The sequence below is a fragment of the Pseudomonas entomophila genome (assembly GCF_023277925.1).
Taxonomy (GTDB): domain Bacteria; phylum Pseudomonadota; class Gammaproteobacteria; order Pseudomonadales; family Pseudomonadaceae; genus Aquipseudomonas; species Aquipseudomonas entomophila_D.
On record NZ_CP063832.1, the window covers coordinates 5,640,888 to 5,696,227 of the forward strand.

Genomic DNA, 55,340 nt, shown 5'->3' on the forward strand with positions numbered 1-55,340 from the left:
TCAGGCCTTTCGGTGGAATCGGCTGCTGGAACCACTTGTCGTAGCTCTTGTTGACTTCACCCGACTTGAAGTAGGCAACAATGGCCTCGTCGACCGCTTTCTTGAAGGCTGGGTCGTCCTTGCGCACCATGCAACCGTAGATTTCGTACGATTGTGGCGTGCCGGTGATGACCCAGTCGGCTGGCTTCTTGGCCTTGGCCATTTCACCGGCCAGCAGGGCGTCGTCCATCATGAAGGCCACGGCGCGGCCGCTTTCGAGCATGTTGAAGGCTTCGCCGTGGTCTTTGGCCGAGATCACGTTCATCTTCATCTGCTTGTCGGCGTTCATCGCCTTGAGGATGCGCTCGGAGGTGGTGCCTGCGGTGGTCACCACGTTCTTGCCGGCCAGGTCGGCGAAGTCTTTATAGGAAGGTTGACCATCCTTGACTTTGGTCAGCAAGCGGGTGCCGACTTCGAAGATACCTACCGAGAAACCGACTTGCTGCTGGCGCTCGACGTTGTTGGTGGTGGAGCCGCACTCGAGGTCGACGGTGCCGTTCTGCACCAGCGGGATGCGGGTCTGCGAGGTAACCAGGTTGTACTTGACCTTGATGTCGGTGCCCAGTTGCTTCTTCAGGGCTTCGACCACAGCGAGCTGGATGTCGTGGGAGTAGCCCACGGGTTCCGGCTTGCCGGCGAGGTAGGAGAACGGAATGGAGGAGTCGCGATGACCCAGGGTGATGGTGCCCGAGTCCTTGATCTTCTTGAGAGTACCGGTCAGTTCTTCAGCCATGACTGGCGACGCGATGACCGCGGCCGCGATGGCGGCGCCCAGCAATTGACGAACGATGCGCATCAAATTTACCTCGACGTGTTTGTTTTTTTTATGGAGCCGTTGGCGGACTCTTTCGTTCAACGAATACAGCAAGAAGCGGTGTGCATTCGGCTACAGAGTGTAGAGCATGAGTCGTGCCAAGCCCCAGGGCATTATCTTAACGCTGCGTAATTGTTGAGAATTACGGTTCAGTGAAGGTTTTTTGATGTCAGTTGATGTCCGTCAAACCGAACGAATGGTTTCGCTGTGTTCGGAAAACCGAATATCTATTGCGAGGGCGCGCACCTAGAGATGAGCCTGGCGAGGGAATGCATCGTCTGATCGCCGCGCGCGGGTGAAGTATCAGTCGGAATGAATCAGCGTTAATGATCGAGGAGTGGCCCTGAGAAGGCCGTGTCGCTTGCCGAGCCGTCGAACCGTGGCCGTTGCGAAGCAGAGGGGGGAAGGGCAAGCAGGAGGTCAAACCATGGCCGGCGCGATGGCGCAGGAGGCGTATGCATTCAGCCTCCCGCGCCGTGTATCGACAGCAGGTCAGGCAGCCTGGACAGCGGCCCGGTTCAACCGAGCCTGCTGTAGGTAATCCTTGAGGACCGTCTGCTCGGCGGCGGAGGTGAACAAACCGAGCTTTGTGCGGCGCCAGAGGATGTCGTCGGCATCGACTGCCCATTCCTGGGCGAGCAGGTAGTCTACTTCGCGTCCGAACAGGCCACCGCCGATGGACTGGCCCAGGTCTTCCGGACCTGTCACGCCTTCGAGCAGGCGCCACACACGGCTGCCGTAGGTTACCGCCCAGCGCTTGGCGATATCCACCGGCAACCAGGTATGGCGGGCCAACATGGCGTCGATCAGGGCCTGCGCGGTCGTCATGCTTTCACCGCCTGGCAGTGGCGCGCTGGCGGTCCAGCTACCGCGCATCTGGGGGAAGAACGGCTGCAGTTCGGCCATGGCCGACTCGGCCAGCTTGCGGTAGGTGGTCAGCTTGCCGCCAAACACCGACAGCAGAGGAGCCTCGCCCTGCGCGGCGGACAGCGCCAAGGTGTAGTCGCGGGTGACCGCCGAGGGGTTGTCCGACTCGTCGTTGCACAGCGGACGTACGCCGGAGTAAGTATGCAGGATGTCGGTGCGGCTGAGCTGGTGGTTGAAGTGCTCGTTGACCACCTTGAGCAGGTAGTCGGTTTCCTGGTCGGTGATCGCCACCTTGGCCGGGTCGCCGCTGTATTCGCGGTCGGTGGTGCCGATCAGGGTAAAACGGTCCAGGTACGGGATGCAGAACACGATGCGTTGGTCTTCGTTCTGCAGGATATAGGCATGCTCGCCCTCGTAAAGACGCGGGACGATCAGGTGGCTGCCCTGGATCAGGCGGATACCGTAGGGTGCCTCGAGCTTGAGGTCGTCCTTTATGAAGCTGGCGACCCAGGGGCCGGCTGCGTTGACCAGGGCGCGGGCCTGGATGGTCTGCCGGCTGCCGTCGGCGTGCTGCAGCTCAACCTGCCACAGGCCATCGATGCGTTCGACGCGCAGGCAGCGGGTGCGGGTGTGGATGTGCGCGCCTTTTTCGCGGGCGGCCATGGCGTTGAGCACGACCAGGCGGGCATCATCCACGGCGCAGTCGGCGTATTCGAAACCACGGGTGATGGCTGGCTTGAGCGGGTAGCCCGGGCCGAAGCGCAGGCCGCGCGAGGCACCCAGGCGCTTGCGCTTGCCCAGGTGGTCGTAGAGGAACAGGCCGGCGCGGATCATCCAGGCCGGGCGCAGGTGCGGGCGATGGGGCAGGACGAAACGCATCGGTTTGACGATGTGTGGCGCCTTGGCCAGCAGTACTTCACGCTCGGCCAGGGCCTCGCGAACCAGACGAAACTCGTAGTGTTCCAGGTAGCGCAAGCCACCGTGGATAAGTTTGCTGCTGGCCGATGAGGTGTGTTGCGCCAGGTCGTCCTTTTCACAAAGGAACACCTTCAGGCCGCGCCCGGCGGCGTCCGCGGCGATGCCCACGCCATTGATGCCGCCGCCGATCACGGCGAGGTCATAGCAGTCGGCGGGGGATGGCTGGGACGAAACGGGCTGGGACACGGCAAGGCCTCCTTAGGCTGTTCACAGCGAAAGTGAACATTGATGTTCGTTTTCGAAAATATTAGCGCAATGGAAAGACCGCCGCCACTCAGTCTTCATAGAAAAAACTGATTGAATGACAGGAAAATGAACATTTGTGAACATCGATCTGTAGGAGCCAGCTTTGCGGGTGAACAATCGGAGGGTTCGTCACCAAGGCTGGCGCCTACACGGGAGGGGCTCAGACCACTTCGAGGCGGATCTTGTACTGGTTGAGCAATTGGGTGAGGGCGGGGGACGGGGCCTGGTCGGTCACCAGGCAGTCGATCAGGCTGATCGACCCCAGTCGCACCATGGCATTACGGCCGAACTTGCTGGAGTCTGCGGCGAGGAGCACCTGCCGGGCATTGGCGATGATCGCCTGGGATACCCGCACTTCCTGATAGTCGAAGTCCAGCAGGCTGCCATCTTCATCGATGCCGCTGATGCCCACCACCGCGAAATCGACCTTGAACTGGTTGATGAAGTCGACGCTGGCCTGGCCAACCACGCCACCGTCCCGGCGCACGGTGCCCCCAGCCACCAGCACCTCGAAATCATCCTTGGCGGCCAGGATCGCGGCCACGTGCAGGTTGTTGGTGATGATCTTCAAGTGATTATGGTTGAGCAGGGCTCGGGCAATGGATTCGGTGGTGGTGCCGATGTTGATGAACAGTGAGGCATGATCGGGTATCTGCCGGGCCACGGCTTCGGCGATGCGTTGCTTTTCGTCACGCATCTGATCGGCACGCATGGCGTAGGCGGTGTTTTCGATACTCGAGTCGTAGGCCGCGCCACCGTGATAACGGCGTAGCAGATTGGCCTCGGCGAGCTGGTTGATATCGCGGCGGATAGTCTGAGGGGTGACGACGAACAGCTGCGCCATTTCCTCGATGCTGACATAGCCACGTTCACGGACCAACTCGAGGATTTGTTGTTGGCGAGGGGGCAGATTCATGGGCGGTCCTTTGGGGCAGCCGGACAAATTCTGCAATGATGCCGTAGGACGGGGTGTACGACCAGTCTGGATACACCGCCATTTCTGTAGGAACCAACCTTGCTGGCGAACGCTTTCAACTGTTCGCCAGCAAGCTTGAAATCAGGCGTCGTGATCTTCCCAGTCGCGGGTGCGATCCACAGCCTTGCGCCAGCCCTTGTACAGCTTCTCTTTCTCGGCTTCAGCCAATTGCGGGCTGAACTCGCGCTCGATGATCGCCTTGTCACGCAACTCGTCGAGGCCGCTCCAGAAGCCGCACGCCAGGCCCGCCAGGTAGGCGGCGCCCAGCGCGGTGGTTTCACGCATCTTCGGCCGCTCGACACACGTGCCGAGAATGTCTGCCTGGAACTGCATGAGGAAGTTGTTGGCCACCGCGCCGCCGTCCACACGCAGCTCGGACAGGCGTTCGCCGCAATCCTGCTGCATGGCGTCCAGCACGTCGCGGGTCTGGTAGGCGATCGATTCCAGGGCAGCGCGGATGATGTGGTCCACCTTGACACCGCGGGTCAGCCCGAACAGGGCGCCACGGGCATAGGGGTCCCAGTAGGGGGCGCCCAGGCCGGTGAAGGCAGGCACGAGGTACACGCCGTTGCTGTCCTTGACCTTGCTGGCGAAGTATTCGGTGTCGTGTGCGTCGTTGACGATCTTCAGTTCGTCGCGCAGCCACTGCACGGTGGAGCCACCATTGAACACCGCACCTTCCAGCGCATAGACCACTTCGCCGCGCGGTCCGCAGGCGATAGTGGTGAGCAGGCCATGGGACGACTTGACTGCCTTGTCGCCGGTGTTCATCAGCAGGAAGCAGCCGGTGCCATAGGTGTTCTTGGCCTGGCCGGGTTCCACGCACATCTGGCCGAACAGCGCCGACTGCTGGTCGCCGGCGATACCGGCGATGTCGATACCGCTCTTGGTCTTGCCATAGACCTCGGACGAAGGGCGCACTTCAGGCAGCATCTGCCGCGGAATACCAAGGATGTCGAGCAGCTTCTCGTCCCACTGCAGCGTGTGGATGTTGAACATCAGGGTGCGCGAGGCGTTGGTGTAGTCGGTGACGTGCACCTTGCCGCCGGAGAATTTCCAGATCAGCCAGGTATCGACGGTGCCGAACAGCAGTTCGCCGCGCTCGGCACGTTCACGGGCACCCTCGACGTTGTCCAGGATCCACTTGAGCTTGGTGCCGGAAAAGTAAGGGTCGGTGACCAGGCCGGTGGCCTCGCGGATGTACTGCTCGTGGCCGTCGCGTTTGAGCTGGGCGCAGATTTCGGTGCTGCGGCGGCACTGCCAGACGATGGCGTTGTAGACCGGGCGACCGGTTTCCTTGTCCCAGACGACGGTGGTTTCACGCTGGTTGGTGATACCGATGGCGGCGACCTGGGCGTGGCTGATGCCGGCCTGGGCCAGGGCCTCGACCATGGTGGCGGACTGGGTGGCGAAGATTTCCATCGGGTCATGCTCGACCCAGCCGGCCTGCGGGTAGTGCTGGGCGAACTCGCGTTGCGAGGTGCCGACCACATTGGCATCGCGATCGAAGATGATGGCGCGCGAACTGGTGGTGCCCTGGTCCAGGGCGATGATGTAGTTCTTGTCCAGGTTGTCAGTCATGTCGATGGCCTTGCACGAAATGGGAGTAGGTCAGGGCGTGGCGGGCGCGGGTCAATCGACCCAGGCGCCCAACGCTGGCATCAGGAAGCCTGGGTGTCACCCTGAGGATTATCGTCTGTCTGCAGGTTCGCGGCTTGCGTCGTCGGCAGGTTGCGGGCAATCAGGCCACGGTAGAGGGCCGCGCCCAGGCTGGCGCCGAGAATCGGTGCGAACACCGGAACCAGGAAATACGGGATGTCGCGCCCACCCGTGAAGGCAATTTCGCCCCAGCCGGCCAGGAATGTCATCAGCTTGGGCCCGAAATCACGCGCCGGGTTCATCGCGAAGCCGGTCAACGGGCCCATGGCGCTGCCGATCACCGCGATCAGCAAGCCGATCAGCAGTGGCGCGGTGGCGCCGCGAGGCAGGCCGTTGTTGTCGTCGGTCAGGGCCATGATCACGGCCATCAGGATGGCGGTGATGATCACCTCGACCAGGAACGCCTGGCCGGTAGATAGCAACGGATGCGGGTAGGTGGAGAACACCGAGGCCAGCTCGAGGCTAGCCTGGCTGCCGCGCAGCATGTTGTGGGCCTGTTCGAAATCGAAGAACAGGTTGCTGTACAGGGTATAGACCAGGGCGGCGCCGCAGAACGCGCCACACACCTGGGCCAGGATGAAGAACGGCAGCTTGCGTTTGTCGAAGCCGGCGAACAGGGCCAGGGCGATGCTCACCGCTGGGTTCAGGTGCGCGCCGGAAACGCCGGCGGTCAGGTAGATCGCCATGCTCACGCCGACCCCCCAGATGATGCTGATCTCCCAGAGGCCGAAGCTAGCGCCGGCGACCTTGAGGGCAGCGACACAACCTGTGCCGAAGAAGATGAGCAGGGCGGTGCCGAGGAATTCGGCGAGGCACTGGCCGGAAAGCGTGGGTTGTCGTAGAGCAGTCGTCATTTATGACCTCGGTTTTTTGTTGTTGTGAGGCGCTGGGCGCTCGACAGCAAAAAGCCCGGAGTCTATCCCCATGGACGCCGGGCAGGTACGGGAAGTGCACCTTATAGGTGCACCATTTATTCACAAACGAAAAAATATAGACAAGAAACGCTGATGTCAAAGGTCGAAAATGAACGTTCGACCACAATCTGACTGCCGCGCCGCACAGCGAACATTCGGCCACTGCTCAAGCCTGGGGCTTATGCTGGTTAGTCGGGTGGATTTGCCCTAGAGTAGCCGGCGACCCGTGACCGCCTGGAGCCATTGATGACCCCTGCCCTGGACCTGCTGAAGAAGGCGCGCGCCGAGCACCGTGTGCACAGTTACGAACATGATCCGAAAACCGCTTCCTACGGCCTGGAGGCCGCGGAAAAGCTGGGGCTCGATCCACTTCGGGTGTTCAAGACCCTATTGGCCAGCAGCGAGAAAGGGGAGTTGCTGGTGGCAGTGGTGCCAGTGGTCGGCACGCTGGACCTCAAGGCCCTGGCCCATGCCGCCGGGGTGAAGAAATGCGAAATGGCCGACCCGCAGGCTGCCCAGCGTGCGACTGGCTACCTGGTGGGTGGCATCAGCCCATTGGGGCAGAAGAAGCGCTTGCGCACGTTCATTGACCAGTCGGCGCAACACCATGAAACCATTCATGTGAGCGCTGGGCGTCGGGGGCTGGAAGTGGAGCTGGCCGGGTCGGTGCTTGCCGCCCATACCCAAGCCCAGTTCGCCGAAATCGGTCGCCTGTAGGAGCCGGCAAGCCGGCTCCTACAGGGACTCAGTGCGCTGAACTGTAGCGGCGTACGCCGTTTTCCTGGCGTGCCAGTTGGGCCGCTACGCTGCCAGGCACCGGAAACAACACCAGGTGATCAGCCGCCACGGCGATACCGACATCCTGGCCGACCTGGTGGTCGATGTGGCTGGGGAAGATAGCCTCGAGCTGGCTGCCGGTGGCCAGTTGCAGGCGGTACAAGGTCGAAGCGCCCAGGAAACTCTTGCCGACGATCTGCGCACGCAGCTCGCTGTCGGGCGCGTGGAGAATGTCGTCCGGGCGCAGCAGCACATCCACCGAGCTGCCCAGGGCCATGGTGTAGGCGCGATTGCCACGCAGCTCGCCGAGCTCGGTGATCACCGCGTCATGGCTGCTCATCTGGCCACGAATGAAATAGCCCTGGCCGATGAAGCTGGCAACAAAGGGGGTCTGTGGTTCGTGGTACAGGTTGTAGGGCGTGTCCCACTGCTCGAGGCGGCCTTCCTTGAATACGCCGACGTGGTCACTGACGGCAAAGGCTTCTTCCTGGTCATGGGTGACCAGGATGGCGCTGGTGCCACGGCTCTTGAGAATATCGCGCACTTCATGGCTGAGGCGTCGGCGCAGTTCCACGTCGAGGTTGGAGAACGGTTCGTCGAGTAGCAGCAGCTGTGGCTCGGGTGCCAGGGCGCGGGCCAGCGCCACGCGTTGCTGCTGGCCGCCGGACAGTTCGTGCGGGTAGCGCCCGCCGAGGCCGCCGAGCTTGACCAGTTCGAGCATCTCTTCGACGACTTGCGCCTGGCGTGGGTGCTTGCCAATGCCGAAGGCGATGTTCTGCGCCACGGTGAGGTGGGGGAACAGCGCATAGTCCTGGAACACCATGCCGATTCGGCGTTTTTCCGGTGCCAGGGTGAACCCTGCGCGGGATATGACCTCGCCAGCCAGCTGGATCTCGCCTTCGTGCACCGGCTCGAAGCCGGCGATGGCGCGAAGTGTGGTGGTCTTGCCGCAACCGGAAGACCCCAGCAGGCAACCGATGTCGCCTGCGTTCAGGTGCAGGTTGAGGTTCTGGACGATGCGCTGGTCGCCATAGCCGCAGGCGAGGTTGCGCAGGTTGAGCAGTAGGGGTTGACTCATGCGTGGTGGTAAGCCGGTTCTACAAGGAATTCCAGGAGGGCCTTCTGTGCATGCAGGCGGTTCTCAGCCTCGTCCCAGGCGACCGAGCGTGGGTCGTCGAGCAGGTCCTGGCTGATCTCCTCGCCACGGTGGGCGGGCAGGCAGTGCATGAACAGGGCATCGGGTGCCGCCAGGTCAAGTAGTTCTCGGGTGACCTGGTAAGGCGCGAAATGCGCCAGGCGCCGTGCAGTTTCCTCTTCCTGGCCCATGGAAGTCCAGACATCCGTGGTGACTAGGTGGGCGCCGCGCACGGCCTCCTTGGGGTCACGGATGATCTGCACGTGCTCGCCACCCAGTTGCAGGAAGCGAGGATCGGGCTCGTACCCTTCGGGGCAGGCGATGCGCAGCTGGAAGTCGAACTGCACAGCGGCCTCGATATAGGAGTTGCACATGTTGAAGCCATCGCCGATCCAGGTCACGGTCTTGCCTTGGATCGAGCCGCGGTGCTCCATGAATGTCTGCATGTCGGCCAGCAACTGGCAGGGGTGCGACTCGTCCGAAAGACCATTGATCACCGGCACCTTAGAGTGGGCGGCGAATTCGGTGAGGGTGCTGTGGGCGTGGGTGCGGATCATCACCGCATCGACCATGCTCGACAGTACGATGGCGCTGTCGGCGATGGGTTCGCCACGGCCCAGCTGCGTGTCGCGGGGCGACAGGAAGATGGCCTGGCCGCCGAGCTGGATCATGCCGGCTTCGAAGGATACGCGAGTACGGGTGGAGGACTTCTCGAAGATCATCCCCAGCACGCGGCTCTTCAACGGCTCGAACAATACGCCGCGCTTGCGCAGGTCCTTCAGCTCGATGCCTCGACGGATCACGCCGAGCAGTTCGTCAGCAGTGAAATCCATCAGGGAGAGAAAGTGCCTTGCGCTCATGATTGACTACCTTATCTGCAACGGTGTGCAGGTCGACCGTATGGTTTTTTTGACAACGGGGGTGACCTGCGGCGTAAACCGCACGGGGCGGACGGAATAGGGAAAGGCGCAATACTATAATTAAATGTCGCCTCAAACCAAGAGGGGAAACAGCGGCTCTGTATCAGAGGGTGTCGCAAGCCCTTGGAACCAGACTGTTTTTTATTTGCTACAGAGGTTGTACACGGCTCGGCGAGGCTTTGGCAAACCCGCCGTCGCGAATCGTGCGCCTGATGTCGCCCGATTCACGGCACGAACCTCGCTGGCATGCCTGTGGCAGGCAGCGCATAGTCGTTCATCCAGAACAACAAGGCAGAGGCGGCCATGACCAAGACCCTGCATCACCGAGCCTGTCACCTGTGCGAGGCCATCTGTGGCCTGAGCATCGAAGTCACCCATGAAGACGACGGGCGGGCGCGTATCAGTTCGATCAAGGGCGACCCGCAGGACTCATTCAGCCGTGGGCATATCTGCCCCAAGGCGGTCGCCCTGCAGGATATCCAGGAAGACCCCGATCGCTTGCGCCAGCCCCATCGACGTATCGGCGACCAATGGCAGGCGATTGGCTGGGACGAGGCTTTCGAGCTTGCCGCAGAACGACTGTGGGCGGTCCAGCAGGCTCATGGGCGCAATGCCGTGGCGGTGTACCAAGGCAACCCCAGCGTGCACAATTATGGCTTGATGACCCACAGCAACTACTTCCTCGGGCTACTCAAGACGCGCAATCGATTTTCTGCCACCTCAGTGGACCAACTACCGCAGCACCTGATCAGCCACCTGATGTACGGGCATGGCTTGCTGTTGCCGATCCCGGACATCGATCACACCGACTTCATGCTCATACTGGGTGGCAACCCATTGGCCTCCAACGGCAGCATCATGACTGTGCCAGATGTGGAGAAACGTCTGAAGGCGTTGAAGGCCAGGGGAGGGCGCCTGGTGGTGGTCGATCCTCGTCGCAGCGAGACGGCGGCAATGGCCGACACGCACCTGTTCGTCCGCCCCGGTGGAGATGCGGCGTTGTTGTGCGGCGTGTTGCATACACTGTTCGCGGAAGGCCTGGGCCGCAGTTCGCACTTGCCGGTCAACGGGTTGGAGCAGGTGCGTGAAGCCATCGCTCCCTTCGACGCTGGCACCATGAGTGCGTTGTGTGGCGTCGCGCAGGACGACATCCGTCGGCTGGCGCGTGACTTCGCCGCAGCCGAGAGGGCCGTGTGCTATGGCCGGATGGGTGTTTCCACCCAGGCGTTCGGTTCGCTGTGTCACTGGCTGGTGCAATTGATCAACCTGGTCACCGGCAACCTCGACCGCGAAGGGGGCGCCTTGTGTACCGAGCCTGCGGTGGATCTGGTCGCCAGCATCTCGGGTGGGCATTTCAACCTGTGGCAGAGCCGGGTTTCCGGGTTGCCGGAGTATGGAGGTGAGTTGCCGGTTTCGGCCTTGATGGAGGAAATCTTCGAGCCTGGCGAGGGGCAGGTGCGGGCGCTGGTGACAGTGGCCGGCAACCCGGTGCTGTCCACGCCCAACGGTCGGCGCCTGGACGACGCGTTGGCGGGGCTCGACTTCATGCTCAGCATCGATCTGTACATCAATGAGACCACCCGTCATGCGGACCTGATCCTGCCCTCAACCTCAGCGCTGGAAAACGACCACTACGATTCCACGTTCAATCTCCTGGCAGTGCGCAATGTCACCCGTTTCAACCGGGCGATCCTGCCCAAGCCGGAAGGTGCCTTGCATGACTGGGAGATTTTCGTTGGTTTGGCGCAGGCTTTCGCCAAGCGGGCGCAGGTCGAACTCAAGGCGACACTCCCGCCGGCACAGATGATCGACATCGCCCTGCGCAAGGGGCGTCATGGCGACTTGTCGCCGCTGCAGTTGTCCGTGCAGGCGCTCGACCAGCATCCCCATGGCCTGGACCTGGGGCCGCTGCGGCCGAACCTTGCAGCGCGCCTGGGCACGGCCAGCCGGGCGGTTGAGGCGGCGCCTGCGGTTCTGCTCGCCGACTTGCAGCGGCTTGCCCGGCAGGCGCCGCTCGCCCCTGGGCAACTGCTGCTGATCGGCCGTCGCCATGTGCGCAGCAACAATTCATGGATGCACAACTTCCACCGGCTGGTGAAAGGCAAGCCACGCCATCAATTGCTGATGCACCCGGATGACTTGCACCTGCGGCAATTGCAGGACGGCCAGACCGTTCGAGTGCGTTCGCGTACCGGTGTGCTCGAAGTGCAGGTTCAGGCCAGCGAAGAGATGATGCCAGGCGTGGTCAGCCTGCCCCACGGCTACGGCCATGCCCGCCAGGGCGCGCAGTTGCAGATCGCCAGTGCGCAGCCCGGCGTCAGTGCCAACGACCTGACCGACGAGCACCTGCGCGACGGTGTTTCCGGCAATGCCGCACTCAATGGTGTGCCGGTGGAGGTGGAAGCCGCCTGAGGATCGGCAAGGCCGAGCACGCCGCTCGGCTTTCCGCTACAATGCGCCACCGTGCCGACGATCACGTCGGAAAGTTCAGCCGAGGTGCTTCATGGATATCATCGAAACAATCAAAGAGCAGATCGCCAACAACACCATTCTGCTTTACATGAAAGGCTCGCCGAATGCCCCGCAGTGCGGCTTCTCGGCCAAGGCGGCGCAAGCCGTGATGGGTTGTGGCGAGAAGTTCGCCTACGTCGACATCCTGCAGAACCCGGAAATCCGCGCCAACCTGCCCAAGTACGCCAACTGGCCGACTTTCCCGCAACTGTGGGTTGCCGGTGAACTGGTCGGTGGCAGCGACATCATGAGCGAGATGTTCGCCAACGGCGAACTGCAGACCCTGATCAAGGAAGCTGCCGCCAAGGCCAAGGCTTCCGAGGCCTGATCCGGTCCTTGCACACAAAAAGCCCCGCGATTGCGGGGCTTTTTGTTTTCTGAATTGATTCGGTGGGTGCCCTTGTAGGCGCTTATTCTTCGCCCATCTGCGATTGCAGGTAGTTCTCGATGCCGATCTTGTCGATCAGGCCTAACTGAGTCTCCAGCCAGTCGATGTGCTCTTCCTCGGATTCGAGGATGTCTTCAAGCAGTTCACGAGAGCCGAAGTCACCGGCGGTCTCGCAATGGGCGATGGCAGCCTTGAGGTCGGCGTGGCCCTTCTTCTCGATCTTCAGATCGCACTCGAGCATCTCTTTGGTGTGCTCGCCGATCAGCAGCTTGCCCAGGTCCTGAACGTTGGGGATGCCTTCGAGGAAGAGAATACGCTTGATCAGTTTGTCAGCGTGCTTCATCTCGTCGATGGATTCCTTGTACTCGTGCTTGCCAAGCTTGTTCAGGCCCCAATCTTCGTACATGCGCGCATGCAGGAAGTACTGGTTGATTGCGACCAGCTCGTTTCCGAGGATCTTGTTGAGATGCTGGATGACGCTTACGTCGCCTTTCATGATGGGGTCCTGCCCTATGGAAGTTGAGTCAATGAATACAAGTTTGAGCCTGGCTACCCCCTGTGTCAAACCTAAGTTATTGAATAATAAGTGAAATTTAATCGGAATAAGAATGTTTGTGAACCGCGTTATGGCGCTAACTTATTGAATTGCAGGAATAAAAAAACCGGACGCGAGGTCCGGTTCTTCAAATTCTGTTTTGTTACGCCGCGTTGAATTCAACGGGGTAGGGCAGCACGGTCTGTTGGCTGAGTTGCAGCTCGGTCAGGGTTTCACGCACCACCTGCTTGGCGAGGCAGGCGCACTTGCCACATTGGCTGGCGACATTGGTGGTGGCTCGAACTTCCTTGTAGCTGCAGCATCCTTCGTAGATCGCATCGCGGATCTGTCCGTCGGTGACACCGACACAGAGACACACATACATAAGGGCTAACCATCGCGGGTTGAGTCGATGGGTTGGAGAGTAATGGTAATGAGAATGCTTGTCAAAGCACTTTCTGAAAGGGCCGCCCTTGAGCGACCGGTGGTAGAGATTCGGCCTGTCACCCTAAGCCGTGTATGATGGTCGGCCTTTGTCGGATTCCGGGTGGGCTTGTCTCATCCGGACAAGGTTTTACCCCTCATCAGGAGAAATCGAATGAGTGTACTCGTAGGCAAAAAAGCCCCTGACTTCACCGTACCGGCCGTGCTGGGCAACGGCGAGATCGTCGACAGCTTCAACCTGGCCTCGGCCATCAAGGGCAAGTACGGCCTGGTGTTCTTCTACCCGCTGGACTTCACCTTCGTCTGCCCGTCCGAGCTGATCGCCCTGGACCACCGCATCCCTGACTTCCAGGCGCGCAACGTGGAAGTGATCGGCGTGTCGATCGACTCGCACTTCACCCACAACGCCTGGCGTAACACCCCGGTCAACAACGGTGGCATCGGCCAGGTCAAGTACACCTTGGCTGCCGACATGACCCACGAAATCTGCAAGGCCTACGACGTCGAGTCCGAAGGCGGCGTGGCCTTCCGTGGTGCCTTCCTGATCGATACCAACGGTGTTGTCCGTTCGCAGATCGTCAACGACCTGCCGCTGGGTCGCAACATGGACGAGCTGCTGCGTCTGGTCGATGCCCTGCAATTCCATGAAGAGCACGGTGAAGTCTGCCCGGCCAACTGGAAGAAAGGCGACAAGGGCATGAATGCTTCGCCGGAAGGTGTCGCGGCTTACCTGAGCGAGAACGCTGGCAAGCTGTAATTGCCACGCGAATAAAAAAACCGGCCTTCGTGGCCGGTTTTTTTTGTTTCAAGCTGTCAGCTCAATCGTTGAAATCGCGCCAACCGCCCATCTCTTTCCAGCGATTGACGATGCCGCAGAACAGCTCGGCGGTCTTCTCGGTGTCGTAGCGTGCCGAGTGTGCCTCGCGGCCATCGAAGTCGATGTCAGCGCTCTGGCAAGCTCGTGCCAGCACGGTCTGGCCGTAGGCGAGGCCGGCGAGCGTGGCCGTGTCGAAGCTGGAGAACGGGTGGAACGGGTTACGCTTGATATCGTTGCGCGCCACCGCGGCGTTAAGGAAGCCGAGGTCGAAGCTGCTGTTGTGCCCGACCAGAATCGCCCGCTTGCAGCCGTTGGCTTTCAAGGCCTTGCGCACGCCGCGGAAGATTTCGGTGAGCGCGCTTTCCTCGCTCACTGCCATGCGCAGCGGGTGGTCCAGCTTGATGCCGGTGAACTCCAGCGCGGCCGCTTCGATGTTGGCCCCTTCGAACGGTTCGACCCGGTAGAAATAGGTGTGCTCGGGGAACAGGAAGCCTTTCTCGTCCATACCGATGGTCACGGCGGCGATTTCCAGCAGCGCGTCGGTGGCACTGTTGAAACCGCCGGTCTCGACATCGACTACTACCGGCAGGTAACCGCGGAAGCGCTCGGCCATGGGGTGGCGCGAGCCGCTGCTGACCTGGCTGTCCTGGTCGTCTTCGTAGAGGTCTTCGCTCACGCGTTGTCCTCCAGCAGGCGCCAGCGCAGCTTTTCACCTGCACGCAACGGAATCACGGTGTTGTCACCAAACGGCAGGCTGTCCGGCGCGGTCCACTCGTCACGCACCAAGGTGATTGTGTCGGTGTTGCGCGGCAGGCCGTAGAAGTCCGGGCCGTGCTTGCTGGCGAAGCCTTCGAGCTTCTCAAGCGCGTTGCGCTGCTCGAACGCCTCGGCGTACAGCTCGATGGCGGCATAGGCGGTATAGCAACCGGCGCAGCCGCAGGCGGCTTCCTTGGCGTGCTTGGCGTGGGGTGCCGAGTCGGTACCGAGGAAGAACTTCGGATTGCCGCTGGTGGCGGCATCCAGCAGTGCGACCTGGTGAGTGTTGCGCTTCAGGATGGGCAGGCAATAGAAGTGTGGACGGATGCCACCGACCAGCATGTGGTTGCGGTTGTACAGCAGGTGTTGAGCGGTGATGGTTGCGCCGACATTGGCCGAGGCCTCGGTGACGAACTGTGCGGCATCGGCGGTGGTAATGTGCTCGAACACCACTTTCAGCGTGGGGAAACGCTCCACCAGGCGGCGCATGTGCTCGTCGATGAAGCGCTTCTCGCGGTCGAATACGTCAATCTCGCTACGGGTCACTTCACCGTGTACCAGCAGTGGCATACCAACTTCTGCCAGTGCCTCTATGGCCGGGAAGATGTTGTCGATGCTGGTCACGCCTGAATCGGAGTTGGTGGTGGCACCGGCCGGGTACAGTTTGGCGGCGTAGACGATGCCACTGGCCTTGGCCGCGCGGATATCCTCGGGGCTGGTGCGGTCGGTAAGATAGAGCACCATCAGCGGTTCGAAGCGGCTGCCGGCCGGGCGAGCGGTGAGGATGCGCTCGCGGTAGGCGCCGGCTTCAATGGCATTGCGAACTGGCGATACGAGATTGGGCATGATGATAGCGCGGGCGAAGGTGCGCGCCACGTCGCCGACGGTATGTTGCAGCACGGCACCATCGCGCAGATGGATGTGCCAGTCGTCGGGGCGCAGGAGGGTCAGGCGATCGGACATTGGGAATACCAGGCGGGTCGAACTCAGAAGCCAATCGTACCGGAAAACCCTTGTTCAAGCACGGCTATCAAGTTTTCCGACGAGCGACCGATAGCCTTGAGGTAAGCCGTCAGAATCTGTGGAGCCGCCCGTGCGCCAGCGTTACCTAGCCCTGTTCACCCTCGTCGCCAGCTTGCCGGCCGGGGCCCTGACCTTCCAGACTCGCGTGGAGAACGTCGCCTGGAAAGTCGAGGGTGACCAGTTCGAGTGTCGCCTGATCCAGCCGATCGACGGTTTCGGCAGCGGTGAGTTCGTGCGCCGCGCTGGCGAGCAGCCGACCTTCCAGTTGCGTTCGGACAGCAATGTGCTGGGTGCCGGCTCCGCCACCCTGCTGGCGGCGGCGGCACCCTGGCAACCGGGGCGTGGCGACGTGAACCTTGGCGCTGTGCGCATGGCCCGCACCGGGGTGTTGTTTACCTCGTCACAGGGCCAGGCCAGTCGTTTGATCAATGGCCTGCTCGATGGGCGCAGCACGGTGGTGCGCAACTATACCGGCGAAGGTGGGCGGCCGATGGAAGTGCACGTGCTACCTGTGAGTTTCACCAAGGCATATGGTGACTACCAGGCATGCGCCGCGAAACTGTTGCCGATGAACTTCGACCAGATCCGCCAGACCCAGGTCGGCTTCCCTGGCGCAGGTATCGAGCTCGACGCCTCGGGGCGTGCGCGCCTGGACGTGATCCTCGATTACCTGAAGGCCGACCCTTCGGTCAACCATATCGAGCTCGACGGCCATTCCGACAACAGCGGCAATCGCCTGACCAACCGCGACACCTCCCGCCGGCGCGCCCTGGCCGTGGCCGAGTACCTGAAGGCCCATGGTGTGCCGGATGATCAGATCACCGTGCGCTTCCATGGCGAGCGCTACCCACTGGCCAAGAACAACAGTGCCGCCAACCGTGCGCGCAACCGCCGAGTGAATATCCAGCTCGACCGTGTGACCCCGGTGGAGAAACCCGTGGAAAAGCCCGCCGCACCTGTGGTTCCGGCCGCGGCCGCGCCGATTCCGGCCGCTCCTTCGGCTCCTGCCGCAGCGCCCGCGAAACCTGTGCCCGCAACCAAGGCCTGAGTGCGACCACGGGTCGCGCCCTCGACAGTTCCTGTCGCTTTGTCGTCACAAGCTGTCGCCCCATTGTAAATTTTTCGGCAAGGCCGGTAGAATCACGCCTTTCCGTACAATCCCGTGGAGTGATGGCATGGCGGACGTAAAAAAGGTCGTATTGGCGTATTCCGGCGGCCTTGATACTTCGGTGATTCTCAAGTGGCTGCAGGACACCTACAACTGTGAAGTGGTGACCTTCACCGCTGACCTGGGGCAGGGCGAGGAGGTCGAACCGGCCCGCGCCAAGGCCCAGGCGATGGGCGTGAAAGAAATCTACATCGATGACCTGCGCGAAGAGTTCGTGCGTGACTTCGTTTTCCCGATGTTTCGCGCCAACACCGTCTACGAGGGCGAGTACCTGCTGGGTACCTCCATCGCCCGTCCGCTGATTGCCAAGCGTCTGATCGAGATCGCCAACGAAACCGGTGCCGACGCCATTTCCCACGGTGCGACCGGCAAGGGTAACGACCAGGTGCGTTTCGAGTTGGGCGCTTACGCGCTCAAGCCTGGTGTCAAGGTTATCGCCCCGTGGCGCGAGTGGGACTTGCTGTCCCGCGAGAAACTGATGGACTACGCCGAGAAGCACGGCATCCCGATCGAGCGCCACGGCAAGAAGAAATCGCCGTACTCGATGGACGCCAACCTGCTGCACATCTCCTACGAAGGTGGCGTCCTGGAAGATACCTGGACCGAGCACGAGGAGGACATGTGGCGTTGGAGCGTCTCGCCGGAAAACGCTCCGGACCAGGCCACCTACATCGAGCTGACCTATCGCAATGGTGACATCGTCGCCATCGACGGCGTCGAGAAGTCGCCTGCCACCGTGCTTGCCGACCTGAACCGCATCGGCGGTGCCAATGGCATCGGCCGCCTGGACATCGTCGAGAACCGTTACGTCGGCATGAAGTCTCGTGGCTGCTACGAGACCCCGGGCGGCACCATCATGCTCAAGGCCCACCGCGCCATCGAGTCGATCACCCTGGACCGCGAAGTCGCTCACCTGAAGGATGAGCTGATGCCGAAGTACGCCAGCCTGATCTACACCGGCTACTGGTGGAGCCCCGAGCGCCTGATGTTGCAGCAGATGATCGACGCCTCGCAGGTCAATGTGAACGGTGTCGTCCGCCTGAAGCTGTACAAGGGCAACGTCACTGTTGTAGGCCGCAAATCCGACGATTCGTTGTTCGATGCCAACATTGCGACTTTCGAGGAAGATGGTGGCGCCTACAACCAGGCTGACGCAGCAGGTTTCATCAAGTTGAATGCACTGCGCATGCGGATCGCGGCCAACAAGGGGCGTTCGCTGCTCTGAGTCTGGATGGTGATGAAAAAACCCGGCCTTGCCGGGTTTTTTATTGCCTGTCGCTCAGGGAGGGTGATGATTGTTCGGTGGAGTTTCGACATTGCCCTGCATGGGGCTGACCGTGAACTGGATGCATGTGCGTGTATCGAGGTTGTACAGCGTCCAGCGCCGGGTCGCTCGATGCGGGCGATTGATCAGGCGCAGTACCTGGTTCTCGATCAGCTTGCGGCTGTCCGGACCGGAGATTGCGATGACCATGGGTTCTTCGTTTGAATCAAGTGACTTCTCGGCAATGGTTCGTGGCGCCAAGCTCTCGGGAGGTGTGCTGGAGATCTGGGAGGGCGATGTTTTGTCTGGGGGGGCGCAGGGCGCTGGCGCAGCGTGCTTGTTGGGGGCGAACAACGTATTGCTGTTGAAGTTGAGCGTCAGGAAAAACAATACAGTCAGAAAAAAAGGAAACCCCACCAGGAACCATGTGTAGATGGTCTGACTGCTTTCGCTCAGGAATGGCAGCGAAGCCAGTGCCGAGGCTTCGATGACACCGGCGAACACGGCGATGAGGGCCAGTGGACTGATTGATTCTTGACTCATGATAAGTGCCTGCGACGGGTATAGCTCATCAGTAGCCTGTTTGACGCCACAGGATAAGCCGGTGTTGTTTCCTTGTGAGGAAAACCGACTTATCGAGTGATGGGCTCGAATATTCTGCGCAAGGCGTTGAAGTTTCCTGCACAGAATGTAAATGATTTGCGATTTTATCCAGGTCGCGCCAATGCTATTTTTTTAATGCTGCAACCTGCAAGGCCCCGGCCTCGATTATCGGGGAGCGTGTAGGAAATTTCCTTTAACTGAGTAAGTAGTTTCTTTGAATGTCTCTGCCAAGGAAACCGTTGCATAAAGCGTTGCGATGTTCGGTTATGGTGGAGTGTCGTAATTAAAAATAACGAAACAATGGATATCGCATGAACAAAGTGCTGATCGTGGATGATCACCCGGTCATTCGCCTGGCGGTACGCATGCTGATGGAGCGGCATGGTTACGAGGTGGTGGCGGAAACCGATAACGGTGTGGATGCCTTGCAACTGACGCGAGAGCATCTACCCGATATTGTCATTCTGGATATTGGAATTCCCAAGCTCGATGGGCTGGAAGTCGTCGCCCGGGTAACCCTGGTCAGTCCTGCGAGCAAGGTGCTGGTACTGACCTCTCAGGCACCGGGGCATTTCTCGATGCGCTGCATGCAGGCAGGCGCCGCTGGTTATGTCTGCAAGCAGCAAGACCTGACAGAGTTGCTCAGTGCGATCAAGGCTGTGCTGTCAGGCTACAGTTACTTCCCCAATCAGGCGTTGCACAAGGGCAGGACCGGGGTGGGCGGCGGAACGGAAGTAGAGATGGTCGAACGTCTCTCTGGCAGGGAGATGATGGTGTTGCAACAACTGGCGCGCGGCAAGAGCAACAAGGATATCGCCGACAGCATGTTCCTCAGTAACAAGACGGTGAGTACCTACAAGACGCGTTTGTTACTCAAGCTCAATGCACGGTCTCTGGTGGATCTCATCGAGCTGGCCCAGCGTCACGGTCTGGCCTGAATGCCGAAGAAAAAGCCTCCGTTCGGGAGGCTTTTTCTTGACTGTGCTACAGGTCGTAGTCGAAGTCGGCCAATTGCTTCTGCAGGCGTCGTTCTTCCAGCATGTTGTCAATGGTGCGGCGCTTGCTGAGGTTGGTCTTGGCCGGTTCGGCCTGTGGTTCCACGTCCTCGTCCGCGCTCTGGAAATCTTCGTCGATAGCCAAGTCTTCTTTATCGGTGCTCATGCGTCACTCCAAGCCAAAGGGCCCTTGGCCGTCCTTATAGCGGGAATCACGAAGCGGGTAAAAAAGATTTTTTCAATCGTATTCAGCAGTTTTTACCTATCGTCTCAATCGTCCGAAGTCTTGTGCTTGTATTCGCAAAGGTCCTCGATACGGCAACTGCCGCAGCGGGGCTTGCGGGCCTGGCAAACGTAGCGCCCGTGCAGGATCAACCAGTGGTGGGCGTCGAGTAGATAGTCTTTGGGGACGAACTTGAGCAGCTTCTTCTCTACTTCCAGCACGGTCTTGCCGGGGGCAATGCCCGTGCGATTGCTGACGCGGAAAATGTGCGTGTCGACTGCCATGGCCAATTGGCGGAAAGCGGTGTTGAGCACGACGTTTGCGGTTTTGCGCCCCACCCCGGGCAAGGCTTCGAGTGCTTCACGGGTCTGCGGCACTTCACCATCGTGGTGTTCGACCAGCAGGCGGCAGGTCTCGATGACATTCTTCGCCTTGCTGTTATAGAGCCCGATGGTCTTGATGTAGTCACTCAACCCCTCCACGCCAAGCGCGTGAATGGCTTGAGGGGTATTGGCCACGGGGAACAGGCGCGCGGTAGCCTTGTTGACGCCCACATCGGTGGCCTGGGCCGAGAGGATGACGGCGATCAGCAGTTCGAAAGGTGTTGAATAAGCCAGTTCGGTCTTGGGGTCAGGATTGTCTTCATGCAGCCTGCGAAAGATCTCCAGGCGTTTGGCGGCATTCATGGGGTCAAAGGGTTCCTTGACGACGGGGTGAGGTAGGCGGGCGCAGGTGATTGTACAAGCCCAGCAGCAGGCCGAGCAGTAGAAGGGCGCCAGGGGCGAGCTGGGCAATATGCAGCCCCAGCCAGTCATTTGCCAGCTGGCGGCAGGTGGCCAGTACCAGGCAAGTTAGTAACAGCCCGCACAGGTTCATCAGCAATGGGCGCCAGCGGCCCGTGGCGGGTAGCCGCAGGTCAATGATGAGGCACGGCAAGGCCAGGAGCGTCGGGTAGTAATCCAGGGTCAACGCCAGGGGCAGAGCCCAGGCGCGTAACCCCAGTTGCAGGCAGGTCGCCAGGGATGCCGCCAGCATGAGGCTCGCATACAGGCGCGGCAGCGGGGCGAGAACGTTGCGTAGCGGGGCCATCAAGCCTTGGTGAAGGCTCACCAGCAACAGGCTGCAAACGGCTATGGCCGCACCCTGCACGATTGTCCCGGTCGCGCCGATCAGGGGGGGCAGGCCGGCAATCAGCAACCAATATCTGTTCATCGGCGGTCCTCGCTGCTCAGCAGTGGCTTATGCTCGTCGAAGTAGCGCAACGCATCCTGAATGGCGTCGATCACGGCGCGTGAGGTCACCGTCGCTCCGGCCAGTTGGTCGAATGCACCCAGATCGCGCTTCAGCGCCCAGGCCTGTTCGGGAGGGGCGTCACGTCGACTACCGATAAACTGGTCGAGCCAGTGCGATGTAGGGTTGGCCAACTGGTCGCCCAGGCCGGGGCTTTCTTGCTGCTGGAGGACCCGAACGCCGATCAGCCGGCCTTGTGCATCAATAGCAATGGCCAACTCGATCGGCCCACCATAGCCCTGCAGCCCACTGCGCAGTACGACAGCTGCCGGCTTGCCGGCACGCGTTGCGCGGTAGCCGGCAAGCAGGCGGCTGTGGCGCAAGGTCGTGTCTGCCAGCTTAAGCGGGGCCAGCAATGGCTGGTTGTCATAGCTGCCCTGTGGTAGCACCGCCAACCACTGGCGCTCCTGCAACTGGCGCTCGGCTTGAGCAATACTGTCGGCGGTCCAGTGTCGCCAGGCCAGGCTGAGGCCCACGCTTAGCCCGGCGACCGCAATCAACACGAGGGTCGTGCGCACGCGAGCGTTCATGCGTGCACCTGTTCTCGACGCTCAGCCCAACGATCCAGACCTGGTGCCGTCAGGTTCATCAGCAGGATGGCGAACGCGGTGCCGTCGGGAAAATTGCCCCAGATGCGAATCAGGTAGATCAACAGGCCACAACCCATGCCGAACACCAGGCGGGCAAGTGGGCGCCGGCAACCGGAAACCGGCTCGGTGGCAATGAAGAACGCGGCAAGCATGGTCGAGCCCGAGAGCAGGTGCAGCAGTGGTGAGCCGTGGGAGTCTGAGCCTGAACCATTCCAGCCCAGCAAGCTGCACAGGAGGATGGCTCCAAGCAGGCCCGTGGGGGCGTGCCAGGTGCACACCTTACGTTGCAGCAGGAACAGGCCGCCCAGCAGGAATGCCAGGTTCACCCATTCACTGCTGCGTCCCCCCAGATAGCCGAAGGCCGGGTTCTGGTTGAACAACTCGTCGATCGTCAGGCTGCGATTGTGCTTCAGCACATCGAGCACGGTCGGGCTGGCCCAGGCGTCGATCTGCTCGCCTGGGTTGAAGGCCTGCCGCAGGCTCTCGATCAGGCCGACCGCCTGCTCGGGCCAGTGGTGCATTTGCTGGGGGAAGCTCAGCAGGACGAATGCGTAGCCAACCATGGCCGGATTGAACAGGTTGCGGCCGACGCCACCAAAGGCCTGTTTGCCCAGGCCGATGGCAACGACCGTGGCGCAGAAAGGCAGCCACCAGGGAGCCTGGCTGGGCAATGCAGCGGCAAGTAACACCGCGGTTACCAGTGCGCTGAAATCACCCAGGGCGCTTTCCATGGGCTGTTTGCGCAAGGAGAGTAACAGCGCCTCCGTGAGCAGTGCGGCACAGGCGCATAGCATCAGGTTGATCAGCACGCCCCAACCCTGCAGCCAGAACAATGCCAAAATACCCGGGGCGCAGCCCAGCAGGACCACGCCCATGGCGTTGCGCAGGCGCGGGTCAGGCGCTGGCATGGCCTTGCAGCTCTTCGAGGTGTTTGCGGGCGTGCTCGGCGGCGGCCTCCAGAACATACAGCTGGGCGAGTTGAGTAGCGTCGGGGGCTGCGCCCAGGGCGATGCGTGCCTTGACCAGTTGTGCCTGGTTCATTGCCACGGCCATTTTGGCCTGTTTGAGTGCGGCATCGCTTGCACTCATCGAGGTCGCCAGGCGCTGACGGGCTTCGCGTTCCACCTGGCGTTGCGCTGCTTCGCGACGCAGGCGCGCCTCACGGCGTTCGTGGCGATGTCGGGCCTGATTGCGACGCTGACTGCGTGCCTGGCGCTGTTCGTCGGTGTGGGCATGGCCATCAACGATGGGCACCACGTTGTCCGGTAGGGGGCGCATATCGATACAGTCGACCGGGCAGGCGGGCAGGCAGAGGTCGCAGCCGGTACATTCAATGGCAATCACCGTGTGCATCAATTTGCTGGCGCCGATGATGGCGTCCACAGGGCATGCCTGGATGCACTTGGTACAGCCGATGCATTCGGCTTCACGGATATAGGCGACTTGTGCGGGGGCCTGGCCGCGCGTGGTGTCGGGCGCGATGACCGGTACTTGAAGCAGCTCGGCCAGGGCAGCGATGGTCTCGCGGCCACCGGGCGGGCACTTGTTGATCGCTTCGCCCGCCGCCAGGCCTTTGGCGTAAGGTCGGCAGCCAGGATGACCGCATTTGCCACATTGTGTCTGCGGCAGCAGGGCGTCGATGCTTTGAATCAGACTCATTGTATGAGTATTCCGTTGAGCCCGGAGAACGCCAAGGCCATCACGCCGGCTCCGAGCAGTTCGATCGGCAAGCCGCGCAAGGCCACGGGAATGTCCGCATGGCGGCTGCGTTCGCGCAGGTCGTTGAACAGGACGAGAGCAAACCAGAAGCTCGCGCCAGCCAATGCCCCCCGGATCAGGGGCTGCCATGGGCCGTTGCCCTCTTCAGTGAGTTGCAACAACAAGCCTAGCAGCCCGACATTGCCCATCAGCAAGGGTTGCAGATCCTCCGTGGGCCAGTTCGGGCGAAGCCGTTGCAACACATGCGGCAGGCCCCACGCCAGGGCCATCATCAACGGCACGAACAGGAACAATTGCAAGCCCTGCCATTGCAGCGGGGCGAGTACGTAGCGTTCCAGCAACACACCGCCAGGAAGCCCGAGCAGAAACAGAAGACCACTGCACAGGCCGAGCACATGCAGTCGGTCGCGCTCGGCTTGCCCCGGCTGCAAGGCCAGGAGATTGATCAACGTGGCGCTGACCAGAACCAGGACGTAGTCGCTCATGACAATGCCTACCGCCTCGGGATGCCGTGATTATCCGGCAGCAGGTACTGGATGGAAATGCCCCGGCCAAAGGGCCGGGGCTCGGAGGTTCACTTGATGCGCTGACCTGGCTTGGCGCCGCTGTCAGGGCTCAGCAGGTAGATCTCTTCGCCGCCAGGGCCGGCTGCCATGACCATGCCTTCAGATACCCCGAAACGCATTTTCCGTGGCTTGAGGTTGGCCACCATCATAGTCAGGCGGCCTTCCAGCTGGCTTGGATCGGGGTAGGCCGACTTGATGCCGGAGAATACGTTGCGGCGTTCGTCACCGATGTCCAGGGTCAACTGCAGCAGTTTGTCGGCGCCCGGCACGGCTTCAGCCTTGACGATCAGCGCGACGCGCAGGTCGACCGCGGCGAAGGTGTCGAACTCGATCTCGGCCGAAAGTGGATCCTTCGCCAGTTCGCCATTGCCGGCGGGTGCCTTGGCTTCTGCGGCGAGCAGGTCTTCCTTGCTGGCGGCGATCATGGCTTCGACCTTGGCCGGCTCGATGCGGCTCATCAGGGCCTTGAACGGGTTGAGCAGGTGGTTTTCCAGGCGGGACAGGTGGTCGTTCCAGGTCAGCGGGGCGACGTTGAGGAACGCCTCGGCGTCGGCGGCCAGCAGTGGCAGTACTGGCTTGAGGAAGATCACCAACTGGCGGAACAGGTTGATGCCCTGGGCGCAGATGGCCTGAACTTCGTCCTGCTTGCCTTCCTGCTTGGCCAGCGACCACGGAGCCTTGTCGGCGATCCAGGCGTTGGCGCGGTCGGCCAGGGCCATGATTTCGCGCATGGCGCGGCCAAAATCGCGGCTTTCGTAAGCCTCGGCGATGGACGGGGCGGCGGCGAGGAAGGCTTCGGTCAGCTCGGGTGCGGCATCGCCGGGTACCATCACGCCGTCATTGCCCTTGTGGATGAAACCGGCGCAGCGGCTGGCGATGTTGACCACCTTGCCGACCAGATCGGAGTTGACCTTCTGCACGAAGTCTTCGAGGTTCAGGTCGAGGTCATCGACGCCTCGGCCAAGTTTGGCGGCGTAGTAGTAGCGCAGGTACTCCGGCTGCAGGTGATCGAGGTAGGTGCGGGCTTTGATAAAGGTGCCGCGCGACTTGGACATCTTCGCGCCGTTGACGGTCAGATAGCCGTGCACGTTGACCGCGGTGGGCTTGCGGAAGCCTGCGCCTTCGAGCATGGCCGGCCAGAACAGGGCGTGGAAGTTGACGATGTCCTTGCCGATGAAGTGATAAAGCTCAGCCTTGGAGCCTTCGTTCCAGAATGCATCGAAGTCGAGTTCCGGGCGGCGCGCGCAGAGGTTCTTGAAACTGGCCATGTAGCCGATCGGTGCATCCAGCCAGACATAGAAGTACTTGCCCGGCTCACCTGGGATCTCGAAGCCGAAGTAGGGCGCGTCGCGGGAGATGTCCCATTCCTGCAGGCCCGAGTCCAGCCATTCGGCGAGTTTGTTGGCCACGGCGTCCTGCAGTGTGCCGCTACGGGTCCACTGCTGCAGCATGGCCTGGAAGTCTGGCAGTTTGAAGAAGAAGTGTTGCGAGTCGCGCAGCACCGGGGTGGCGCCGGAGATCGCCGACTTGGGGTTCTTCAGTTCGGTCGGGGCGTAGGTGGCGCCGCATTTCTCGCAGTTGTCGCCGTACTGGTCCTCGGCCGCGCACTTGGGGCAGGTGCCCTTGATGAAGCGATCGGCGAGGAACATGCCCTTCTCGGGGTCGAAGTACTGGGTTACCGAACGGGTGGCGATGTGCCCGGCGTCGCGCAGGCGGGTGTAGATCAGGCTCGACAGCTCGCGGTTCTCCTCGCTGTGCGTGGAGTGGAAGTTGTCGAAATCGACCAGGAAGTCGGCAAAGTCGCTGCTGTGCTCGGCCTGGACATTGGCGATCAGCTGTTCTGGCGTGATGCCTTCCTTCTCGGCGCGCAGCATGATCGCCGAACCATGGGCGTCGTCGGCGCAGACGTAGATGCACTGGTTGCCGCGCAGTTTCTGGAAGCGAACCCACATGTCAGTCTGGATGTACTCGAGCATATGGCCAAGGTGGATGGATCCATTGGCATAGGGCAAGGCGCTGGTGACGAGAATCTGACGTGGCTCGGACATGGTGGCTCGGCTACTTATCTGGCTACGGGTAAAAAATGAGGGTGATCGGCCACTATAAAGGGCTGGCGAATTTATTTCACCCCGCGTTCGCATCTGCTGACGATTGACGGGTTAGCATAGGCGCCTGTCACGTATTCAGTTTGCCAATGGGAGTCTCCATGAGTGCCGTCACCCGTGCCGCCGTCGAGGGCGTGCTTCGCCAGTACACCGACCCCTACCTGAACCAGGATCCGGTCAGCGCCGGTTGCGTGCGCGCCATCGACATCCAGGGCGGGCAGGTCAGCGTGCAATTGCAGTTGGGGTATGCCGCCGGCTTGTTCAAGGGCGGCTGGGCGCAGGTGTTGCAGAACGCGATCGAGAACCTCGAAGGCGTTGCATCGGCCCGGGTGAGCATCGATTGCGTGATCGCCACCCACAAGGCCCAGGCCCAGGTGCCGGCCATGGCTAGCGTGAAGAACATCATTGCCGTGGCCTCGGGCAAGGGCGGGGTGGGCAAGTCGACCACCGCCGCCAACCTGGCCCTGGCCCTGGCCCGTGAAGGCGCCCGAGTGGGTATCCTCGATGCCGATATCTATGGCCCAAGCCAGGGGGTGATGTTCGGCATCCCTGAAGGCACCCGCCCGCAGGTGCGCGAGCAGAAGTGGTTCGTGCCGATCAAGGCCCATGGGGTCGAAGTCATGTCCATGGCCTTCCTCACCGACGACAACACACCCATGGTCTGGCGCGGCCCGATGGTTTCGGGGGCGTTGCTGCAACTGGTCACGCAAACCGCCTGGGATGACCTTGATTACCTGGTGATCGACATGCCCCCTGGCACCGGCGACATCCAGCTGACCTTGGCGCAGAAAGTGCCGGTGGCGGGTTCGGTGATCGTCACCACCCCGCAGGATCTGGCCCTGCTGGACGCCAAGAAAGGCGTGGAGATGTTCCGCAAGGTCAACATTCCGGTGCTGGGTGTGGTCGAGAACATGGCCGTGCACATCTGCTCCAACTGCGGCCATGCCGAGCACCTGTTCGGTGAAGGCGGTGGCGAGAAACTGGCGGCGCAATATGGTGTCGAGCTAATGGCCTCGTTGCCATTGTCGATGTTGATTCGCGAGCAGGCTGACAGTGGCAAGCCTACGGCTATCGCCGAGCCAGAAAGCCAGATTGCCATGGTGTACCAGGAGCTGGCGCGGCAGGTGGGGGCGCGGATCGTGTTGCAGGAGGCCGCGGCGCCAGCGATGCCGAACATTACCATCAGCGAGGATTGATGGCCCCGGCGTGACACCTGTAGGAGCCAGCCGTGCCGGCGAACCCCGGCACAGCCGGTGCCATCCATCGCGTTGGCTGGTTCGCCACCAAGGCTGGCTCCTACAAGGTGTTGGTTACAGATTTTGCGAGACACAAAAAAACCCGCCAATGGCGGGTTTTTTTTGAAAGCTAGGAAGCGAGATCGACTTAGGCGATCTGAACTTCTTCAGCCTGCATGCCTTTCTGGCCGCGGGTAGCGACGAAAGTAACAGCCTGGCCTTCTTTCAGGGTTTTGAAGCCGTCAGCTTGGATGGCTTTGAAGTGCACGAACAGGTCGTCGCCCGACTGAGGGGTGATGAAGCCGTAGCCTTTCTCATCGTTGAACCACTTGACAACACCGGATTGACGGTTGGACATGTTTCTGTCTCCTTGGACAAAGTTGATTACGGTCAGGAAACACCCTGACCGGGACTGAGCGCAAAGAGAGCAGAAAATTCAGCGATGGGCCGATGAGTATCGTGCATCAAACTAGAGATTCTCGGTGTCACGTGCAGCACAGTGGCGCCACCTTAACCCACTTTCCACGGCCTGCCAATGGTCAAGAAGCGCTTTGGCGAAATTCGGATCGGCGGCCTGTGCAGGCCCCGTCCGGCGCGGGATGGGGCAAGGAACTTTAACCCGGGCGTCGGGACCGGTAAGATGCGCATCTCGTTTTTTACCTCGAATTCTTCAGGACACCCCGCCATGAGCATCAAATCGGACAAGTGGATTCGCCGCATGGCGCAGGAACACGGCATGATCGAACCGTTCGTCGAGCGCCAGATCCGTGGCGAGCACGACAGCCGGGTCATCTCCTTCGGCGTCTCCAGTTATGGCTACGACGTGCGTTGCGCCGACGAATTCAAGGTGTTCACCAACATCAACTCGGCCACTGTCGACCCGAAGAACTTCGATGCCGGCAGCTTCGTCGATGTCAAGAGCGACGTGTGCATCATTCCACCGAACTCGTTCGCCCTGGCGCGTACCGTCGAGTACTTCCGTATCCCGCGCAACGTCCTGACCATCTGCCTGGGCAAGAGCACCTATGCGCGCTGCGGCATCATCGTCAACGTCACCCCGCTCGAGCCAGAATGGGAGGGCCACGTGACCCTGGAGTTCTCCAACACCACCACGTTGCCAGCGAAGATCTACGCCAACGAAGGCGTGGCGCAGATGCTGTTCCTCGAGTCCGATGAAGAGTGCGAAGTCTCGTATAAGGACCGTGGCGGCAAATATCAGGGGCAGCGCGGCGTCACCCTGCCACGCACCTGAGCTGACAAGCGCGGGGAATTACTTCCCCGCCCGGCACTCCAATGACAGAACAGATCCCGGCGCGCAGCACGCATGCCGGCTCTCGTCAGGAGCAGCCCATGAAACTCGACCCCGCCATCAGCAAAAAGCTGGCCGTACTGCAGCCGAACCAGATCGGCCTGCTCGCCTGGTCGCTTCTCGCTCACCCGCCCATACCAATGCAGATGGGCGGTGTCCCGCACCAGCCCGATCCTGATACGCCCCTGCCGGCTGAGCCCGGTGAACATCCGCCCATGGAGCCGGGTGAGCCGACCTTGCCCGACGAACCACCACCGGCACCGGTGGCGTGATCAAGGCGCCCGCGGGCTGTCAGTTACCCAGCAGGTAGCCGCTCCGGCATACCTGTTCGCCAGCGATGTGGGCGACCACCATGCCTGCCGTTGCCATTCGCCGTAGGCTGCGGGCGTACAGCAGGCCTGCCTGGGTGTTATGCAGCGGCGTGACCCGATCGTTCAGTGGGTCGATGACCTCGGCGATCAGTTGCCCGGCCTCCAGGTACTGTCCAGGCTTGACATGGAAGACCAGCAGCCCGCCCAAAGGCGTGGTCAGTGGCTCCACCGCCGCCAGCGGGGTGGCGGGGTAGCGCAGGGCAGGCAGTGGTGCGGGTTGTCCTTCGATCACACCGCTGTGGGTGAGGAAGTCCAGGATTGCCTGGCAGTCGTGGCTTGCCAGCGGATGACTGACATCGGCCTGGCCGCGCAGCTCGATGGTCACCGAGAAACTGCCGGGGGGAATCGGGAAGCGTTTGCCGAAACGTTGCTGCAATTGCCACCAGACCAGGCTGAAGCATTCGTCGAACGACTGGCCGCCCGAATCGGTGGCCAGCAGGCTGGCTTGGGCGCCCAGGTAGCGCGCCAGCGGCTCGACCTGAGGCCAGGCTTCCGGCGTGGTGTACAGGTGCTCGACGGCTTCGAAGTCACAATGCAGGTCGAGCACCATGTCGGCATCGCAGGCCAAGCGCTGCAAAGTGAGGCGTTGGGATTGCAGCGGGGTCAGCGCGGGATGGGCTTCCAGGCCGCGGCGCAGGTACTCGCGAATCAGTGCCAGGTTGTGGGCCGGGTCTTGGGTCAAGTGGGCTTCGACCTGGTCGCCGATGCTGTCGGACAGGTCGACGAAGTTGCGATTGAAGTTTTCGCCACTCTGCAATTCGAAGCGGCCAAGGGGAGCGTCCAGCAGCACCTGCTCCAGGCCCACCGGATTGGCCACTGGCACCAGGATAATCTCGCGGCGCAGCCGCCCTTGCTGTTCGAGCTCGCCCAGGCGCTGCTTGAGGTGCCAGGCGACCAGCATGCCTGGCAACTCGTCGGCATGCAGCGACGCCTGGATGTACACCTTGCCAGCGCCGCGGGGGCCAAACTGGAAACTGTGCAACTGGCGGGCGATGCCGGGGACAGGGGACAGCAGGTCGTGGGTCGAATGGTGCATGGTGGTCCTGATGGAAACGGTCTGGTCCGGGATGATGGATAGAAGCACAAGTTCGTGCTCCGTGCATCATTGTCCGGCCCGGAACGTACCAGGCTCCGCTTCGCCAGCATGGCTGGCTCCTACCTGCAGGAGCCAGCCATGCTGGCGAAAGGCCTACTTGCCGGGCACCAGCGTCAACCGCTGGCTACCGTAGGCGCGCGCGAAGTTCTGCGGTTGCAGCGGCAGGCTGGTGAAGCGCCCCTTGAACCATGCGTCCAGACCATCGCTGTAGTGCCGGCTCGCCGGGTTGCCGGACTGGCCGCTGCTGGTCAACAGCTGCAGCGGTTCGGCCTGGCCGAAGTCGACGATCATCCGCGCCGAGGCAGGCAGGCGGGTGTCGAAACTGTTGCCCCAGGCATATGGCGTCAGTGCCAGGGTGCTGAAGTCGCCACCCGCGGCCATCGGTGGGCGGGCAAGGTTGTCGCCCAGCCCTTGGTAGTTGGGCGCCGGCCAACGGTACTGGTGCAGCTTGCCCCACTGCCACGCGCGGCGGTCGGCACCAAGCTGAGCGGTGCCCGCATCGATCGCGCCTGCCAGGCTGCGGGCCAGGATGGTGGGTTTGTCCTCTTTCTGCGGTGTGCCGCGGTCATCCCAGAACGGACTGTCGTCGCGGCCAAGCAGGTGGTCGGCCTGGGCCGAGTAGGACAGCTGGGCATTGCCGACGAACGCCTGCCAGGCCGGGCCGGACTCAGGGCCAAGGTCGTCGAGGAAGGTCTGGCGGGTGACTTCCTGCAGGAATAGCGCGTACAGCGCGGCATCGGCCGAAACCGGGCTCAGCCGACCGTCGAAGGCCTTGAGCCGGGCCAGGGCGTCGCGGGCCTTGTCGCGCTGGGTCGCAGGCAGGGCATCGATGGCCTGCTTCAGTGGCTGGGCCATGCCCGGGGCGTCGAACATCTGCTTGAGCTTGCCGGCCAGTGGCGTGACCTGGTCGTTTTGCAGGGCCATGAGGCTGCGGCTATCGTGGCGGCCATTGCCGGCCAGCTGGGCCAGGCGCTCGGCGCGCTCGGGGTAGTACCAGGTGCTCGACAGCTGCATGCCATAGCCCTTTGGCAGGCTGCGCTGGTTGGCGTGGCCGATGAAGCCTGCCGGTGGGTCCTGGTCGTAGGGGTGCAGCATGGCGTCGGCGTAGCCGTCCCAGTCATAGCGGCCATCCCAACCCGGCGACGGCAGCAGGCCCTGGCCATCGCGGCGGTTGGGGTAGCGGCCGCTGACTTGCCAGCCGATATGCCCGGGCTCGGCGAACACGAAATTGAGCGCGGCAGCGGCGACTTCGCGGGTGCTGTCGAAGGCGCGCTCCACGGTAGTGGCGCGGGTCAGGTCGAACAGGGCGTCGAGGCTGCGGTCATCCTTGAGCTGCGGCAGGTGCAGGGCCAGTGCCAGGCTGCCGTCGCCCGGCAACAGGGTGCCGTGGCGGGTGTCGTACATCACCTCGCGCTGGGGGCGCTGGCCGCGCACGAGGAAGGTTTCGTTGCGCGCGCGGGCTTGCTGCCACTTGCCGTCGGCCAGGTACGTCAGCTGGTTGCCCTGGCGGCGCACTTGTTCAAGGAACAGGTCCTGGTTATCGGCCATCACGGCGCTGCTGCTCCAGGCCAGTTTGCCGTTGTAGCCGGCCAGCACGATGGGCAGGCCGGGTAGCGAAAGGCCGGCGACCTGGTACTTGCCGGTGTGAATCTGTACCGGGCTGAGTGCCCAGGTGGCGCGGCTGTCACTGGCCAGCAGGCTCTTGCCGCTGCGGCTGCGCTCGGGGGCAAGGGCCAGGTTGGACGAACCCGGGCTGCCCAGCAGGCCGAGCTCGGCCAGTTGCTGGGCGGCGGTGGCGAGCGAGGCCAGGCCCGGCAGTTGGCTGGCCAGGCTCAGGCCCTTGAGCTTGTCGACTTCGCCATCGGCCAATGGCTCGTCGGGGGCGCTGGGCAGCAGCCAGGCCAGTTTGTCCGTGCCAACCTTCTGCGCGAGCGTGAGGGCCGAGAGTTCTTCCTGCAGGTTCACCGACTGGCTGAAGGCGTAGAGGCTGAAGATCAGCGCCGAGTCCTCGGGCTTCCAGTACTCCGGGCGGTAGCCGCTGCGGGCCAGTTCGGCGGGCAGTTTGTCGCGGTAGCGGAACAGGTAGGCGTTGACCCCGCGGGCGTACACTTCGAAGAAGCGCTTGAGCCGTGGCGAGGCGTCGGCGTAGAGCTGGCCGGCGCTCTGCTTGAGGCTGGCGGCGCGCATCAGGCGGTCGATTTCCAGGGCATCGGGCCCGGCCAATTCGGCCAGGCGCCCCTGGGCCAGCAGACGCATGCTGACCATCTGCCCGATGCGATCACCCGCATGCACGTAACCGAGGCTGAAGAGCGCGTCATGGAAGCTGCCGCTTTCGATCAGCGGGGCGCCCATGTCGTTGCGTCGAATCGAGACGTTCTGCGCCAGGCCCTTGAGTGGTTGCACGCCGGTGGTCGGGGGCACGCTGTCCTGGTAGCCGCCCATCTGGCAGCCGGCGAGTGCAAGCATGCCGAGCAGCGCGGCGGCGCCGCCGAAGCGGAGGCGGAATGGAGGAAGGACGGCGGCGGCCATGACGGGGCTCCTGCAAGGCGTGGCGGGGTTTGGAAAGGCGCTAAGGTAGTGAGCGCGCAGTCGCCGTGCAAGGTGTCGAGTGGCTTTATTTACGAATGGTCGGGGGCGGGCGGCAAGAAAAAGCAGGCACTGGGCCGGGCTGCCTTTTCTTGCCGCTGGAAGCTTGCCGCCTACGGCTGTTTTACGCGCCGTGGCACTTCTTGAACTTCTTCTGGCTGCCGCATGGGCAGGGATCGTTGCGGCCGACGTCCTTCAGGGCGTTGCGCACCGGCTCCTGGTGGCCGTGGTTGCAGTGCGGGCCGTGCACATGGCCGTGGTCATGATCATGCTGATGGTCGTGACCGTGGTTGCAGTCGGGGCCATGGACATGGGGTTGCTGGGTCATTGCGGGGCTACTCCGGTATTAGATCGCCGGGGATTATCTCACCACTGCGCGACAAGTGCAGGTCCCGATGGATGAACAGGCCGGTGGCCAGGTCGCCTTGCAGACGATACTGCAACGGTTGCTTGCTGCGCAGCAGCTTGGCCAGGGGTTTGAGGTGCTGCCAGAGGTTGGTGCGCGCGGTGATCTTGAAGGTACGCCGGGCATGGCCTGCGACACTGCGCCAGAGACTGACCTCGTCCTGAGCCAGCAGCAGGTCGCCCAGGTGAACCGAATAGGTAATGGTGCGGATGAACAAGCGTTCGTCATTGGGGTTGTCGACCTGCAGGTGGAGCACGAACTCTTGCTGGTGCAGGTGCATCTTGACCTTTTCCACCTCGACCAGATGCACCTCGGGCTGGCGCCAGGTGTCCTCGCCCCAGCTGGCGCAGCCCGCCAGCCAGCCCAGCAAGAAGCCGAGCGTGAGCAAGCGGGCCAGGGCGCGCATGTTCAGCTACCGAGATAACTGGCGCAGCACTTCTTGAACTTCTGCCCGCTGGCGCACGGGCAGGGGTCGTTGCGCCCGGCGCTCAGGGGCACGGTCGGGTCGATGAAGTACCAGCGCCCGGCATGCTGGACGAAGGCTGAACGTTCGCGGTGCTGGTGGTCGCCGTCCGTGTCGTGCCAGCGCGCGGTGAAGGTGACGAAGGCATGCTCGGGTTGCCCGCCGAATACCTCGGCGCTTTCCACCTCCAGCCCCAGCCAGGTGCTCTGAGCGCTCCAGGCGGCCATGCCGGCACGGTCCAGGCCGGGCTGCTGGGCGGGCAGGGTGGTGCCGACCAGATAGTCCACCAGGCCGAGCACGTAGGCGCTGTAGCGACTGCGCATCAGCGACTGCGCGTCCGGCGCCGGGGTACCGGCGTGATAGTGCCCGCAGCAGGCGTCGAGCAGGTTGCCAGTGCCGCAGGGGCAGACCGAGACACTCATTGAATCACCACCAGTACTTGCCAAAGTTTTCAGGGTTGGCCCAGAACCTGGCATTGAGCCAGTCCGGGACCTGCTTGTAGTCATGCAGATCATAGGTGAACAGGCTCAGCACCTGTTCGTCGCGTTGGAACTTTTCGCTGGCCGAGAGCGCCAGGGCAAAGAAGTCGGTGTCGTGCCAGCCGCTGGCAGCCAGGTCGGTGAGCACCGCGACCCGGCTGGCGTTGAGATTGCGGATGCCGCCCAGCAGCTCCAGGCCGGCGCGCTTGGGCAGGTGTTCGAGGCAATCGACCAGCACGGCCAGGTCGAAGCGCTGCGCGGCCACCGCCGCCGGCAGCGGGCCGGGTGCCGCGACCTCGATATGAGTGTCCGGATGCGCCGCGGCGAAGGCGTCGAGCGCTGGGAAGCGCGCGCCCACCAACAGCAGGCGGCGGGGCGTGAAGCGCTCGAGCAGGGCGGCCAGTGCCTGCTGGGGGGTACGTGGTGAGAAAACCTCGGTCATTGCCATTCCTCGTTCAGATCGCTCAAGACTAGCGGCCCCAGGCGGGATGGCAAAGAGGGGGCGGGCTGCATCGTGGCTTATTGCTGGCAGAGCGGGAATCGGCGGTCTTTACTCCCAGAGCGTAGGTTCAGCACCGATTCCCCCTAGGAGAAGCAACAAGATGAGCATAGTACGCACAGCGATACCCCTGGTTCTGCTCACCAGTGTGTTGACTGGTTGTGCAGGTTTGCAGAAAACCGACTGGCCGAAGTGTGCTGCCGTCGGGGGCGTGGGCGGCGCGGCCCTGGGCGCCATCGAAAGCTCCAGCTGGGCTGGCTGGGGTGCCTTGCTGGGTGGTGGCCTGGCGGCTGGATACTGCTGGTCCCATGGCGATGGCGACGAGGATGGCGATGGCGTGCCCGACAGCCGCGACAAGTGCCCAGGCACGCCACGTGGCGTGCAGGTCGACGCCAACGGTTGCCCACCGGCGCCGCCACCGGTGGTCGAAGAGGTGGTGGTACAGAAGGAAGAGGTCATCGTCATTCGTGACGTGCGCTTCGAGTTCGATTCGGCGCGCCTGACCGCCGCCGACAAGGAGCGCCTCAATACCATCGCCACGCGCCTGAAGAACGAGGCCCCGAGCGCGCGCCTGAGTGTAACCGGCCACACTGACAGCGTGGGTTCCGACATGTACAACCAGAAACTGTCCGAGCGTCGGGCCCACTCGGTGACCGAGTACTTGATCGAAAGCGGAGTGCCACGCGCCAGTTTCGTTTCGGTGGTGGGGGCCGGTGAAACTCAGCCGGTCGCCGACAATGCCACGGCCGATGGGCGTGCCATGAACCGTCGAACCGAGATCAAGATCCAGCGCTGATGGCCGTGCGCCCGTGCCTTGAGAAGTGGCGCGGGCGCGTCTTTACTCCTGTGTGACCGGAAGCGGCCGGTAACACAGGAGCATTCACCATGCGTGTTATGTCGAAGGCGGCACTGCCGCTGGTGGTGGCCACGAGCCTGCTGGCAGGTTGCGCCACCCACAGCGATGGCAGCGCGCCCCTCAATCAAAGGACCTGGCCTCTCTGCAGCCTGCTGGGCGGGTTGGTGGGTGGTGGCCTGGGGGCCATCGAAAGCTCCAGCTGGGCGGCCGGTGCCGGCGCGGCGGGGGCGATTGCCGGTGGCTTGATCTGCTACGCCCAGGACGGTGACGAGGATGGCGATGGTATCTTCGACCGCCGCGACCGTTGCCCGGACACACCGGCCGACACCCGGGTCGATCATATGGGCTGTCCGTTGCCGCAGTACCCACCGTCGCAGCCGCAACCCGAGCCGGCCGCGACAGCCGAGGTGATCACCCTCGACGATCAGGGCCAGGTGCTGTTCGCCTTCAACTCCGACAGGCTTGAGCCTGGCGCTCAGGAGCGTCTGCACAGTTTGCTGCCCAAGCTGAACGACCCGTCGGTGATCAGCATCAAGGTCATCGGCCACACCGACAGCGTCGGTTCCGACAGTTACAACCAGGGGTTGTCGGAGCGCCGGGCCAGCAGCGTCGCCGAATACCTCATCAGCCAGGGGCTGGCACCGAACAAGGTGACCAGCCAGGGGCGCGGAGAAAGCGAGCCGGTGGCCGACAATGACACCGAGCAAGGCCGCGCACACAACCGACGGGTGGAACTGCACCTGAACTGACCCCTCTGGCGCGTTGCCTGGCGTTAGCGGTACTGTTGCCGACGCGGCCCGCTCGACCGGGCTGCTTCGACATAACAACAAATCGATCGGGGGCGGGGTATGAAGTTCATCCTGGGCCTGGGCAAGGTCCTGACGGTGGTGTTCTGGTGGGTCGTGCTGGTCAATCTGTTCATGCCGCAGCCGCTGCCACTCAATCTTCTCATCAATGCGGCGGGCATCATCCTGCTGTCGCTGCATGTGCTTGAAATTCTCTTCTTCAACGGTAGCCTGCGCGGGCGCAGTCACCGTTGGTTCGACCGGTTGCAGATCCTGCTGACCGGCATTTTCCATGTCATGTCCATTCCCAGGCCGCAGGAGGCGCCGAGCCATGCGTAAACTGATTTTGCTGACCGCATTGGCGGCCCCCATGGCCCAGGCCGAAAGCCTCGATGTCGCCGCTCATTCCATGTTGCGCCTGCCGAACAAGGCGGCCAGCGTGCATCTGCAGCATTTGCGGGTAGCGGACTCGGGGACCTTGCTGCTGCCGGCCAGCCTGAGCGAGCTGAAGATCGACCGGCTCGAGTTGGGCCGCGATGCGCGTATCGCCATTGCGCCAGCCGAGGGGGCGCTGAGCATCGAGGTGGCCCGTGCCTCCCTGGGCGAGGGGAGCGAGTTCAGTGCTCCAGGTGCGCCCGGCACCTACGAGCGCAGTGCTCGCCCCGGCCGTGACCTGGAATTGCGATTGGCGGAATTGGAGGCTGATCGGTTGGCGATCGATGCTCGCGGGGGCGCGGGGGCGCCGGGGTATGTCGGGCTCGATGGCGCCAATGGCAAATCGGGTGGCTGCACCTGGGGGCAGGCCAGCCGTGGGGCCAATGGCGATGACGGTGGCAATGGGCACGATGGGGCATCGGGTGGGCGAGTTCGTCTCGCGGTGCCTGACGGTTTCCCGCATGAACGGATCGTGGTTCGTCTGGATGGCGGTGCGCCGGGCAAACCAGGGGCCGCAGGCCGGGCCGGGGTTGGCGGGGCGAGCAAGGGCTGCCTGGTCTACAGCACCGATGCTGGGGCCAATGGGCGGCCTGGGCGGGAGGGGCAGCCTGGTTTGGCGGGGGCTTCCGGAGAGTTGATCATTCAGCGGTTATGAGTGGGTTGGCTTGGGGTTTTGGGGTATTCCATTAGCGATGGACATGCTCACAAAACCCCAAAGCCACACGCTGACACCGAAGCCAAACCACCCCATCCCCAATGGTCTAGTCTGAAAAAGACCGGCACCGGCCCAATCCCAACCAAGAGCGCCCGGACCGGACAACCATTTGGAGTCCCCTGGGAGGTGCCCTCATGAGCCTGCTGCTTGAGCCATACACCCTGCGTCAGCTGACCCTGCCCAACCGCATTGCCGTTTCCCCCATGTGCCAGTACTCCGCCGTCGATGGCCTGGCCAACGACTGGCACCTGGTGCACCTGGGTAGTCGCGCCGTTGGTGGCGCGGGCCTGGTGATCAGCGAAGCCGTCGCCGTTACCGCCGATGGCCGTATCACCGCCGAGGACCTCGGCCTGTGGAATGACGACCAGATCCCACCGCTGCAGCGCATCACCCGCTTCATCACCGCTCAGGGGGCCGTGCCCGGTATCCAACTCGCCCATGCCGGGCGCAAGGCCAGCACCCACAGGCCCTGGCTGGGCAAGCAAGGCAGCGTAAAACCGGAGGAAGGGGGCTGGCAGCCAGTTGGGCCATCGAAGATCGCCTTCGATCCACAGCACACACCACCCCGCGAACTGACGACCGATGAAATCGCAGGTGTGGTCAACGCGTTCGTGGCAGCAACCGAGCGTGCCTTGAAGGCAGGCTTCAAGGTGGTCGAAATCCATGCCGCACATGGCTATCTGCTGCACCAATTCTTGTCACCGTTGAGCAACCAGCGCCGCGATGAGTACGGAAGCTGCTTCGAGAATCGCATTCGCCTGACCCTGCAAGTGGCCCAAGCCGTGCGCAAGGCCTGGCCAGAAGACCTACCGCTGTTCGTCCGGGTATCGGCCACCGATTGGGTCGAGGACGGCTGGAACCCGGATGAAACCGTAGAACTGGCCCGCCGCCTGCGGGCCTTGGGTGTCGATCTGATCGATGTGTCTTCGGGCGGTACCTCGGTCAATGCCGAGATCCCGACAGGCCCCGGCTACCAGACCCGCTTCGCCGAGCGTGTACGTAAGGAGTCGGAAATTGCCACCGGCACTGTCGGGATGATCACCGAGCCGGCCCAGGCCGAGCACATCCTGCGCACCGGCCAGGCCGATTTGATCTTCCTCGCCCGTGAATTGCTGCGTGACCCTTACTGGCCATTGCATGCCGACGATGATCTGGGCGGTAACAAGGCCACCTGGCCGGCTCAGTACCAGCGGGCGACCAACCGGGCGAACCCGATCCACGAGTCGGACCTGCGCGACTGACTCAAGCACAGGCTGCGCTTTCCGGAAATAGGCCGGCGGAACCGCGTTCCGGCCGGCCTTCGTCACAGCAGGTTCAATGCTTGAACATCACGTGGCGCACGCAGGTGTAGTCCTCCAGCCCGTACATCGACATATCCTTCCCGTAGCCGGAATGCTTCTGCCCGCCATGGGGCATTTCACTGACCAGCATGAAGTGGGTATTGACCCAGGTGCAGCCGTACTGCAGCCGAGCCGCCAGGCGGTGGGCCCGACCGGTGTCGCGGGTCCATACCGACGAGGCCAGGCCATACTCGGAATCGTTGGCCCACGCCAGCGCCTGGGCTTCATCGCTGAAGCGAGTGACCGAAACCACCGGGCCGAACACTTCGTGACGGACGATCTCGTCGTCCTGCAGGGCATCGGCGAGTACGGTCGGTTCGTAGAAGAAACCATCACCGGCAATGGCCTTGCCACCGGTGACCAGGCGGATGTGCGGTTGGGCGATGGCGCGCTGGACCAGGCCCGCCACCTTTTCGCGATGCTGGGCGCTGATCAGGGGGCCGAGTTCGGTGTCGGGGGCGTTCTGCAGGCCGGGCTTGAGGCTGGCCACCGCTTCGCCCAGGCGTTCGACGAAGCGCTCGTAGATGCCGCCCTGCACATACAGGCGGCAGGCAGCGGTGCAATCCTGGCCGGCATTGTAGAAGCCGAAGGTGCGGATACCCTCGATGGCGGCGTCGATATCCGCGTCGTCGAACACCAGGACCGGGGCCTTGCCGCCCAGCTCCATATGCATGCGTTTCACGCTGTCGGCGGTGGCACCGATGATGTGCGCGCCGGTGGGGATGGAGCCGGTCAGCGAGACCATGCGCACCTTGGGGTGGGTGACCAGCGGGTTGCCAACGCTCTGGCCGCGGCCGAAGAGAATGTTCAGGACGCCAGCCGGCATCAGGTCCTGAGCGAGCTCACCCAGGCGCAGGGCGGTCAGGGGGGTCATCTCCGATGGTTTGATCACCACGGTATTGCCGGCGGCCAGGGCCGGGGCGATCTTCCATGCCAGCATCATCAGTGGGTAGTTCCAGGGCGCGATGGACGCCACCACGCCCAATGGGTCGCGACGGACCATGGAGGTGTGGCCAGGCAGGTACTCGCCAGCCGCCGAACCACCCAGGCAACGCGCGGCACCGGCGAAATAGCGGAACACGTCGACAATGGCCGGGATCTCGTCGTTGAGCGCGGCGCTGTAGGGCTTGCCGCAGTTCTCCGATTCCAGTTTGGCCAGTTCCTCGCCATGGCGTTCGATCACCTCGGCGATGGCCAGCAACACGGCGGCGCGCTCTTTCGGCGTGGTCTGCGACCAACTGTCGAAGGCCTGGTCGGCGGCGCGCACGGCGGCGTCCACCTGCGCTTCGGTGGCCTCGTTGATCTGCGCCAGTGCGCTGCCCTTGGCCGGATCAAGCACGGTCCAGGCCGGCCCTTCGCCCTTCACAAGTTGGCCATTGATCAGCATTTGGGTTTGCATCGGGGACTCCTCCAGGGTCATTTGCCGCTGCCCGCGACGCTTTCACCGCCGCGGGTCAGGTAATAGGCGCCGAGAATCGGCAGCATGGTCACCAGCATCACCAGCATGGCGACCACGTTGGTCACCGGCACGTCACGCGGGCGGCTGAGCTGGTTGAGCAGCCAGATGGGCAGGGTGCGTTCGTGGCCGGCGGTGAAGGTGGTGACGATGATCTCGTCGAACGAGAGGGCGAAGGCCAGCATGCCGCCGGCCAGCAACGCCGAACCGAGGTTGGGCAGGATGACGTAGCGGAAGGTTTGCCAGCCGTCGGCACCCAGGTCCATCGACGCCTCGATCAGGCTCTGCGAAGTGCGCCGCAGGCGTGCGATGACGTTGTTGTAGACGATCACCACGCAGAATGTCGCATGCCCGACCACGATGGTGAACAGGCCAGGCTCGATGCCCAGGCGCTTGAAGGCCGACAGCAGGGCGATGCCAGTGATGATGCCGGGCAGGGCGATGGGCAGGATCAACATCAGCGAGATGCCTTCCTTGCCGAAAAAGCGGCGTCGGTACAGCGCCGCAGAGGCCAAGGTGCCCAGCACCAGGGCGATCAGCGTGGCCAGGCAGGCCACCTGCAGCGACAACTTGATCGCCTCCAGGACGTCGGGTCGGGCGAAGGCCACGCCGAACCACTTCAGGGTGAAGCCCTGGGGCGGAAAGCTGAAGGCCGCGTCCTCGGTGTTGAAGGCATAGAGCAGGATGATCAGGATCGGGAAGTGCAGGAACAGCAACCCGCCCCAGGCCGCCAGACGCAGGCCTGTCGAGGCTTTTTCAGAGTGCATCGAAGGCCCCCAGGCGTTTGACGATGGACAGGTACACGGCAATCAGCACGATCGGCACCAGGGTGAAGGCCGCAGCCATGGGCATGTTGCCGATCGCACCTTGCTGGGCGTAGACCATGCTGCCGATGAAGTAGCCGGGTGGGCCGATCAACTGCGGCACGATGAAGTCACCCAAGGTCAGGGAAAAGGTAAAGATCGATCCGGCGGCGATCCCCGGCACCGACAACGGCAGGATCACCTGCTGGAAGGTTTGGCGTGGCCTCGCACCGAGGTCGGCCGAGGCTTGCAGCAGCGAGGGCGGCAGGCGCTCCAGCGCGGCCTGGATCGGCAGGATCATGAACGGCAGCCAGATGTACACGAACACCAGGAAGCGCCCGAGGTGCGAGGTCGACAGGGTGCTGCCACCCACGCCGGGAACAGCGAGCACCAGTTGCAGCAGCCCCTCCAGGTGCAGGTGCTGGATAAACCACTGGGCCACGCCGCCTTTGGCCAGCAGCAGGGTCCAGGCGTAGGTCTTGACGATGTAGCTGGCCCACATCGGCATCATCACCGCGATATAGAAAAACGCCTTGGTGCGGCCGGTGGTGTAGCGTGCCATGTAGTAAGCGATGGGGAAGGCCAGCACGGCACTGGCAAGTGACACCGCCACGGCCATGGTCAGGGTACGCAGGATGATGTCGAAGTTCGCCGGGTTGAACAGTGCGGCGAAGTTGGCCAGGGTCAGGTCCGGCGTCACCGCCATGGTGAAGTCGTCGAAGGTATAGAAACCCTGCCACAACAGGTTCAGCAGCGAACCGAGGTAGATCGCGCCGAACCACAGCAATGGTGGAATCAGCAGCATCAGCAGGTACAGGTTGGGGCGTCGGTAGAGCACGTTGCTCAGGCGTCGCAGGGGCGAACGTGCCGGGTGCGCCGAGGCAAGGTTCATAGGACGCTTTCCTGCAATGCCGTCATTGCCTCTCGTGGCCAACGGGCATGTACGCGCTGGCCGGTTTGCCAGGTCGGCGCATGGGCCAGCCACTGGTCATTGGCCTGACTTACGGCCAGTACCTGGCCGTTGTCCAGCCTCACCTCGAAACGAGTGGCGCTGCCCTGGTACTGGATGTCGTGAAGTTCGCCGCTGACCTGCACCTCGTGAGCGGCGACCTGGCCGTCCAGACGAATGTGCTCGGGGCGGATGGAGAACGGCAGGGGGCTGCCGCTGAGCTGTTGGGCCAACTCGCCGCGCAGTACATTGGAGGTGCCGACGAACTCGGCGACGAACGTGGTCGCCGGCTGCATGTAGAGGTTGCGCGGTGAGTCGACCTGTTCGATGCGCCCACGGTTGAACACCGCGACCCGATCGGACATCGACAGCGCTTCGGTCTGGTCGTGGGTGACGAAAATGAAGGTGATGCCCAACTGGCGCTGCAGCTTCTTCAATTCGCCCTGCATCTGCTCGCGCAGCTTGAGGTCAAGGGCACCGAGCGGCTCGTCGAGGAGCAACACCCGCGGTCGGTTGACCAATGCCCGGGCCAGCGCGACGCGCTGGCGCTGGCCGCCGGAAAGCTGCGCGGGTTTGCGTTCGCCGTAGCCGCCTAATGCCACCATGGCCAGGGCTTCTTCTGCGCGGGCGTGGCGCTCGGGCTTGGCGACACCCTTGACCTTCAGGCCGTAGGCAACGTTGTCGCGCACGTTCATGTGCGGGAACAGCGCGTAGTCCTGGAATACCGTGTTGACGTCACGCTGGTAGGGCGGCAGGCCTGCGGCCTCGGCGCCATGGATGCGGATCGAGCCGCTGCTGGGCTGTTCGAAGCCGGCGATCAGGCGCAGGCAGGTGGTCTTGCCCGAGCCGGACGGGCCGAGCATGGAGAAGAACTCGCCATCCTGGATATCGATGCTGACCTGGTCGACGGCCTTGACGTCGCCGAAGGTGCGGGAAACCTGGGTGAACTGGACGGCTGGGGGCATGGTGCTACCTGATCGGTTGATGCGGGTTCATTCGGTGCTGGTTTGCCTGTAGGCGCTTCAGCCGCGATGCGGGTATCGCGGTGTCGGCACCCGCTGCGCGGGTGATCGCGGCTGAAGCCGCTCCTACAGGGGTCTTAACAGATCAAGGGTTGAGTCTTGAGCCATGACCGCTTGGCGAGCGTGGGCGCTCCTATCGGCCACCCATGATCGCGATGTAGTCCTGGGTCCAGCGGCTATAGGGCACGAACTTGCCCCCTTCGGCCTGCGGGGTCTTCCAGAAGGCGATCTTGTCGAAGTTGTCGAAGCCGTTGGTCTTGCAGCCCTCGGCCCCCAGCAGCTCGCTGCCAGTACAGGCCGCCGGCACCGCCGGCAACGAGCCGAACCAAGCCGCTACATCGCCCTGCACCTTCGGTTGCAGTGACCAGTCCATCCACTTGTAGGCGCAGTTGGGGTGCTTGGCCTCGCTGTGCAGCATGGTAGTGTCGGCCCAGCCGGTGGCGCCTTCCTTCGGCACCACCGAGGCCACCGGTTGTTTGTCAGCCTGCAGCCCGTTGACCATGTAGCCCCACGAGCTGGTGGCGACCACGCCCTCGTTCTTTACGTCGCTCATCTGCACCGTCGCATCGTGCCAATAGCGATGGATCAGTGGTTGTTGCTGGCGCAGCAGGTCGAGCACCGCCTTGTACTGTGTCTCGGTCAGCTCGTACGGGTTCTGGATGCCCAGTTCGGGCTTGGCGGACCTGAGGTAGAGCGCCGCGTCGGCGATGTAGATCGGCCCGTCGTAGGCCTGCACGCGGCCTTTGTTCGGCTTGCCGTCGGGCAACTGCTGTGGCTCGAACACCACGCTCCAGCTGGTGGGTGGTTGCTTGAACACGTTGGTGTTGTACAGCAGCACGTTCGGGCCCCACTGGTAGGGGGTCCCGTACACCTGGTCCTTGACCACGTACCAGGCACCGTTGTGCAGGCGTGGGTCGAGGTTCTTCCAGTTGGGGATCAGCGCGGTATTGATCGGTTGCACGCGCTTGCCAACGATCAGCCGCAACGAGGCGTCGCCCGAGGCAGTGACCAGGTCGTAGCCGCCCTTGGTCATCAGGCTGACCATCTCGTCGGAGGTGGCGGCTGTTTTTACGCTGACCTTGCAGCCGGTTTCCTTCTCAAAGCCGGTGACCCAGTCGTAGGCCTTGTCGCTTTCACCCCGCTCGATATAGCCCGGCCAGGCGATGATATCCAGCTGCCCTTCGCCGGCGCCGAGCTTTTCTGGCAATTGGGCGGCCTGCAGGCCGGCACTGGCCACTAGCGCGCCGAACAATACAGTCGTGTTCACTGACATGGTGTTCCCTCTTGCTGAGTCGCGTGGACGGGGGAGAGGACGAGGCCGGGCATTGTCCAGGCTTCGAAACAGGCGAAGAAATGCCGGGGCTGGCGAGGGTCGTTCATAGGCGGCCTTCTTGTGGTTCTGTTTGGCCAGATCGAGTCTAGTTCGTTTTTTGTCGACTTCCCGCGCAACATTCGGAAGCATTTGCACGGGTGGCGAAGCGGCTGCCCGGGCCTACTCTGGGGGCCTCTTTTCCTACAGCGGAGACATGCCAGATGAATACCCGAAGCCTGCTCGACCAACTGTTCAAATCGGGTCAGGAACTGCTCGGCAACCAGGCTGGCAAGGGCGCGCCCGGAAAGTCTGGGGGCAATGGCCTGGGCAGCCTGCTTTCCGGCGCCGGTGGCGGTGCGCTGGCGGCGGGCGCCATGGGCTTGCTGCTGGGCAGCAAGAAGGCGCGCAAGTATGGCGGCAAGGCCCTCACCTACGGTGGCCTCGCCGCGCTGGGCGTGCTGGCCTACAAGGCCTACGGCAACTGGCAGGCGCGCCAGGGGTCAGGCAACCACGAGCCACAGACGCTGGACCGCCTGCCGCCGGCCCAGGTCGAGCAGCACAGTCAGGCGGTGCTGCGTGCATTGGTGGCGGCGGCCAAGTCCGACGGCCACATCGACGAGCGTGAGCGGGCGTTGATCGAGGGGGAGTTCACCCGCCTGGACAGTAGCCAGGAGCTCCAGCACTGGTTGCATGCCGAGCTGAACAAGCCATTGGACCCGTCCGAAGTGGCCCGTGCCGCGCAAACGCCGGAAATGGCTGCCGAGATGTACCTGGCCAGCGTGATGATGGTCGATCAGGAGAACTTCATGGAGCGCGCCTACCTCGATGAATTGGCGCGACAGCTGCGTCTTGATCCGGCGCTGCGCCAGGAACTGGAAAACCAGGTCAGGCTTGCCGCAGGTCAATGAGCTGGCATTTGGCCAATTCGACAGGCATGGATGCCTGAATCTATCCGTATTCAGCCGCAAATGCGTAGGAAGCCTGGGCTATACTTTGGCGATTTTTCCCGCTCGTATCGAATTCCTGAGGGCTGAATGTGAAGAACTGGACCTTGCGCCAACGGATCCTGGCAAGTTTCGCCGTGATCATCGCCATCATGCTGCTGATGATCGTGGCCGCCTACTCGCGGCTGGTGGCGATCGAGTCCAGCGAAGAGGCAGTGGGGTCCGACAGCATTCCCGGTGTCTATTACAGCTCGATGATCCGCAGTGCCTGGGTCGACAGTTATGTCACCAGCCAGCAGCTGGTGGGGTTGTCGAACCACCGGGAATTGACCACGGCGGACATCGAGTTGTTCAAGAGCTTTAACGACCGCCTCAAGCAACACATGGCCAGCTACCAGGCGACCATTCGCGACAAGGATGACCAGGTGGCCTTCGATGATTTCACCAAGCTTGAAGAGGCCTATGTGAAAATCGTCGACCAGGTGCTGGAGACCTACCGGCAGAAAAACTATGCCGAGGCCCAGCGCCTGATCAATGAGGTGCTCACGCCGGCCTGGGTGGACGGGCGCAAGCACCTGAACGGGGTCATCGAACGCAACCGCGAAGCGGCCGATGCCGCCACCAACGATATCGTCAGCGCCGTGGCCACCGCCAAGGGCAGCATGATCGTCTCGCTGCTGCTGGCAATCATCGCTGCCGGCATCTGTGGCCTGCTGCTGTTGCGTGTGATCACCGCGCCCATGCAGCTTATCGTCCATGCCTTGGACAAACTGCGCTCGGGCGACCTGAGCATGCGCCTGAACCTGGACCGCAAGGACGAATTCGGCGCCATCGAGGGGGGCTTCAACGAGATGGCCGAGTCACTGGCCAACCTGGTGGCCCAGGCCCAGCGCTCGTCGGTACAGGTGACCACCTCGGTCACCGAAATCGCCGCCACCTCCAAGCAGCAACAGGCCACGGCCACCGAAACCGCGGCCACCACCACCGAAATCGGCGCGACTTCGCGGGAGATCGCCGCCACCTCGCGCGACCTGGTGCGCACCATGACCGAGGTCACTTCATCGGCCGACCAGGCCTCGAGCCTCGCCGGCTCCGGCCAGCAAGGCCTGGCCCGCATGGAGGAGACCATGCACCAGGTGATGGGCGCCGCCGACCTGGTCAATGCCAAGCTGGCGATCCTCAACGAGAAGGCCAGCAACATCAACCAGGTGGTAGTGACCATCGTCAAGGTCGCCGACCAGACCAACCTGCTGTCGCTCAACGCCGCCATCGAGGCGGAAAAAGCCGGCGAATACGGGCGTGGTTTCGCCGTGGTGGCCACCGAGGTGCGCCGCCTCGCCGATCAGACCGCCGTTGCCACCTACGACATCGAACAGATGGTGCGCGAAATCCAGTCGGCGGTCTCGGCCGGGGTGATGGGCATGGACAAGTTCTCCGAGGAAGTGCGCCGTGGCATGTTCGAGGTACAGCAGGTAGGCGAGCAATTGGGCCAGATCATTCATCAGGTCCAGGCCTTGGCCCCGCGGGTGTTGATGGTCAACGAAGGCATGCAGGCCCAGGCCACGGGCGCCGAACAGATCAACCAGGCCCTGGCCCAGCTCAGCGACGCCAGCACCCAGACCGTCGAGTCGCTGCGCCAAGCCAGCTTTGCCATCGACGAACTGAGCCAGGTGGCCACCGGCCTGCGTGGCGGTGTGTCGCGCTTCAAAGTCTGACGACGATGAACGACCTGCACCCCCGTGAAACGCGCCCGGCCGTTGGCAAGGGCGCACTCTACCTGCAGTTTCGCATTGCCGAGCAACGCTTTGCCCTCGACGTGCGCGAGGTGATCGAGGTGTTGCCGCGACGTGCGCTCAAACCTGTCGCCCAGGCGCCGTCCTGGGTCGTCGGTGTGCTTGCCCACCGGGGCGCGCTGATTCCAGTGATCGACCTGTCGGCCCTGAGCTTCGGTGTCGCGGCGCCCTTGCGCGGCAGCACGCGCCTGGTGCTGGTGCATTACCGCGCCGACCCGTTGCGCCCCAACCTGCAACTGGGGCTGGTGCTGGAGCAGGCCACCGATACCCTGCGCTGCCAGCCCGAGGAGTTCCAGCCCTATGGCCTGGATAACGCCGAGGCTCCTTATCTGGGGCCGGTGCGTCAGGACAGCCAGGGTTTGTTGCAACGCATCCGCGTCGATGACCTGCTCCCGCCCGCTGTGCGGGAGCTGCTGTATCCCGCCGAGAACGGGCAGGTGCCAGCATGAGCGAGCAACGCTTCTTCCGCTTCCTGCGCGAGCGTATCGGCCTGGATGTGGAGTCGGTGGGTGCTCCGATGATTGAGCGTGCCTTGCAGCAGCGCTGTGTCACGGTGCAGGTGGCGGACCTGGACGACTATTGGCTGCGCCTGCAGCAATCGGCCGAGGAGCAGCAAGCGCTGATCGAGGCGGTCATCGTCCCGGAAACCTGGTTCTTCCGCTATCCCGAATCCTTCGGTGCCTTGGTCGGTCTGGCTCATAAGCGGGTGGCCGAACTGGCCGGGACGCGGCCTTTGCGCATCCTCAGCCTGCCGTGCTCGACCGGTGAAGAGCCCTACTCGATCGCCATGGCCTTGCTGGACGGCGGCGTCAGCCCGGCCGCATTTCGCATCGATGGCATGGACATCAGCCCCAACTCCGTGGCCAAGGCGCTGCAGGGGGACTATGGCCGCAACTCGTTCCGTGGCAGTGACCTGGCGTTCCGTGAGCGGCATTTCAGTACGTTCGCAGAGCTGCACCGTATCAATGAGCGCGTGCGCCAACAGGTCAACCTGCAGGTGGGCAACGTGCTGGACCCTGCACTCAAGAGCCGAGAAGGCCTGTACGACTTCGTGTTCTGCCGCAACCTGCTGATCTATTTCGATGTGCCGACCCAGCAGCGGGTGTTCGAAGTGCTCAAGCACCTCACCCATGGCCAGGGGGTGTTGTTCATTGGGCCCGCCGAGGGCAGCCTGCTGGCGCGCCTGGGCATGCGGCCGCTGGGTATCGCTCAGTCGTTCGCCTATGTCCGTCAGGAACCCGCGCCGAGCGCTCCTGCGAGCCTGCCGCTGCCGGTTGCGCGGCCATTGGCGCCGCCACCGCCGAGAGTGGTCGCACTATCGGCTCGCACCGCCAGGCCGATTCCTGTCCCCACGCCAACCCTCGACCCCCATGAGAGCGAGGCCCAACTGCTGGGCATCATTGCCCGCCATGCCAACACCGGTGACAGCGAGCAGGCCAGGGCCAGCTGTGAGCGCTATCTTCGCCAGTACGCGCCCAAGGCGCAGGTCTACTACTGGCTGGGCTTGCTCAGTGACACCGAGGGCGATGCCACGCAGGCCATCACCCATTACCGCAAGGCCCTCTACCTGGAACCCCAGCACGCGGAAACCCTGGCACACCTGGCCGCGCTGCTGGCTTCGCAGGGCGACGAGGCGGGCGCACGGCGCTTGCAGGAACGCGCGGCCCGGGCGGGAAGGGAGTCTGAACGATGAGTGGCGGCTACCAGATGCACCTGATCGCTCGCGATGATGAAGTCATCGACGATTGCTGGAACCGCATCGGCGTGCACGGCGACAAGCAGTGCCCGTTGCTGGAGCGGCATGTTCATTGCCGCAATTGCGACGTGTATGCCACCGCGGCCACTCGCCTGCTGGATCGCTATGCGCTGATCGAGGGCGAGCAGGTCGAGGCGAGCGTCGTGGAGGAGGTCGCTGTCGGCCGTTCCATGCTGCTGTTCCGTCTGGGTGAGGAATGGCTGGCCCTGGCGACCGCGTGCCTGGCCGAGATCGCCCCGCAACAGCAGGTGCATTCGCTGCCGCACCAGCGTTCGCGGGTGCTGCAGGGTGTTGCCAACGTGCGCGGAGCACTGGTGCCTTGCCTGTCGCTGGCCGACCTGCTGGGCGTGCCGCCCGAGGCGACTGTCGAGCGCAATGGGCGGGTACTGCCGAGAATGCTGATTCTTGCGGCCGACGGTGGGCCGGTGGTGGTGCCGGTGGACGAGATCGACGGCATCCACCGACTTGATCCGGCCCGCCTGGAAACGGGCCGCGACACGGCGCACTTCACTGCCGCCGTCCTGCAATGGCGGGGGCGCAGCGTGCGTGTCCTGGACGAGCAACATCTACTGTCTGCCGTGAAGCGGAGCCTGTCATGACCCCGGAGCAAATGCGCGACGCATCGCTGCTCGAACTGTTCAGCCTGGAGGCCGAGGCCCAGACCCAGGTACTCAGCGCCGGCCTGATGGCACTGGAGCGCAACCCCGCCCAGCCGGACCAGCTGGAAGCCTGCATGCGTGCGGCCCATTCCCTCAAGGGCGCGGCGCGAATCGTCGGTATCGACGCCGGGGTCAGTGTGGCTCACGTCATGGAAGACTGCCTGGTGGCCGCCCAGGAAGGGCGTCTGGTGTTGCGTCCCGAGCATATCGACGCCTTGTTGCAGGGAACCGATCTGCTGATGCGCATCGCCACGCCAGGCGACCAGGGCAGCGGAGCCGCGGTCCCCGCGTTCCTGGTACAACTGGCCGGCCTGTTGGCGCCGACGACGGCTGTCGTGCCCCCGATGCTGCCACCTTTGCCGAGCTCACCTGTCGAACCTTCGCCGCCGGCGCCCGTTGCTCCGGTGCCGGAGCCTGTCGTCGACGCTGAACCTGTTGCCGCATCGAAGGCCGGCAAGCGAGCGGGCGATGGTGGTGAACGGGTCTTGCGGGTAACCGCCGACCGCTTGAACAGCCTGCTCGACCTGTCGAGCAAGTCACTGGTGGAGACCCAGCGCCTGAAACCGTATTTGGCCACCCTGCAGCGCCTCAAGCGCATGCATGGCCAGGGCATCCGCGCGCTGGACGGCCTGAAGACCCAGCTCGAAGGCAGCGGGCAGGGCCCGGAAGTGCTCGAGGCCCTGGCGCAGACCCAGCAGTTGCTGGCAGAAACCCAGCAGATCCTGTTACAGCAGGCCACCGACCTCGACGAATTCGGTTGGCAGGCCAGCCAGCGTGCACAACTGTTGTATGACACCGCGCTGGCCTGCCGCATGCGCCCCTTCGCCGACGTGCTGACCGGGCAGAGTCGCATGGTCCGTGACCTGGGGCGCTCGCTGGACAAACCGGTACGCCTGGCCGTCGAAGGCGAGAAGACCCAGGTCGACCGCGATGTGTTGGAAAAACTCGAAGCGCCGTTGACGCACTTGCTGCGCAATGCCGTCGACCACGGTATCGAGTTGCCCGAGCGGCGCCTGCTGGCGGGCAAACCGAGCGAAGGCACCGTGCGCCTGCGCGCCTCGCACCAGGCCGGCTTGCTGATTCTCGAGCTATCCGATGACGGTGCCGGTATCGACCTGGAACGCTTGCGCCAGAGCATCGTCGAGCGCGCGCTGTCGCCGGCCGAGACCGTGGCGCAGATGAGCGAGGCAGAGCTGCTGACGTTCCTGTTCCTGCCCGGCTTCAGCTTGCGCGATACCGTCACCGAGGTCTCCGGCCGTGGTGTCGGCCTGGATGCGGTGCAACACATGGTGCGCGAACTGCGTGGCTCGATCGAGCTGACCCAGGTGGCCGGCCAGGGCTGCTGCTTCCACCTGGAAGTACCACTGACCTTGTCGGTGGTGCGCAGCCTGGTGGTTGAGGTGGGCGGTGAAGCTTACGCCTTCCCGCTGGCCCACATCGAACGCACCCTCGACGTGCCGACCGAGGCCATCGTGCAGATCGAGGGGCGCCAGCATTTCTGGCACGAAGACCGCCATGTTGGCTTGGTGGCCGCCAGCCAGTTGCTCAACCGGCCTGCCGCCCAGGACCCGGGGCAGGGTTTGCGGGTAGTGGTGATCCGCGAGCGTGAGCAGCTCTATGGCGTGGCGGTGGAGCGCCTGATTGGTGAGCGCGTGCTGGTGGTGATGCCGCTCGATCCGCGCCTTGGCAAGGTCCAGGACATTTCCGCCGGGGCCTTGCTCGACGATGGTTCGGTCGTGCTGATCATCGATGTCGAAGATTTGCTGCGCTCGGTGGACAAGCTGCTCAGCACCGGCCGCCTGGAGCGTATCGAGCGCGGTGCCAAGGGCGGCAAGGGCGTGGCGCGCAAGCGCATTCTGGTGGTCGACGACTCGCTCACCGTGCGCGAGTTGCAGCGCAAGTTGCTGGGTAACCGGGGGTACGAAGTGGCCGTGGCGGTGGACGGCATGGACGGTTGGAACGCCCTGCGCAGTGATGACTTCGACCTGCTGATCACCGATATCGACATGCCGCGCATGGATGGCATCGAGCTGGTGACCCTGGTGCGCCGCGATCATCGCCTGCAATCCCTGCCGGTGATGGTGGTGTCCTACAAAGACCGCGAAGAGGATCGCCGCCGTGGACTGGATGCCGGCGCCGACTATTATCTGGCCAAGGCCAGCTTCCATGACGATGCGTTGCTGGATGCTGTCGTGGAGCTGATTGGAGGTGCGCAGGGATGAAGATCGCCATCGTCAACGACATGCCCTTGGCCGTGGAGGCCCTGCGCCGGGCGCTGGCGTTCGAGCCGGCGCACCAGGTGATCTGGGTCGCCGGCAATGGTGCCGAGGCGGTGCAGCGCTGTGCCGAGCAGACCCCGGACCTGATCCTCATGGACCTGATCATGCCGGTGATGGATGGCGTCGAGGCCACGCGTCGGATCATGGCCGAAACCCCTTGCGCCATCGTGATCGTCACCGTCGACCGCCAGCAGAACGTGCACCGGGTGTTCGAGGCCATGGGCCACGGCGCGCTCGATGTGGTCGATACCCCGGCGCTGGGCGCGGGGGATGCCCGGGAGGCCGCCGCGCCGCTGCTGCGCAAGATCCTCAATATCGGTTGGCTGATCGGGCAACAACGGCCCAGCGCTCCCCGCGCCGTTGCCGCGCCGATACGCGAGGCCTCCCAGCGCCGCGGCCTGGTGGCCATTGGCTCTTCGGCGGGCGGGCCGGCGGCGCTGGAAGTGCTGCTCAAGGGGCTGCCGCGCGAGTTCCCGGCGGCCATTGTGCTGGTACAGCATGTCGACCAGGTGTTCGCCGCCGGCATGGCCGAATGGCTCAGCAGCGCCTCGGGGCTGCCGGTGCGTTTGGCCCGGGAGGGCGAACCGCCGCAGCCGGGGCAGGTGCTGCTGGCCGGCACCAACCACCATATCCGCCTGCTGCAGAACGGCCAGCTGGCCTACACTGCCGAGCCGGTCAACGAAATCTACCGGCCTTCGATCGATGTGTTCTTCGAAAGCGTCGCGCGCTATTGGTCGGGCGACGCGGTGGGCGTGCTGCTCACCGGCATGGGCCGCGATGGCGCCCAGGGCCTGAAGCTGATGCGCCAGCAGGGCTTCCTGACCATCGCCCAGGATCAGCAGAGCAGCGCGGTGTACGGCATGCCCAAGGCGGCCGCGGCCATCGGCGCGGCCGTGGAAATTCGCCCGCTGGAGCGGATCGCCGGACGACTGATGGAAATCTTTTCGAAATGACGATATGTATTGAGTCACGCCGCCTGGCCGGTAGTGATCTGGTGACTAGGGATGAATGATCTACCAATCGAAGGTTTCACGACCATCAACGAAAGTGCGGCGATGGTCCTGCTGGTAGACGATCAGGCGATGATCGGCGAAGCGGTGCGCCGTGGGCTGGCCCACGAGGAGAACATCGACTTCCATTTCTGTGCCGACCCTCATCAGGCCGTGGCCCAAGCCATGCGTATCAAGCCCACGGTCATCCTCCAGGACCTGATCATGCCGGGCCTCGATGGCCTGACGCTGGTGCGTGAGTACCGCAACAACCCGGCCACTCAGGATATCCCGATCATCGTCCTGTCGACCAAGGAAGACCCGCTGGTCAAGAGTGCGGCGTTTGCCGCCGGGGCCAATGATTATCTGGTCAAGTTGCCTGACTCCATCGAGCTGGTGGCGCGTATCCGCTATCACTCGCGCTCCTATCTAACGTTGCTGCAGCGCGACGAGGCCTATCGTGCCTTGCGCGTCAGCCAGCAGCAGTTGCTCGACACCAACCTGATGTTGCAGCGGCTGATGAACTCCGATGGCCTGACCGGGCTGTCCAACCGCCGCCACTTCGATGAGTACCTGGAGCTGGAGTGGCGTCGGGCCATGCGTGAACAGCAGCAGTTGTCGCTGCTGATGGTCGACGTCGACTACTTCAAGGCATTCAATGACAGCTTTGGTCACTTGGCCGGCGACGAGGCCCTGCGTCAGGTGGCCGAGGCCATCCGTGGCTGCTGCTCGCGGCCCACCGACCTGCCGGCGCGTTATGGTGGCGAGGAGTTCGCCCTGGTGCTGCCCAACACTTCACCGGGCGGTGCGCGGTTGATAGCCGAGAAGCTGCGCCAGACCATCATGGGCCTGAACATTGCCCATACCGTGCCTGAAGCCGGTTCGCTGCTGACCGTGAGCATTGGCGTGGCGACATTGACGCCGAGTGTCGGCAGCCACTGCCGGCAACTGATCTCGGCGGCGGACACCGGGTTGTACAAGGCCAAGAACAGTGGGCGTAACCAAGTGGGTGTCGCATAAGCCATTTTCCACAGGGGCATGGGCATCCTCAAACGTGCACTTTCCCCTGTAGAAGCCGGCTTGCCGGCGAGAGGCCGGATCAGCCAGTACATAATTAACGGCAACTTCCGGGTATCTGTTTTATAGATCTTGATCTTGCTTCTAAGTGCGCGATAGTTCAGGCGCCGCCATATGCGACGTCAGGAGGCCGGAGTGAGGGAACCCCGGAGCGAAGCGTAGGGGCCGTATGAATGGAGCCAGCGGTTTTTGCCTTCTTTTGCCCGCGTACAAAATAAGGTCGCCGTAAAGGCGAAAAGGTAAGTTGGCGCCTCCATCGTGAATGGATATGTTCACGAATTTCAATGCCAATACTCTGAAACTCAAAGTCAATGCTAAGTGGGTATCCATAGTTATGCGCATATCCATTTGCGATAGCGACTCGAAGTCACCTTTCCGCCCTTACGGCAAAGCCGTGCGCTCCATCATACGGCCCCTACGCTACGCTTCGGGGTCCCTTCGCTCCGGCGCCTTCCGGGCCCGCGCGGCCTACGACTTGCTGCGCAAGTCTACATCTCGCGCCTTCGGCTAACGCCGAAGGGTGCTGCGCACCTGGCCCTCCAGACGCCTGCGCTCAGCCTCCTGAAGTCGCGAAGTTACGGGCGGCGCCTGGGCGGGCGCAGCTGTCGCTAGCTGGCGGGGTGGTTTACCTCCTGCTTACCAAAGCCAGAGGGGTTTTAGGATTCCCGGCATACAGGCCGGCAACATCGGCTAGTCGATCAGTGAAGGCAGCGGTGAACATGGGTTTTACAGTGGCTAAGAACAGCGAAGACAACCAGATGGGCATGGGTTGAACATGCCCACCTGATCAATAGTTCAGCGTTGAACAGCCTGGTCTGCGGCGTTATACCTGAAAGGATAACCCCTCACCTGGCCAAGATCCAAAGCGATGATGGGTACCCAGAGATTGGTTCTGTCTTTGTACTTTTGCTGGAACGCCCTGGCATCATTGAGAGAAGTCGTGCTGTTGGTGCGGTAAAAGAAGGCTTCGATAGGCAATTGGGTACCGATCTCGCCTGAGCGTTTGGTTGTGGGGGGGAGGGGTTCATCCGGTCGTACCCACATGGCCGCCATCATTTCATTCCAAGGTGCCCTGACCCTGTCTCTGATATCGGCCGGTGGATTGTTGCGCACTTGATAGCTTACCGCGAACTGATTGGCGTCTCGGGTGCTAAGGGAACATTGAAATGAGTTGTGGTTTATGGTTCTGACATGGTTGTACCAGCCTTGAACGGTCGTTGCACCCTGGTCGACGCATGAGCTCGGGTCTGATCCAGGCAAAGCCCTTGTTCTCAAGCCGCAACCTGCTACGCGGCGTTCTCCAGCGAACGTCCAGCCGTCATAAGCATAAATGCACAAGAAATCGATGGCTCTACCTTGGGCATAGGCCTCTCTTTGAGGGAAGAAGATGAAGCCAGCATTTCG

At 62.9% G+C, this 55,340-nt stretch carries 55 protein-coding genes and 1 pseudogene (2 of these 56 cut by a window edge); 23 read left to right on the forward strand and 33 right to left on the reverse strand.

Annotated elements, in window-relative coordinates; genetic code table 11:
* The 5 genes from IM733_RS24965 to IM733_RS24985 all read right to left on the reverse strand — a co-directional run.
* A protein-coding gene (locus IM733_RS24965; RefSeq protein ID WP_248918915.1) for a glutamate/aspartate ABC transporter substrate-binding protein crosses the window boundary here: on the reverse strand, positions 1-835 show its 5' portion. The gene continues 83 nt to the left of window position 1, outside the view; the window shows 835 of its 918 coding nt (coding positions 1-835); its start codon is at positions 833-835; its stop codon lies off the left edge, out of view.
* A gap of 510 nt (positions 836-1,345) precedes the next feature.
* Positions 1,346-2,884 (reverse strand): glycerol-3-phosphate dehydrogenase, encoded by a 1,539-nt coding sequence (gene glpD / locus IM733_RS24970; RefSeq protein WP_248918916.1) that lies wholly within the window; start codon positions 2,882-2,884, stop codon positions 1,346-1,348.
* 220 nt (positions 2,885-3,104) lie between these two features.
* Entirely contained in the window at positions 3,105-3,860 is a 756-nt protein-coding gene (gene glpR / locus IM733_RS24975; protein WP_248918917.1) for a DNA-binding transcriptional repressor GlpR, read from the reverse strand.
* Positions 3,861-4,001: 141 nt separating this feature from the next.
* Positions 4,002-5,501 (reverse strand): glycerol kinase GlpK, encoded by a 1,500-nt coding sequence (gene glpK / locus IM733_RS24980; protein WP_248918918.1) that lies wholly within the window; start codon positions 5,499-5,501, stop codon positions 4,002-4,004.
* An 80-nt stretch (positions 5,502-5,581) separates the two neighbouring features.
* A complete protein-coding gene (locus IM733_RS24985) occupies positions 5,582-6,433 on the reverse strand; it encodes an MIP/aquaporin family protein (protein ID WP_248918919.1) in 852 nt (283 codons plus the stop codon).
* Between the two features lie 306 nt (positions 6,434-6,739).
* On the opposite strand from IM733_RS24985, the gene ybaK reads away from it, so the two are divergent.
* Positions 6,740-7,210 (forward strand): Cys-tRNA(Pro) deacylase, encoded by a 471-nt coding sequence (ybaK, locus tag IM733_RS24990; RefSeq protein WP_248918920.1) that lies wholly within the window; start codon positions 6,740-6,742, stop codon positions 7,208-7,210.
* Between the two features lie 28 nt (positions 7,211-7,238).
* Here the strand turns inward: ybaK and IM733_RS24995 are convergent, their stop codons facing one another.
* Entirely contained in the window at positions 7,239-8,348 is a 1,110-nt protein-coding gene (locus IM733_RS24995; protein ID WP_248918921.1) for an ABC transporter ATP-binding protein, read from the reverse strand.
* Positions 8,345-9,265, reverse strand: a complete 921-nt coding sequence (gene argF / locus IM733_RS25000; RefSeq protein ID WP_248918922.1) for an ornithine carbamoyltransferase — start codon at positions 9,263-9,265, stop codon at positions 8,345-8,347. Before argF ends, IM733_RS24995 begins: the two co-directional genes overlap by 4 nt.
* Positions 9,266-9,628: 363 nt before the next feature.
* Here argF and IM733_RS25005 point away from each other — a divergent pair, with 363 nt between their 5' ends.
* The gene (locus IM733_RS25005; protein WP_248918923.1) at positions 9,629-11,737 is read left to right on the forward strand and encodes a molybdopterin-dependent oxidoreductase; all 2,109 of its coding nucleotides are present in this window, start codon (positions 9,629-9,631) and stop codon (positions 11,735-11,737) included.
* 91 nt (positions 11,738-11,828) lie between these two features.
* Complete coding sequence (gene grxD, locus IM733_RS25010) at positions 11,829-12,164, forward strand: Grx4 family monothiol glutaredoxin (protein ID WP_011532518.1); 336 nt, start codon at positions 11,829-11,831, stop codon at positions 12,162-12,164.
* 82 nt (positions 12,165-12,246) lie between these two features.
* Here the strand turns inward: grxD and bfr are convergent, their stop codons facing one another.
* Together bfr and IM733_RS25020 are read right to left on the reverse strand one after the other, a co-directional pair.
* Complete coding sequence (bfr, locus tag IM733_RS25015) at positions 12,247-12,720, reverse strand: bacterioferritin (protein ID WP_166884408.1); 474 nt, start codon at positions 12,718-12,720, stop codon at positions 12,247-12,249.
* Between the two features lie 202 nt (positions 12,721-12,922).
* On the reverse strand, positions 12,923-13,144 hold the full coding sequence (locus IM733_RS25020; RefSeq protein ID WP_248918924.1) for a bacterioferritin-associated ferredoxin: 222 nt from the start codon (positions 13,142-13,144) through the stop codon (positions 12,923-12,925).
* A gap of 213 nt (positions 13,145-13,357) precedes the next feature.
* Here IM733_RS25020 and IM733_RS25025 point away from each other — a divergent pair, with 213 nt between their 5' ends.
* Positions 13,358-13,960, forward strand: coding sequence for a peroxiredoxin (locus IM733_RS25025; RefSeq protein WP_009684560.1), 603 nt, complete (start codon positions 13,358-13,360; stop codon positions 13,958-13,960).
* A gap of 61 nt (positions 13,961-14,021) precedes the next feature.
* Here IM733_RS25025 and rnt read toward each other — a convergent pair whose 3' ends face one another.
* Together rnt and pyrC are read right to left on the reverse strand one after the other, a co-directional pair.
* On the reverse strand, positions 14,022-14,633 hold the full coding sequence (gene rnt / locus IM733_RS25030) for a ribonuclease T (protein ID WP_432760443.1): 612 nt from the start codon (positions 14,631-14,633) through the stop codon (positions 14,022-14,024).
* 59 nt (positions 14,634-14,692) lie between these two features.
* Positions 14,693-15,739, reverse strand: a complete 1,047-nt coding sequence (pyrC, locus tag IM733_RS25035; RefSeq protein ID WP_248918926.1) for a dihydroorotase — start codon at positions 15,737-15,739, stop codon at positions 14,693-14,695.
* A gap of 130 nt (positions 15,740-15,869) precedes the next feature.
* Between pyrC and IM733_RS25040 the strand changes: the two genes are divergently transcribed.
* Entirely contained in the window at positions 15,870-16,847 is a 978-nt protein-coding gene (locus IM733_RS25040) for a flagellar protein MotY (RefSeq protein WP_248918927.1), read from the forward strand.
* A gap of 127 nt (positions 16,848-16,974) precedes the next feature.
* A complete protein-coding gene (locus tag IM733_RS25045) occupies positions 16,975-18,192 on the forward strand; it encodes an argininosuccinate synthase (RefSeq protein WP_003254941.1) in 1,218 nt (405 codons plus the stop codon).
* A 54-nt stretch (positions 18,193-18,246) separates the two neighbouring features.
* Here the strand turns inward: IM733_RS25045 and IM733_RS25050 are convergent, their stop codons facing one another.
* Positions 18,247-18,774, reverse strand: coding sequence for a hypothetical protein (locus IM733_RS25050; protein WP_248918928.1), 528 nt, complete (start codon positions 18,772-18,774; stop codon positions 18,247-18,249).
* A gap of 371 nt (positions 18,775-19,145) precedes the next feature.
* Here IM733_RS25050 and IM733_RS25055 point away from each other — a divergent pair, with 371 nt between their 5' ends.
* Positions 19,146-19,772, forward strand: coding sequence for a response regulator transcription factor (locus IM733_RS25055; protein ID WP_248918929.1), 627 nt, complete (start codon positions 19,146-19,148; stop codon positions 19,770-19,772).
* 46 nt (positions 19,773-19,818) lie between these two features.
* On the opposite strand, the gene IM733_RS25060 is transcribed toward IM733_RS25055, so the two are convergent.
* From IM733_RS25060 to metG, 8 genes and pseudogenes are all read right to left on the reverse strand, one after another.
* Positions 19,819-19,995 (reverse strand): PA3496 family putative envelope integrity protein, encoded by a 177-nt coding sequence (locus IM733_RS25060; RefSeq protein WP_011532526.1) that lies wholly within the window; start codon positions 19,993-19,995, stop codon positions 19,819-19,821.
* A gap of 104 nt (positions 19,996-20,099) precedes the next feature.
* Entirely contained in the window at positions 20,100-20,738 is a 639-nt protein-coding gene (nth, locus tag IM733_RS25065; RefSeq protein WP_248918930.1) for an endonuclease III, read from the reverse strand.
* 4 nt (positions 20,739-20,742) lie between these two features.
* A complete protein-coding gene (locus IM733_RS25070; RefSeq protein ID WP_248918931.1) occupies positions 20,743-21,264 on the reverse strand; it encodes an NADH:quinone oxidoreductase in 522 nt (173 codons plus the stop codon).
* Positions 21,261-21,872: an RnfABCDGE type electron transport complex subunit G gene (locus tag IM733_RS25075; protein WP_248918932.1), complete on the reverse strand. Its 612-nt coding sequence runs from the start codon at positions 21,870-21,872 to the stop codon at positions 21,261-21,263. Before IM733_RS25075 ends, IM733_RS25070 begins: the two co-directional genes overlap by 4 nt.
* Positions 21,869-22,840 carry an RnfABCDGE type electron transport complex subunit D gene (locus tag IM733_RS25080; protein ID WP_248918933.1) on the reverse strand — a complete coding sequence of 324 codons (972 nt, stop codon included), beginning with the start codon at positions 22,838-22,840 and terminating at the stop codon, positions 21,869-21,871. The genes IM733_RS25075 and IM733_RS25080 overlap by 4 nt, the downstream gene beginning before the upstream one ends.
* A pseudogene (locus IM733_RS25085) lies at positions 22,836-23,591 on the reverse strand (RnfABCDGE type electron transport complex subunit B); the annotation flags it as partial. The gene IM733_RS25080 and the pseudogene IM733_RS25085, both read right to left, overlap by 5 nt.
* Entirely contained in the window at positions 23,588-24,136 is a 549-nt protein-coding gene (locus IM733_RS25090) for an Rnf-Nqr domain containing protein (protein ID WP_248918934.1), read from the reverse strand. The pseudogene IM733_RS25085 and the gene IM733_RS25090, both read right to left, overlap by 4 nt.
* A gap of 89 nt (positions 24,137-24,225) precedes the next feature.
* Positions 24,226-26,265, reverse strand: coding sequence for a methionine--tRNA ligase (gene metG / locus IM733_RS25095; protein WP_248918935.1), 2,040 nt, complete (start codon positions 26,263-26,265; stop codon positions 24,226-24,228).
* Positions 26,266-26,423: 158 nt separating this feature from the next.
* On the opposite strand from metG, the gene apbC reads away from it, so the two are divergent.
* Positions 26,424-27,518, forward strand: a complete 1,095-nt coding sequence (gene apbC / locus IM733_RS25100) for an iron-sulfur cluster carrier protein ApbC (RefSeq protein WP_248918936.1) — start codon at positions 26,424-26,426, stop codon at positions 27,516-27,518.
* 187 nt (positions 27,519-27,705) lie between these two features.
* On the opposite strand, the gene IM733_RS25105 is transcribed toward apbC, so the two are convergent.
* The gene (locus IM733_RS25105) at positions 27,706-27,915 is read right to left on the reverse strand and encodes a cold-shock protein (protein ID WP_003254922.1); all 210 of its coding nucleotides are present in this window, start codon (positions 27,913-27,915) and stop codon (positions 27,706-27,708) included.
* Positions 27,916-28,242: 327 nt separating this feature from the next.
* Between IM733_RS25105 and dcd the strand changes: the two genes are divergently transcribed.
* On the forward strand, positions 28,243-28,809 hold the full coding sequence (dcd, locus tag IM733_RS25110; protein ID WP_044487781.1) for a dCTP deaminase: 567 nt from the start codon (positions 28,243-28,245) through the stop codon (positions 28,807-28,809).
* 98 nt (positions 28,810-28,907) lie between these two features.
* The gene (locus IM733_RS25115; RefSeq protein ID WP_248918937.1) at positions 28,908-29,138 is read left to right on the forward strand and encodes a hypothetical protein; all 231 of its coding nucleotides are present in this window, start codon (positions 28,908-28,910) and stop codon (positions 29,136-29,138) included.
* A gap of 19 nt (positions 29,139-29,157) precedes the next feature.
* Here the strand turns inward: IM733_RS25115 and IM733_RS25120 are convergent, their stop codons facing one another.
* From IM733_RS25120 to IM733_RS25145, 6 genes are all read right to left on the reverse strand, one after another.
* The gene (locus tag IM733_RS25120; RefSeq protein WP_248921236.1) at positions 29,158-30,273 is read right to left on the reverse strand and encodes a succinylglutamate desuccinylase/aspartoacylase family protein; all 1,116 of its coding nucleotides are present in this window, start codon (positions 30,271-30,273) and stop codon (positions 29,158-29,160) included.
* Between the two features lie 153 nt (positions 30,274-30,426).
* Positions 30,427-32,862: a penicillin acylase family protein gene (locus IM733_RS25125; protein ID WP_248918938.1), complete on the reverse strand. Its 2,436-nt coding sequence runs from the start codon at positions 32,860-32,862 to the stop codon at positions 30,427-30,429.
* Between the two features lie 181 nt (positions 32,863-33,043).
* Positions 33,044-33,247, reverse strand: coding sequence for an SEC-C metal-binding domain-containing protein (locus tag IM733_RS25130; protein ID WP_060486211.1), 204 nt, complete (start codon positions 33,245-33,247; stop codon positions 33,044-33,046).
* A gap of 7 nt (positions 33,248-33,254) precedes the next feature.
* Positions 33,255-33,731 (reverse strand): LEA type 2 family protein, encoded by a 477-nt coding sequence (locus IM733_RS25135; RefSeq protein WP_248918939.1) that lies wholly within the window; start codon positions 33,729-33,731, stop codon positions 33,255-33,257.
* A gap of 2 nt (positions 33,732-33,733) precedes the next feature.
* Positions 33,734-34,210 carry a YchJ family protein gene (locus IM733_RS25140; RefSeq protein WP_240064723.1) on the reverse strand — a complete coding sequence of 159 codons (477 nt, stop codon included), beginning with the start codon at positions 34,208-34,210 and terminating at the stop codon, positions 33,734-33,736.
* A gap of 4 nt (positions 34,211-34,214) precedes the next feature.
* Entirely contained in the window at positions 34,215-34,709 is a 495-nt protein-coding gene (locus IM733_RS25145; RefSeq protein ID WP_011532541.1) for a DUF6231 family protein, read from the reverse strand.
* Positions 34,710-34,869: 160 nt separating this feature from the next.
* On the opposite strand from IM733_RS25145, the gene IM733_RS25150 reads away from it, so the two are divergent.
* From IM733_RS25150 to IM733_RS25170, 5 genes are all read left to right on the forward strand, one after another.
* The gene (locus IM733_RS25150; RefSeq protein WP_248918940.1) at positions 34,870-35,562 is read left to right on the forward strand and encodes an OmpA family protein; all 693 of its coding nucleotides are present in this window, start codon (positions 34,870-34,872) and stop codon (positions 35,560-35,562) included.
* A gap of 89 nt (positions 35,563-35,651) precedes the next feature.
* Entirely contained in the window at positions 35,652-36,371 is a 720-nt protein-coding gene (locus tag IM733_RS25155; RefSeq protein ID WP_248918941.1) for an OmpA family protein, read from the forward strand.
* A gap of 99 nt (positions 36,372-36,470) precedes the next feature.
* Complete coding sequence (locus IM733_RS25160) at positions 36,471-36,746, forward strand: DUF1145 domain-containing protein (protein ID WP_248918942.1); 276 nt, start codon at positions 36,471-36,473, stop codon at positions 36,744-36,746.
* Positions 36,739-37,497 carry a collagen-like protein gene (locus IM733_RS25165; RefSeq protein ID WP_248918943.1) on the forward strand — a complete coding sequence of 253 codons (759 nt, stop codon included), beginning with the start codon at positions 36,739-36,741 and terminating at the stop codon, positions 37,495-37,497. The genes IM733_RS25160 and IM733_RS25165 overlap by 8 nt, the downstream gene beginning before the upstream one ends.
* A 194-nt stretch (positions 37,498-37,691) precedes the next feature.
* Entirely contained in the window at positions 37,692-38,798 is a 1,107-nt protein-coding gene (locus IM733_RS25170; RefSeq protein ID WP_248918944.1) for an NADH:flavin oxidoreductase/NADH oxidase, read from the forward strand.
* Positions 38,799-38,871: 73 nt separating this feature from the next.
* Here IM733_RS25170 and IM733_RS25175 read toward each other — a convergent pair whose 3' ends face one another.
* From IM733_RS25175 to ydcS, 5 genes are all read right to left on the reverse strand, one after another.
* The gene (locus IM733_RS25175; RefSeq protein WP_248918945.1) at positions 38,872-40,296 is read right to left on the reverse strand and encodes a gamma-aminobutyraldehyde dehydrogenase; all 1,425 of its coding nucleotides are present in this window, start codon (positions 40,294-40,296) and stop codon (positions 38,872-38,874) included.
* A gap of 17 nt (positions 40,297-40,313) precedes the next feature.
* Positions 40,314-41,120, reverse strand: coding sequence for an ABC transporter permease (locus IM733_RS25180; protein ID WP_248918946.1), 807 nt, complete (start codon positions 41,118-41,120; stop codon positions 40,314-40,316).
* A complete protein-coding gene (locus tag IM733_RS25185) occupies positions 41,110-42,048 on the reverse strand; it encodes an ABC transporter permease (protein ID WP_248918947.1) in 939 nt (312 codons plus the stop codon). Before IM733_RS25185 ends, IM733_RS25180 begins: the two co-directional genes overlap by 11 nt.
* Positions 42,045-43,070, reverse strand: coding sequence for an ABC transporter ATP-binding protein (locus IM733_RS25190; protein ID WP_248918948.1), 1,026 nt, complete (start codon positions 43,068-43,070; stop codon positions 42,045-42,047). The genes IM733_RS25185 and IM733_RS25190 overlap by 4 nt, the downstream gene beginning before the upstream one ends.
* Before the next feature lie 190 nt (positions 43,071-43,260).
* Complete coding sequence (gene ydcS, locus IM733_RS25195) at positions 43,261-44,400, reverse strand: putative ABC transporter substrate-binding protein YdcS (RefSeq protein ID WP_248918949.1); 1,140 nt, start codon at positions 44,398-44,400, stop codon at positions 43,261-43,263.
* Positions 44,401-44,660: 260 nt separating this feature from the next.
* Between ydcS and IM733_RS25200 the strand changes: the two genes are divergently transcribed.
* The 8 genes from IM733_RS25200 (at position 44,661) to IM733_RS25235 (ending at position 53,879) form a co-directional block, all read left to right on the forward strand.
* Positions 44,661-45,347 (forward strand): tellurite resistance TerB family protein, encoded by a 687-nt coding sequence (locus IM733_RS25200; RefSeq protein WP_248918950.1) that lies wholly within the window; start codon positions 44,661-44,663, stop codon positions 45,345-45,347.
* Positions 45,348-45,475: 128 nt separating this feature from the next.
* Positions 45,476-47,098 carry a methyl-accepting chemotaxis protein gene (locus IM733_RS25205; RefSeq protein ID WP_248918951.1) on the forward strand — a complete coding sequence of 541 codons (1,623 nt, stop codon included), beginning with the start codon at positions 45,476-45,478 and terminating at the stop codon, positions 47,096-47,098.
* Positions 47,099-47,103: 5 nt separating this feature from the next.
* Entirely contained in the window at positions 47,104-47,625 is a 522-nt protein-coding gene (locus tag IM733_RS25210) for a chemotaxis protein CheW (protein WP_248918952.1), read from the forward strand.
* Positions 47,622-48,869, forward strand: a complete 1,248-nt coding sequence (locus tag IM733_RS25215; RefSeq protein WP_248918953.1) for a CheR family methyltransferase — start codon at positions 47,622-47,624, stop codon at positions 48,867-48,869. The genes IM733_RS25210 and IM733_RS25215 overlap by 4 nt, the downstream gene beginning before the upstream one ends.
* On the forward strand, positions 48,866-49,531 hold the full coding sequence (locus IM733_RS25220) for a chemotaxis protein CheW (protein WP_248918954.1): 666 nt from the start codon (positions 48,866-48,868) through the stop codon (positions 49,529-49,531). The genes IM733_RS25215 and IM733_RS25220 overlap by 4 nt, the downstream gene beginning before the upstream one ends.
* Positions 49,528-51,813 carry a hybrid sensor histidine kinase/response regulator gene (locus IM733_RS25225; protein ID WP_248918955.1) on the forward strand — a complete coding sequence of 762 codons (2,286 nt, stop codon included), beginning with the start codon at positions 49,528-49,530 and terminating at the stop codon, positions 51,811-51,813. Before IM733_RS25220 ends, IM733_RS25225 begins: the two co-directional genes overlap by 4 nt.
* A complete protein-coding gene (locus tag IM733_RS25230) occupies positions 51,810-52,823 on the forward strand; it encodes a chemotaxis response regulator protein-glutamate methylesterase (RefSeq protein ID WP_248918956.1) in 1,014 nt (337 codons plus the stop codon). Before IM733_RS25225 ends, IM733_RS25230 begins: the two co-directional genes overlap by 4 nt.
* A gap of 51 nt (positions 52,824-52,874) precedes the next feature.
* Positions 52,875-53,879 carry a response regulator gene (locus tag IM733_RS25235; RefSeq protein ID WP_011532561.1) on the forward strand — a complete coding sequence of 335 codons (1,005 nt, stop codon included), beginning with the start codon at positions 52,875-52,877 and terminating at the stop codon, positions 53,877-53,879.
* 852 nt (positions 53,880-54,731) lie between these two features.
* Here IM733_RS25235 and IM733_RS25240 read toward each other — a convergent pair.
* Positions 54,732-55,340, reverse strand: the 3' portion of a protein-coding gene (locus IM733_RS25240) for a hypothetical protein (protein ID WP_248918957.1). 843 nt of this gene lie beyond the right edge of the window; 609 of the gene's 1,452 nt are visible here — the last part of the coding sequence; its start codon lies off the right edge, out of view — the gene reads right to left on this strand; its stop codon occupies positions 54,732-54,734.

Excerpts from the sequence above, each read along its gene's own strand:
- IM733_RS25045 (WP_003254941.1), top strand. The coding sequence starts at position 16,975 with ATGGCGGACGTAAAAAAGGTCGTATTGGCGTATTCCGGCGGCCTTGAT.
- IM733_RS25230 (WP_248918956.1), top strand. The coding sequence starts at position 51,810 with ATGAAGATCGCCATCGTCAACGACATGCCCTTGGCCGTGGAGGCCCTG.
- IM733_RS25135 (WP_248918939.1), bottom strand. The coding sequence starts at position 33,731 with ATGCGCGCCCTGGCCCGCTTGCTCACGCTCGGCTTCTTGCTGGGCTGG.
- IM733_RS25130 (WP_060486211.1), bottom strand. The coding sequence starts at position 33,247 with ATGACCCAGCAACCCCATGTCCATGGCCCCGACTGCAACCACGGTCAC.
- glpK (WP_248918918.1), bottom strand. The coding sequence starts at position 5,501 with ATGACTGACAACCTGGACAAGAACTACATCATCGCCCTGGACCAGGGC.
- rnt (WP_432760443.1), bottom strand. The coding sequence starts at position 14,633 with ATGGCCGAGCGCTTCCGCGGTTACCTGCCGGTAGTAGTCGATGTCGAG.
- IM733_RS25215 (WP_248918953.1), top strand. The coding sequence starts at position 47,622 with ATGAGCGAGCAACGCTTCTTCCGCTTCCTGCGCGAGCGTATCGGCCTG.
- IM733_RS25070 (WP_248918931.1), bottom strand. The coding sequence starts at position 21,264 with ATGAACAGATATTGGTTGCTGATTGCCGGCCTGCCCCCCCTGATCGGC.
- IM733_RS25005 (WP_248918923.1), top strand. The coding sequence starts at position 9,629 with ATGACCAAGACCCTGCATCACCGAGCCTGTCACCTGTGCGAGGCCATC.
- IM733_RS25125 (WP_248918938.1), bottom strand. The coding sequence starts at position 32,862 with ATGGCCGCCGCCGTCCTTCCTCCATTCCGCCTCCGCTTCGGCGGCGCC.
- metG (WP_248918935.1), bottom strand. The coding sequence starts at position 26,265 with ATGTCCGAGCCACGTCAGATTCTCGTCACCAGCGCCTTGCCCTATGCC.
- IM733_RS24995 (WP_248918921.1), bottom strand. The coding sequence starts at position 8,348 with ATGAGTCAACCCCTACTGCTCAACCTGCGCAACCTCGCCTGCGGCTAT.
- grxD (WP_011532518.1), top strand. The coding sequence starts at position 11,829 with ATGGATATCATCGAAACAATCAAAGAGCAGATCGCCAACAACACCATT.
- IM733_RS25075 (WP_248918932.1), bottom strand. The coding sequence starts at position 21,872 with ATGAACGCTCGCGTGCGCACGACCCTCGTGTTGATTGCGGTCGCCGGG.
- IM733_RS25175 (WP_248918945.1), bottom strand. The coding sequence starts at position 40,296 with ATGCAAACCCAAATGCTGATCAATGGCCAACTTGTGAAGGGCGAAGGG.
- IM733_RS25170 (WP_248918944.1), top strand. The coding sequence starts at position 37,692 with ATGAGCCTGCTGCTTGAGCCATACACCCTGCGTCAGCTGACCCTGCCC.
- IM733_RS25055 (WP_248918929.1), top strand. The coding sequence starts at position 19,146 with ATGAACAAAGTGCTGATCGTGGATGATCACCCGGTCATTCGCCTGGCG.
- IM733_RS25190 (WP_248918948.1), bottom strand. The coding sequence starts at position 43,070 with ATGCCCCCAGCCGTCCAGTTCACCCAGGTTTCCCGCACCTTCGGCGAC.
- bfr (WP_166884408.1), bottom strand. The coding sequence starts at position 12,720 with ATGAAAGGCGACGTAAGCGTCATCCAGCATCTCAACAAGATCCTCGGA.
- IM733_RS25180 (WP_248918946.1), bottom strand. The coding sequence starts at position 41,120 with ATGCACTCTGAAAAAGCCTCGACAGGCCTGCGTCTGGCGGCCTGGGGC.
- IM733_RS25060 (WP_011532526.1), bottom strand. The coding sequence starts at position 19,995 with ATGAGCACCGATAAAGAAGACTTGGCTATCGACGAAGATTTCCAGAGC.
- IM733_RS25105 (WP_003254922.1), bottom strand. The coding sequence starts at position 27,915 with ATGTCCAACCGTCAATCCGGTGTTGTCAAGTGGTTCAACGATGAGAAA.
- IM733_RS25090 (WP_248918934.1), bottom strand. The coding sequence starts at position 24,136 with ATGAGCGACTACGTCCTGGTTCTGGTCAGCGCCACGTTGATCAATCTC.
- nth (WP_248918930.1), bottom strand. The coding sequence starts at position 20,738 with ATGAATGCCGCCAAACGCCTGGAGATCTTTCGCAGGCTGCATGAAGAC.
- IM733_RS25080 (WP_248918933.1), bottom strand. The coding sequence starts at position 22,840 with ATGCCAGCGCCTGACCCGCGCCTGCGCAACGCCATGGGCGTGGTCCTG.
- apbC (WP_248918936.1), top strand. The coding sequence starts at position 26,424 with ATGAGTGCCGTCACCCGTGCCGCCGTCGAGGGCGTGCTTCGCCAGTAC.
- IM733_RS25050 (WP_248918928.1), bottom strand. The coding sequence starts at position 18,774 with ATGAGTCAAGAATCAATCAGTCCACTGGCCCTCATCGCCGTGTTCGCC.
- IM733_RS25220 (WP_248918954.1), top strand. The coding sequence starts at position 48,866 with ATGAGTGGCGGCTACCAGATGCACCTGATCGCTCGCGATGATGAAGTC.
- IM733_RS25185 (WP_248918947.1), bottom strand. The coding sequence starts at position 42,048 with ATGAACCTTGCCTCGGCGCACCCGGCACGTTCGCCCCTGCGACGCCTG.
- IM733_RS24985 (WP_248918919.1), bottom strand. The coding sequence starts at position 6,433 with ATGACGACTGCTCTACGACAACCCACGCTTTCCGGCCAGTGCCTCGCC.
- IM733_RS25200 (WP_248918950.1), top strand. The coding sequence starts at position 44,661 with ATGAATACCCGAAGCCTGCTCGACCAACTGTTCAAATCGGGTCAGGAA.
- IM733_RS25155 (WP_248918941.1), top strand. The coding sequence starts at position 35,652 with ATGCGTGTTATGTCGAAGGCGGCACTGCCGCTGGTGGTGGCCACGAGC.
- IM733_RS25165 (WP_248918943.1), top strand. The coding sequence starts at position 36,739 with ATGCGTAAACTGATTTTGCTGACCGCATTGGCGGCCCCCATGGCCCAG.
- IM733_RS25020 (WP_248918924.1), bottom strand. The coding sequence starts at position 13,144 with ATGTATGTGTGTCTCTGTGTCGGTGTCACCGACGGACAGATCCGCGAT.
- IM733_RS25160 (WP_248918942.1), top strand. The coding sequence starts at position 36,471 with ATGAAGTTCATCCTGGGCCTGGGCAAGGTCCTGACGGTGGTGTTCTGG.
- IM733_RS25115 (WP_248918937.1), top strand. The coding sequence starts at position 28,908 with ATGAAACTCGACCCCGCCATCAGCAAAAAGCTGGCCGTACTGCAGCCG.
- pyrC (WP_248918926.1), bottom strand. The coding sequence starts at position 15,739 with ATGTCCGATCGCCTGACCCTCCTGCGCCCCGACGACTGGCACATCCAT.
- dcd (WP_044487781.1), top strand. The coding sequence starts at position 28,243 with ATGAGCATCAAATCGGACAAGTGGATTCGCCGCATGGCGCAGGAACAC.
- IM733_RS25225 (WP_248918955.1), top strand. The coding sequence starts at position 49,528 with ATGACCCCGGAGCAAATGCGCGACGCATCGCTGCTCGAACTGTTCAGC.
- IM733_RS25145 (WP_011532541.1), bottom strand. The coding sequence starts at position 34,709 with ATGACCGAGGTTTTCTCACCACGTACCCCCCAGCAGGCACTGGCCGCC.
- ybaK (WP_248918920.1), top strand. The coding sequence starts at position 6,740 with ATGACCCCTGCCCTGGACCTGCTGAAGAAGGCGCGCGCCGAGCACCGT.
- glpR (WP_248918917.1), bottom strand. The coding sequence starts at position 3,860 with ATGAATCTGCCCCCTCGCCAACAACAAATCCTCGAGTTGGTCCGTGAA.
- argF (WP_248918922.1), bottom strand. The coding sequence starts at position 9,265 with ATGAGCGCAAGGCACTTTCTCTCCCTGATGGATTTCACTGCTGACGAA.
- IM733_RS25210 (WP_248918952.1), top strand. The coding sequence starts at position 47,104 with ATGAACGACCTGCACCCCCGTGAAACGCGCCCGGCCGTTGGCAAGGGC.
- ydcS (WP_248918949.1), bottom strand. The coding sequence starts at position 44,400 with ATGTCAGTGAACACGACTGTATTGTTCGGCGCGCTAGTGGCCAGTGCC.
- IM733_RS25120 (WP_248921236.1), bottom strand. The coding sequence starts at position 30,273 with ATGCACCATTCGACCCACGACCTGCTGTCCCCTGTCCCCGGCATCGCC.
- IM733_RS25025 (WP_009684560.1), top strand. The coding sequence starts at position 13,358 with ATGAGTGTACTCGTAGGCAAAAAAGCCCCTGACTTCACCGTACCGGCC.
- IM733_RS25235 (WP_011532561.1), top strand. The coding sequence starts at position 52,875 with ATGAATGATCTACCAATCGAAGGTTTCACGACCATCAACGAAAGTGCG.
- IM733_RS25150 (WP_248918940.1), top strand. The coding sequence starts at position 34,870 with ATGAGCATAGTACGCACAGCGATACCCCTGGTTCTGCTCACCAGTGTG.
- IM733_RS25140 (WP_240064723.1), bottom strand. The coding sequence starts at position 34,210 with ATGAGTGTCTCGGTCTGCCCCTGCGGCACTGGCAACCTGCTCGACGCC.